The sequence below is a fragment of the Frankia sp. AvcI1 genome, assembly GCF_001420875.1.
GTDB classification, from domain to species: Bacteria; Actinomycetota; Actinomycetes; order Frankiales; family Frankiaceae; genus Frankia; species Frankia alni.
Window position 1 is genome coordinate 1 of record NZ_LJFZ01000024.1, and the last position, 57,671, is coordinate 57,671.

Genomic DNA, 57,671 nt, shown 5'->3' on the forward strand with positions numbered 1-57,671 from the left:
AGGAGACGCCGGATGACTATGTGGTGGCGACGGGGGTGACGCACAGTATTCGGGAGTTGTTGGATGCGGCGTTCGGGCGGGTGGGGATCGGGGACTGGTCGGGGTTGGTGAAGCAGGATCCGCGGTTTTTCCGGCCGGCGGAGGTGGATGTGCTGGTGGGGGATCCGTCGAAGGCGCGGGAGGTGTTGGGGTGGACCCCGCGGGTGGGGTTCGAGGAGCTGATCGCGATGATGGTCGACGCCGACCTGGCCCTTGAGGCCGAGGCGGCCGCCCGCGAGCACCTGACCGCCACCGCGCCACCGCTGCCCGTCCGGCCACCGTTGCCCGTCCCGCCACCGCCGCCCGACGGGCCGGCCCCGGCCGTCGCCCCGCCCCGCTCCGCTCCGCCGCCCCGGCCCACCCCGCCGCCTCGGCCCACCCCGCCGCCCCGCCCCGCCCCGCCGCCTCGGCCCACCCCGCCGTCCCACCCCACCCCGCCGACCCGTCGCACCCTGCCGTCCCGCCCCGCTTCGCCGTCCCACCGCACCCTTGCGCCCCGCCCCGCTCCGCCGCCTCGGCCCACGCCACCGTCCCACCGCTCCTCGCCGGATCGCCCCACCGCGCCGCCCGCCGACGCGCCGTCCGCGGGACTGCCGGCCCAGGGGGCGTCCTCCGAGGCCAGGCCATGACCGAGGGGTCGGCCGGATCCGTCGGGGCGCCCGGACTCGTCGGGTCGGTCGGGTCGGCCGGATCGGCCGGGTCGGGCGGGGGTCGGGCGGCGCGGCCGCCCGGCCAGCGGATCCCCCGACCCGCGCGGGCGGTGCCGCAGGTGGCTCCGGGGCCGCATGCGGTGGTCGTCGCGGGCGCCCGGCCCAACTTCGTCAAGGCCAAGCCGGTCCTGGACGCCCTGGCGGCCGAGGGCTTTCGCACCACGCTCGTGCACACGGGCCAGCACTACGACGAGGCGATGAGCGGGGTGTTCTTCGCCGAGCTCGACCTGCGCCGCCCCGACCATCACCTGGCGGCGGGCTCGGGCTCCCACGCCGTGCAGACGGCGGCGGTGATGACCGCCTTCGAGCCGCTGCTGGAGCGGTTGGAGCCCGACGTCGTCGTCGTGTTCGGGGACGTGAACTCGACGTTGGCCTGCGCACTGGTGGCGGCGAAGGCGGGGGTGCGGGCCGCACACGTGGAGGCGGGCCTGCGCAGCGGTGACCGCTCGATGCCCGAGGAGATCAACCGGATCGTCGCGGACCATCTCTGCGCCGACCTGTTCGCCACCTCGCCGGACGCGGTGGAGCACCTGCTGCGGGAGGGTGCCGCGCCGCGGTCGGTCCACCTCGTCGGCAACGTCATGGTGGACACCCTGCTGGCCCGCCGCGACGAGGCGCTCGCCCGGCCGACCCTCGCCGAGCTCGGGCTGCGTCCCGGCGGCTACGGGCTGGTCACCCTGCACCGGCCGGCCAACGTCGACGACGCCGCGGCGCTCGTCGGCCTGCTCGGGGCGCTCGGCGAGATCGCAGTTCGCTGCCCGCTGGTGTTCCCGGCGCACCCCCGCACCGCGGCCCGGGTGGGTGGCCGGTTGCCCGCGGGGATCCGCCTGCTCGGGCCGGTCGGGTACCTCGACTCGGTGGCCCTGCAGGCCGGGGCCCGGATCGTNCTCACCGACTCGGGCGGAATCCAGGAGGAGTCGACGGTGCTCGGCGTGCCGTGCCTGACGCTGCGGGAATCCACCGAGCGCCCGCTGACGGTCACCGAGGGCACGAACCGGGTGGTCGGGCGTGACCGCCGGGTGGTCGTCACCGCGGCGATCGACACCCTGGAGCATCCGCCGCCGCCGCGGCGTCCGGCGCTGTGGGACGGGCAGGCCGGCCGGCGGATCGCCCGGGTGCTGGCGCAGGCGGTGGCGCAACCGTCGGCCGGCGGCGCGGCCGTCGGTCCGGTGACCCCGCGATGAGGACACGATGAATCGGCTACGTCGCTCTATGTGATTAATAAGAAACACTCTGTTCATGTCATCGAACAAGCTGGTGGTGGTCGGGCAGGGCTACGTCGGGCTCCCGGTGGCGATGCGGGCCGTCGCCATGGGCTGGCACGTCGTCGGGGTGGAGGTGGATCCCGACCGGGCCGCCCGGCTCGCGNCCGGGCGCTCCTACGTCGAGGACATCCCGGACCCCGAGCTCGCCGCGGCCCTGCGCAGCGGCCGGTACGAGCCGACCGGAGACTACGCGCGGGCCGCCGGGTTCGACGTCGCGGTGATCACGGTGCCGACCCCGCTGCGCGAGGGCGCCCCCGACCTGTCCTACCTCGTCGACGCGGCCCGCAGCCTGGCGCCGCTGGTCACCGCGGGAGCGACGGTGATCCTGGAGTCGACCACCTATCCCGGGACGACCGAGGAGCTGCTCGCCCCGCTGCTCGCCGAGGGTTCCGGCCTGCGGCCCGGGGCGGACTTCCACCTCGGCTACTCCCCGGAGCGCATCGACCCGGGCAACCGGACGTGGAACCTGGTCAACACGCCCAAGGTGGTCTCCGGCACGGGCCCNGCGTCGCTGGCCGCCGTCACCGCCTTCTACGACAGCCTGATCGAGCGGACGGTCCCGGTCGCCTCGACCCGCACGGCCGAGCTGACCAAGCTGCTGGAGAACACCTTCCGCCACGTCAACATCGCGCTGGTGAACGAGCTGGCGATGTTCGCCCACGAGCTCGGCGTCGACGTCTGGGAGGCCATCGACGCCGCGTCGACGAAGCCGTTCGGCTACCTGCGCTTCACCCCCGGTCCCGGCGTCGGCGGCCACTGTCTGCCCATCGACCCGTCCTACCTGTCGTGGCGGGTGCGCCACAGCCTGGGGCGCAGCTTCCGGTTCGTCGAACTGGCCAACGACGTCAACGACCACATGCCCGACCACGTCGTACGCCGGGTGACCGAGATGCTCAACGCCCGGCACCTGCCCGTCGCGGGCAGCCGCATCCTGCTGCTGGGGCTGGCGTACAAGCGCAACACCGGCGACGCCCGCGAGGCACCGGCGACCCGCGTCGCCGGCCTGCTGGCCGATCTCGGCGCCGAGGTGCGCGCGGCGGACCCGCACGTCGATCCGGCCCGGCTGCCGGCCCGGGTGACCCTCGTCGAGGCGGGCGCGGCGGAGCTCGCGGCGGCGGACCTCGTCGTCGTGCTCGTCGACCACGACGCCTTCGACCGCGACACGGTGGCCCGCCACGCCCGGCTCGTGCTCGACACCCGCCGCTGGCTGCCCGGCCCTCTCGACGTCCGGCGATCGGGCCCCGCCGCCGTGCCGATACCCGCCCAGGCGACCAGACACGATGACGCCGGACTCGCCGTGGAGTCTCTCTGACCCGCCCGTACGGCGACACGCCCGAAACTCACTGAACGAAGCTAACTATTTACAGCCAGGCGTTGAATCGGGCCTCCTCTTCCTAGGGTGATCTCTGAAAGTAGCAATCTACTTACGGAATGGAGGAATTTGATGCGAAGTTCGTTCCGCGTGGCACACCGGGTGGGACTGCGCCGGCTCACCGCCGGCGTCGTGTCCGGTGGCGTCCTCGCGGCCACCATGGTCGGTGTGGGGGTGAGTCCGGCCTCGGCCGTCGCCAACCCCTTGGCCTACGAGCAGTACGCCTATGGGACATCGGTCGCGCTGGGCGGCACGGTGACGTCGGGGCCGACGTTCCCGGCCGGGATCTCCTGCACGACCCTGCCGAACCAGGGGAGCAGCGCCGGGGGAGTCGTCAACATCCCCGGCGTGATCACGGCGGCCGCGGTGTTCCAGTCCGCGACCACCGCCGAGGCGGGTCCGAACAACAACCAGGTCGCGGTCACCCGTAGCACGGTGGCCAACGCGAGCATCCTGGGCGGGGTGGTCGGGCTCAGCGGCCTCGCCGTCACCTCGACCGCGGTCAACACCGGGACCGTCATCGCGAGCGCCGGCGCGGTCTCGCTGGGGAGCCTGACCGTGCGCGGTCTGCCGATCCCGCTGGGCGCCATCGGTCCGAACACGGTGATCGCGATCCCGGACATCGGCACGATCACGCTCAACCAGCAGACCGTCGCGGCGAACGGGATCCGCACCATCGGGGCGCGGGTGCAGATCCTCGCGGGGCCGAACGCCGGCCTGGACATCGCGCTGGGCTACACCCAGTCGCGTTTCCTGCCGAAGCCGCCGGTGTTCGTGACCGGGGTGGCGTACTCGAACCTGATCGCGGCGGGTCCGCTGTCGGTGAGTCCGCTCATCGCGCAGAGCGCTCCCTGCAACGGTGGATCCACCACGGCGAACCTGGCCGGCATCAACCTGCCGGGCATCCTCAACACCGGGGTGATCACCGCGTCGGGGGCGGCGGTCCTGGGTAATCCCACGCTGGCCGCCACGAAGATCACGTTGGCCAACATCAACATTCTGAGTGGGTTGATCACGGCCAGTTCGATCACCTCGCAGGCGAACGCCTCGAAGGGCAACGNCCAACCGGCCGTGATCGATGCCACCGGCACCCAGTTCGTCGGACTGTCGATCGCCGGGGTACCCATCCCGGCGAACGTGGCACCCAACACCTTCATCCCGCTGCCCGGCGTCGGGTACGTGGTGTTGAACCGCCAGATCCAGACCGCGAACGCGCTGGAGGTCCGGGCCGTCGAGGTGGTGATCCAGGTTGCGGGCGTGCTTCCGGTCGGGGCCGTGATCCGNCTCGGTGTCGCCTCGATCAACGCGTCCGACAACGGGGCGACCGCGCTGTCGGCGCCGATCAACGGGTACGACACCCTGGAGCTGTCCGCCCCGCACGCCGGCGACCTCTGCGGTGGCGTCGCGGACCCGGCGAAGTGCCTGGGGGTGAGTGACACGCTGTAACCCGCGGGTGGGCCCGCGATCTGGGTGTACCTCGCGGGAGGCGGGCGGGTGGGGGCGCTTTGCCCCACCCGCCCGCTCGTGCGTCCGGCGCCGGATGTCGCGCCCTGCCGCCCGAACTCTCCGTGAGTGCTGTATCTCTCTGTAGTCATGTCATGGCTGTAGGTTGAGCACGTCGTGGAGGGAGTACCGGCGAAGGGCGGGCGCCATGCGAGTTGTCGTCGCGACGGAGGCACGGTTCCATCGGGGAGGCGACGACCGTGTGCTGGCGCCCACGCCCGGTGAGGCCTACCTGCACTGGTGCAGCTACCTCGGCGTCTTCGACGAGGTCGTGGTGCTCGCGCGGGTCGGCGCGGCACCCGGAGACCTGGCGGCGACGGCGTCCTTCCCCGTCGAGGGCGAGCGGGTCCGCGTCGTCGCGCTGCCGCCCTACCAGGGGCCGGCCGGCTACCTGCGAGCCAGAAGATCGATACTCTCCGTGATTCGCGACGGGCTCGACGTGGGCGGTCAGCTTGCTCCCACCCCCCGCCGGCGCGCCGCGGCCGCGGGTGCCGCGCGCCGCGCCTTGCCGCCCGGGCCGATCCCGGCGCCGCGGTCGCCGGCCGGATCCCGCCCCGGCGCGCGGCCCGCCCGCTCGCCTTACGTCGTGGACACCCGCTACCTGGCGGTGATGCCCGGCATGGTCGGGGCCGCGCTCGTCACCGAGCTGCAGGCCCGCGGGCTGCCCTACGCCATGGAGATCATCGGCGACGCCGAGGCGGTGGCCGGCGGGATGTTCGGCCGCTGGGCGCGCCGGCCGGCACGGCGCTGGTTGGCCCGACGGGCCGCGGGAGCCCGGGCGGTCGGCTACGTCACCCGCGAGACGCTGCAGCGCCGCTACCCGCCGGCGGCCGGAGCGTTGACGGCCGCCTACGCCTACGGTCGCCTGAGTGCCCAGGACTTCGCCGCGGCTCGGCCGCGTGCCGCCCGGCCGCCGGTGCCGGCGACCCTGGTGACGATCGGCTCGCAGGACCGCCGGTACAAGGGCCACGACATCCTGCTGGCCGCGGTCGGCCTGCTCGACGCGTGGGGGCACCGGCTGCGCGTCGTCATCGTCGGCAGCGGGCGCCATCACTCCGCGCTCGTGCGCGCCGCCCAGCGTGCGGGTCTCAGCGACGTCGTCGAGTTCGTGCCGGCGCTCGACCGGGCCGGCGTGCGCGCCGTGCTCGACGCCGCCGACCTGTTCGTCCTGCCCTCCCGGACGGAGGGCCTGCCCCGGGTGCTCATCGAGGCGATGGCCCGCGGGGTGCCCGCGATCGCGACCGCGGTCGGCGGGAACGTCGAGCTGCTCGCGCCGCAGGATCTCGTCCCGCCCGAGGATCCCGAACGGCTCGCCCTGCGGATCACCGAGGTCCTCGCCTCGCCCGGCACGCTCGCCGCCATGTCCGCGCGTAACCGCGCCGCCGCCGAGGACTACCGCGGCGAGCGGCTGGCCGCACGGGCGTCGGCCTTCTACGCGGCGATCGCCGCAGACCCGCCGGCGGACGGCCGCGCGGCGCCGCCACCCCAGCGGGGGACGGTGGTGACGGCGGCGCCGGCCGCGTCGCCACCCGCGCGGACCCCGCAGCCGACGGACCGGCGATCATGACCGCGGACGCCACCTCGACCCCCGTCAGCGCCCTGGAGGCCACCGGACGGACGGCCCCCGGGGACACCCACGTCGATCGGCGGCCGCAGGTCCCGACCGGGCCCGCGATCGAGTCCCGCCCCGTCGCCCCGGCGGCCGGCGTGACCACCACGGCCACCCGGCCGGGGCCCGGCGACGCCGGTCGGCCCCGCCGCCCGGTGCGGGTGCTGGAGGTGCTGGGCCGGATGGATCGCGCCGGGGTGGAGCTGCGCGCGGTGAGCCTGCTCCGTCGGCTGGATCCGGAGGAGTTCCGGCTGGACTTCGCCGTCACCTCCGGCGCCCCGGGTTCGCTGGACACCGAGATCCGTGGACTTGGCAGCGAGGTGTACTACTGCCGGGCCGACTGGCGGTTCGGCTGGCGGTTTCTGCGGCTGCTGCGCCAGGTCCGCCCCGACGTGGTCCATTCCGCCGTGGCGACCTTCTCCGGGGTGGTGCTCGCGCTGGCCCGCCTCGGCGGTGTGCGTCGACGGGTGGCGTACTTCGTCAGCAGCGCCGACCGGCACGGCGACAGCCTGCGTGGCCGAGTACAGCGGGCGGTCGGACGCCTGCTGCTCGACCGGTTCGCCACCGATCTCGTCGCGGTGAGTGAGGCGGCGATGCGGGGGCTGTGGCGGGAGGACTGGCGGCTCGACCCGCGCTGCCGCGTCGTCTACAACGGCGTCGAACTGGAGCCGTCCGGGGTCGCCATCGCCGCGCGGCGCCGCGCCGAGGACCTGGCCGAGGACGAGCACGACGTCGTCACCCTCGTCCACATCGCCCGCCCGGACCCGCTGAAGAACCGTGCCCGCGCCATCGAGATCCTCGCCGCGCTGCGGGCCCGTTCGGTCCATGCGCGGCTGCGCGTCGTCGGCCGCCAGGACGACGCCGAAACCGCCCGCCTGAGCGCGCTCGCCGACCGGCTCGGCGTCGCCGAGCACGTGGAGTTCACCGGCGAGGTCCGGGAGATCCCCCGGCTGCTCGTGGCGTCCTCGCTGCTGCTGGTCACCTCGCTGCACGAGGGCATGCCCACGGTGGTGCTGGAGGCGCTCGCGGTGGGCACCCCGGTGCTCTCGGCGGACCTGCCGGGGGTCGTCGAGATCGGCCGCCTGCTGCCCGGGGTGGCCACGCTGCCGCTGGCCACGTCGGACGCCGTCTGGGCGGACACCGCCGACATGCTCACCGCGGTCCCACCGACCATCGAACAGCGCCGCGAGGCGATGCGGCTGTTGCGCCGTTCCCCGTTCACGATGGACACCTGGCAGCGCGACATCACGGCGGTGTGGTCCTAGGCGATGGCCGTCCCCCGCCGTGCCGCCGGACCGTGCCAGTCCCGGTGGCCGTACCCACCCGTCTCTGTGGCCCCCCTCCTGACCGCCCCGCCCACTCACACCGTCCCGCCCGATCGTGCCGTCCGGCTCGATCAGGTCGCACAGCTCGATCAGGTCGCCCCGCCCACTCGGACCGCTCGGCCCGATCGGGGCGCGGCGCCGTCGCGACGGGCGAGCGGGGTGGCGCTCGCCGGCTGCCTGCTGGCCCTGTTCGCGGTCGCGGCCTGGTCGTCGTCGTTCGCCGCGCTGGCGGAGCACTCCGCCGCCCGGCTCAGCGTCGCGGTGGTCGCCGGCTGCGTGCTGCTGTGCGTCCGGGCCCAGCCGCGTGGGGTGTGGGCCTGCTCGTCGGTCTACCTGATCACCCTGTCGGTGTTCCACTTCGGGGTGGCGGCGCTGTTCGCCACCGGCACCTCCTTCGACCGGATCCGCGCTCAGTACGACTTCCGCTGGCTGGGCGTCTACCCGATGAGCCGGCTGTTTGCCGTGGCCACCCTGGGGGTCGTCAGCGCCGCGGTGGGCGTGGCGGCGATGACGTGCCTACGGGCCGTGCGTGCCGGCGGCGAGAGCTCCGAGCCCGCCGCGATCCACCGGTCGGGTGCCGCCGCGGATCGAGCGGCCGGCGCCGTGGACTGGCCCGCCCCCGCGGATCGGCCGGCCCTCCCGGATCGACCGGACCTGCGTGCGCCCGTCGGATTCGCGTTGCTCGCGGTGTCGGTCCTCGGACTCGTCGCGATCGTGCTCGCCACCGGCGGAATCGGGCTGCTGTTCGGGTCGTACGCCGCGGTCGGCGAGACGGCGCTGCGCGGTCCGCTGGTGCCCTACGTGCTGCTGGGCCTGGGCCTGGGCCTCGTGCTCGCGGTCATCGGCGGGCCGAGCCGGTGGCGCACGGCGGCTCTGGTGGTGTTCGCCCTGTTCGCGGTCGTGGCGCTGCCGCTCGGGCTGCGGGGCGAGGTGATGTTCCCGGCCGTCGCGGCGGCGGCGGTGGCCGCCCGGCGACGCATCGTGGTACGCGGGGTCGTCGTCCTGCTCGGCGCGGTCATCCTGCTCGCGTTGATCGGTGGGCTGCGGGAGATCCGCCAGTCCGGCCTCGCCGCCACCCGGCTCGGCGCCATCACCTTCAGCCCCGTCGACGGGATCGCCGAGCTCGGGGCCTCGATTCGTCCGATCGGGTCGGTGCTCGAGTGGCGCGACGAGTTCGGCGAGCGCCCGCCCGCGGGCTCGACCTTCTACGGCCAGATCGACCGGTTGGTGTCCGGGCGGCTTCTCGGCCTCCCGCAGCCCCCCCAGTTCAGCGACGAGCGNCTGTTCAACGTGCTGATGCTCGATCGGGAGGGTCCCATCGGGGGGTCGCCGATCGCCGAGGCCTACTACAACTTCGGCGCTCGCGGCGTCGTCGGCTTCCTGCTGCTGACCGGACTCGTGGTGGCCTGGATGGACCATGGCCGNTCCGGGCGCGGGACGGACACGGCCTGCCTCGTCCTGCTCGTCCCGTTGATCACCGAGGTGCGCAACGCCTTCGCGGCGGTGCCGGTCCAGGTGATGCTCGGACTGGGCGTGCTCGGGCTGACCCGGGCCGCCGAGATCGTGGCCGCCCGCACCCCCCGCACCGCCCCCACCCGGGCGCGCCGGGATCCGCCGCGGCCCAGCCCGACTCGCCCGCGCCCGCCTCGTCGCGCCGGGCAGTCCGGGCAGATCGGGCGACCCTGGCAGACGGGGCAGAAATGGCAAAAAGGGCGGTCGGGGCGGGCGCCGGTCGGGCGGCCTGGGCAGATCGGGCGGCTACCGGAGCAGGTGGTGCGACGGGCCAGGCGCGCGGGGCAGCAGTCCCTGCCGGCGTGGTCCGAGTCGGCGGTGGCGGTGGGAGCGTCGGTCAGGGGGCCGTGGATGACGGTGGACCCCGCACCGTCCACGCTCGGTCGGCGGGTGGGCATGGCGCACCCCTACCGCGGGATCGGCCGGGTCGGCGCGGTGGTCACCGGGTGGCTGGGGTTGTCCGCTCTCGCCAGCCTGGGCCAGGCGGTGGTCACCGCGCGGATGCTGCCCCTGAGCGGGCGCGGGGCGCTGGTGGTCCTGCTGACGGTCTCCGCGTTGGGCTCGCTCGTCGGNGGGCTCGGCACGAACGTCGCGTTCCGTCACTACTTCGGCCGCGGCGACCCGCGGGTGTCCCTCGGCGACTACCTGGGCCTCTCCGCCGCCGCGGCCCTACCCGCCGCCGCCCTGATCACCGTGGCGTCGCTGCAGGTGATCCACCTGTCCGGCGGGGCGCGGGTGGACGCCGCTCTGGTGCTCGCGATCGCCGTCCTCGCCGCCGCGAACCTGCTCGCCGTGCAGGNGCTCGACGCGCTCAACGCCGCCGGCTCGATCGTGCTGGCCGCCGGGCTCGTCGCCGCCACCGGGCTCGCCCAGCTCGGGCTGCTGCTGGCCGGCCCGCGCCATCCGTCCCTGGCGCACATCCTGGTGATCCTCGCGCTGTGCTGGGCCGCGCAGGCGGTGACCGGGGTGACGGCGCTGGCCCGGATGGGCCTGTCCGTGCGGCCGCGGGCCGACCCGCGGGCCTGGCGGCTGCTGGTCGTCAAGGGCGTCCCCGCGCTCGGGCTCAACGTGGGCGCGACGATGGCGTTCCGGTTCGACCGGCTGCTGGTCGCGGCCTTCGGCGGCGCCGGCGCCGCCGCCGTGTACTCGATCGCCGCCGCCACCGGCGAGGCACTGCGACTGCTGCCCGGTTCGGTCGGCCAGGTGGTCTTCCACCGCGCCGCGCGGGGCGTGCTGTCCCGCGCGGCGCTGCGGACGGTGACCCGCAGCCTGCTCGCCCTTCTGCTGGTCGCCGCGGCCGTCCTCGCGCTCGCCGCGCCGTGGCTGGTGCGGACCCTGTTCGGGCCGGGCTATGCCGCGGCGGTCACCCCGATGCGCCTGCTGCTGGTCGCCGAACTCCTGCTGGCCCNGTTCCTGGTCGAGTGTCGGGCGTTGACGGGCCTCGGCCGCACCGGTGCGGCCGGTGGCGCCGGGCTGCTCGGCCTGGCCGTGTCGCTGGCGACCTACCCGGTGCTCGTGCCCTGGCGGGGACCCGCCGGCGCCGCGATCGGCAGCATGCTCGCCTACGCGCTCATGACGGCGCTGGCCCGCCGTGCGCTGCGGGGGGAGCTCGTCGCCCCGTTCGCCCGTCCCGCCGTGCCGCCGACGGTTGCCATTCTCCGCGTCGCCGACCTCGTCTCGCCCGTCCGGACCAGGTCGTCCGCGCGAGCCGGGCGGGGACNGTCGGCTGCCAGTCCTCGGAAAGGGGAGGCCCTGATGGCACCACATCCGGCGCGCGACACCCTCGTCGTCGAGCCGACCGCTCACGGCGGGCGGCTGGTGTTCTACCGCCGGGCGGCCGACGCCGCCTACTGGGACGAGCTGTGGGACGCCCAGCCCGCGGACTACCGCCGAGCCCGCGCGGGCCATCTCCCGCTTCACCTGCGCCGGGCCGTCCGTCGCCACCTGCGGCCGGGCGGCCGGGTCCTGGAGGCCGGGTGCGGGCCGGGGCAGTTCAGCGTCGCGATGGCGGCGCGGGGATTCGCCGTCGAGGCGGTGGACTGGGCGCCGCGCGCCGTCGAGCGGCTGCGCGCGGCCGCTCCCGAGATCCGCGTCTGGCAGGGCGACGTCCGCCGGCTCGACGTGCCCGACGGGCGGTACGACGCCGTCTACTCGCCGGGCGTGTGCGAGCACTTCGAGGACGGCCCGCAGGAGGTGCTGCGCGAGACCCTGCGCGTGCTGCGACCGGGCGGGATCGCGCTGGTCTCCACGCCGTGCTTCAGCCCGCTGCTGCGCGTCCTGAGCCGCGGCGCCGGGGCTGGTGGTGCCCGGGCTGGTGGCGTCGGCGCCGGTGGCGCCGGGTATGAGGGCGCCGGCGTTGGTGGCGCGGGCTCCGGCGGGGGGCCGGTCTGGCTGCCGCGGCCGCGTGCGGGTGCGGGTGCGGGTGCGGGTGAGTTCTACCAGTACGCCTTCACCCCGGCGGAGCTGGCCGCCGTGTTGCGCGCCGTCGGCTTCGAGCGGGTGCGGGCGCATCCCTACGGAGCGCTCGCCACGGCGCTGGAGTTCACCGCCGCCGGCCGGGCCGTGTCCACCCGCGTTCCCCGCCCGCACCTGCGGCCGCTGGAGGCCGCCCTCGACCTGCTCGGCGCGGCCCACCTGTCCGGCCGGGCCTGCCTGTGGGTGGCCCGCCGGCCGGCGCACCCGCCGGGGTCGAGCCGCGTCCCGCGACCCGCGGCGTCGCCCGCCGCCCTCCCGTCCACGACCCGGAAGGACCGTTCCGCATGAAGATCGCCACATTGGTCAAGACCGGGGACGGGCCGTTGTGGATCATTCCGCACGTGCTCGCCGCGCGGGAGTCCGGCGACCAGGTGGTCGTGCTGCTGCCCGCGCCCGACCACACCGACAGCCGGGTGGCGCGTGAGCTGACGGCGCTNGGGATCGAGGTCGTCGAGAGTCCGGCTCCCCGGCGCCGCGCGTCGCCGGCCGCGCAGATCGTCGGGATCGTTCGGCTGCGGGCGAGGCTGCGCGAGCTCGGCGTCGACGTCGTGCACTACCACCTGTACGCGTCGGCGCTGGCGGTCCGGCTCGCCACCCTGGGTACCCGGATCACCCGGGTCTACATGGTCGCGGGGCCCCTCTACCTGGACAACACCCCGATCCGGTGGGCCGAGCGGGTGCTGTGCCGGCTCGACCACCTGCTCATCGCGTCCAGCGCGGACATCCGCGGCCGGTACGCGGCCCTCGGACTGCCGGCGCACCGGATGCGCACCCTGTCCTACGGCGTCGACCTGGAGCGCTTCAGCCCGGCCGACGACGAGCGGCGGCGGGCGGCGCGGGCGCAGCTCGACCTCGGCGAGGACGAGTTCGTCGCGGTCTGCGTGGCCTACTTCTACCCGCCGAAGCGGCTGGTCCATCCGGGCCAGGGCGTCAAGGGCCACGAGGTGCTCCTCGCGGCGTGGGCCCGCTTCGCCGAGCGGGGCGGCCGCGGGACGCTGATCCTGCTCGGTGGGGGCTACGGCGAGGCCGGCGAGCGCTACCGCGAGCAGGTCCGGGCATGGGCCGCCCGGCTGCCCGGCAACGAGTGGGTGCGCTGGGTCGACAGCGTCACCGACGTCCGGCCGTTCTACGCGGCCGCGGACGTCAACGTCGTGTCGTCGTGGTCGGAGAGCTACGGCGCCGGGGCCGAGGCGTCCGCGTGCGGGGTTCCCTCCGTCGCCACCGCGGCCGGCGGGCTGCCGGAACTGGTCGACGAGGAGACCGGCTGGCTCGTCGGACTCGGCGATGCCGTGGCGATGGCGGACGCCCTGCAGGAGGCCGCGGCCGGCCGGCGCACGCCCGTGGCCCGCCGCCGCGGCGAGGCGGCCCGGGTGCGGGCGGAGAAGCTGCTCGACCGCCGGGCGCTCAGCCACGATGTGGTGGCGGCACTGCACCACGCCGCCCGCGTGCGGCAGGCGCCGCGCCGCGGGCTGCATCGGGCGCCGTCCCCGAGGCCCTCCTCGGGTCAGTCGTCCCCGTCCTCCCCGCCCTCCCGGCCATCCCGGCCATCCCACCCATCCCGGCCGTTCCCGTCGCTCTCTGCGCTCCTGGCGGCCCGTCGGGCCGGGAGGGACCGGCCGGACAGGGGGGCGTTGGCCGGGCAGGTCCGCCGGTCGTCGCTCGCGGCGCTGCCCGGTCGGGCGGTGCGGGCGGCCGTCCGCACCTACCTGCTGCGCACCGATCCGGTGGGGTACGCCCGCAGCATCGGGGTGCGGCTGGGCGCGGACTGCCGGTTCATCGGGGTCACCGCCNCCACCTTCGGCACCGAGCCCTACCTGATCAGGCTGGGTGAGCGGGTGGCCATCGCCGACGNCGTCCGGTTCATCACGCACGACGGTGCGGCCACCCGGCTGCGCCGGGAGCATCCCGACATCGACGTGGTCGCGCCCATCCGGGTCGGCAACGACACGGCGATCGGGATGAACACGATCATCATGNCCGGCGTCACGATCGGCTCCGACGTGGTGATCGCCGCCGGCTCCGTGGTGATGCGCGACNTCCCGGCGCGGTCCCTGGTCGCCGGGGCGCCGGCCCGGGTGGTGACCGACGTCGAGCAGTGGGAGCGGCGGATGCTCGCCCGCTCGGTGGGCACCGGGGCGATGAGCCCGCAGCGCAAGCGGGAGGTGTTCCTCGACCGGTTCGCGGCGGAGCTCGCGGCGGATCCGTCTGATATTGTTAGCACCGCTAATTAAATGGGCGCACGTCCTCCCGGGCCGCCGTACGGTGGGATCCGGCGGCCCCGCCCCGACGGGCGGGGCCGATCGAGCCCCGGTGGGCGCGGTCGCGTCGGCTGTGTCACAACCCCTCGGGCGCGATCCCGCAAGGTGGGAAATGCCAGGATGGACACGAGCCGGTCGATGATGGCCGACGCCGCGGGCGGCCCTGCGCCTACGCCAGCCGCCGTCGGCGGCGTCGCCATGGCGTTGCCGCAGGGGCGCGGCCATGGTGGCAAGCCCCGCCGTCCGCGGGTGACGGACGACGGGTCACGAGGAGGAGAACGATGGACAGCTTCGGCAGTACCGGATCGCTCGCGGTGGGTGATCGCACCTACACGATCAGGCGGCTGGACGCGGTGCCCGGGGCCGATCGACTCCCCTACAGCCTGAAGGTGCTGCTGGAGAACCTTCTGCGCACCGAGGACGGCGCCAACATCACCGCGGACCACGTCCGGGCGCTGGCGAACTGGGACCCGGCGGCGGCACCGAGCCAGGAGATCCAGTTCACCCCCGCTCGCGTGATCATGCAGGACTTCACCGGCGTGCCCTGTGTGGTCGACCTCGCCGCCATGCGCGAGGCGATGGCCGCCCTCGGGGGCGACCCGGCGAAGATCAACCCGCTGGCTCCGGCCGAGCTCGTGATCGACCACTCGATCATCGCCGACCACTTCGGCCGGCCGGACGCCTTCGAGCTCAACGCCGCGCTGGAGTTCAGCCGTAACCGGGAGCGCTACCAGTTCCTGCGCTGGGGCCAGGCGGCGTTCGACAACTTCACCGTCGTCCCGCCGAACACCGGCATCGTGCATCAGGTCAACCTGGAGCACCTGGCCCGGGTCGTGTTCACCAAGGACACCCCCGAGGGCACGCTGGCCTACCCGGACACGCTGGTGGGCACGGACAGCCACACCACGATGATCAACGGCCTGGGCGTGCTCGGCTGGGGCGTCGGCGGCATCGAGGCCGAGGCCGCGATGCTCGGCCAGCCCGTGAGCATGCTGATCCCGACCGTCGTCGGCTTCAAGCTGACCGGCGAGCTGCCCGCCGGCACGACGGCCACCGACATGGTCCTCGTGATCACCGAGCAGCTGCGCCGTCACGGCGTGGTCGGCCGGTTCGTCGAGTTCTACGGCGAGGGCGTCACCAACGTCCCGCTGGCCAACCGGGCGACCATCGGCAACATGAGCCCCGAGTACGGCTCCACCTGCGCGATCTTCCCGATCGACGACGAGACGCTGAACTACCTGCGCCTGTCCGGCCNGCCGGCGGAGCTGGTCGCGCTGGTCGAGGCGTACGCCAAGGAGCAGGGCCTCTGGCACGACCCGAGCCGTGAGGCCGCCTACACGACCACCCTGGAGCTCGACCTGTCGACGGTCGTGCCGTCGCTGGCCGGGCCGAAGCGGCCGCAGGACCGCGTGCCGCTGTNGAACGCCAAGCAGGCGTTCCGCGCCGCGCTGGCCAACTACGCCCAGCCCTCGGTGTTCACCAACGGTGGCGCGGACGAGGCCGACGCCGAGTCGTTCCCCGCCTCCGACCCGGCGGCGGCGTTCGCGGACAAGCCGTCGGACGCCCCCATCTCGGTGAACGCCGTCGCCGGCGACATCACCAGCCNGCCCGCCAACCCGACATCGGTCACCCTCGCCGACGGCTCCACGGTGGAGCTCGACCACGGGGCCGTCGCGGTGGCCGCGATCACCTCCTGCACCAACACCTCGAACCCGCAGGTGATGGTGGGCGCGGCGCTGCTGGCCCGCAACGCGGTGGAGAAGGGGCTGACCCGCAAGCCGTGGGTCAAGACGACGCTGGCCCCGGGCTCCAAGGTCGTCATGGACTACTACGAGCGCGCCGGGCTCGTGCCGTACCTGGACAAGGTCGGCTTCAACCTGGTCGGGTTCGGCTGCACCACCTGCATCGGCAACTCCGGCCCGCTGCCGGAGGAGATCAGCGCGGCGGTGAACGACGCCGACCTCGCGGTGGTCAGCGTGCTGTCCGGCAACCGTAACTTCGAGGGCCGGATCAACCCCGACGTCAAGATGAACTACCTGGCGTCCCCGCCGCTGGTCGTCGCCTACGCGCTGGCCGGGACGATGGACATCAACCTCGACACCGACCCGCTCGGCTACGGCAGCGACGGCCAGCCGGTGTACCTGCGCGACATCTGGCCGAGCGAGGCCGAGGTGTCCGCGGTCGTCGCCGACGCGATCCAGTCGGAGATGTTCGAGTCGGACTACGCCGACCTCTCCGGCGACGAGCGCTGGCGCTCGCTGCCGGTCGGCGACGGCGGCGAGGTGTCGCGGACGTTCGCCTGGGCCGACGACTCGACCTACGTCCGTCACCCTCCGTACTTCGAGGGCATGGCGACCAAGCCCGAGGCGCGCACGGACATCATCGACGCCCGCGTGCTCGCGGTGCTGGGGGACTCGGTCACCACCGACCACATCTCCCCGGCCGGTTCCATCAAGAAGGACTCGCCGGCCGGCCGCTACCTCGCCGAGCACGGCGTCGCCCCCGGCGACTTCAACTCCTACGGGTCGCGGCGCGGCAACCACGAGGTCATGATCCGCGGCACGTTCGCCAACATCCGCCTGCGCAACCGGCTGGCGCCCGGCACCGAGGGCGGCGTCACCCGGCACCTGCCCGACGGCCAGGAGATGGCGATCTACGACGCGGCGCAGAAGTACGCCGCCGAGGGCGTGCCGCTGGTCGTGCTCGCCGGCAAGGAGTACGGCTCGGGCTCGTCGCGTGACTGGGCGGCCAAGGNCACCTCGCTGCTGGGCGTGCGCGCCGTCATCGCCGAGTCCTACGAGCGGATCCACCGTTCCAACCTGATCGGCATGGGCGTGCTGCCCCTGCAGTTCCCGGCGGGTGAGTCGGTGGAGTCGCTCGGCCTGACCGGCGAGGAGTCGTTCACGATCACCGGTCTCGCCGACGTCGACGAGAAGACGCCGTCGCTCACCGTCCGCGCGGGGGACAAGACGTTCGACGCGGTCGTGCGCATCGACACCCCCGGCGAGGCGGAGTACTACCGCCACGGCGGCATCCTGCTCTACGTCCTGCGCTCCCTGCTCTAGTCGACCTGCTCTAGTCGACCTGCTCGCGTCGACGATCGTCCGGTCCCGGCCGGGGCATGTGCCGGCCGGGACCTCGCGGTCCGGGCCAGCGTGCTCCGGCCGGGCCGCGAGGCNNAGCCCACGTCGTCGCGGCGGTGCGCCGCGGGGCACTGCTACGTCGTACGTTCCGCTTCTTCCGCGCGTCGGTGGTCCTGGGCGGTGCTGATCCAGCGGGCCAACGTCGTCGCGGCCGCTCCTGAGTCGATCGCGTCGCGACATCGCGCAGATGCCGTGTGCAGTTGCTCCACGAGCGTCGAGCCCGTGGGCATCGCAGCCACCAGTGCAGCCGCCCAGGCGGTCGCGTCGCTGGTCAGATCGCGCCGTTCGAGGAGATGCGTGAGCAGCGCCGGCCAGCCCTCGGCGGCGGTCGTGTCCGGATCGGGCGAGAAGGCATGGTGATCATGCCAGCAGCCTGGTCGACTGAGCCACTCCAGTCGCTGGGTTGTCGGTCGGGGTGCTTTCATCGGTGCCGGCTGGCGGGACGCTTGTACCGACCTGCACCGCGTCGGGTCGAGTCTGAGTGGGGACCGACGCTGGCCGGGGATCCGCCCGAACACGTGGCGGCACGGTTCCGCGGAACACCATGATCACCGGAGCTCTGGTCGGAGATGGAGACGAGACCCGGGTCGTTAGACTGGACGGCAGCGTCGCGTGCCGTCGAGCGCTCCGGTTCCGGCATGGAGGCGTGGGACCGAATGGGGTCGGCATGACCGTTCGTTTCAACCACACCATCGTCGCAGCACGCGACCGGCACGAGTCGGCGACCTTTCTCAGTCGGCTGCTCTCACTGCCCGCACCGGTACCTGCCGGACATTTTCTGGCCGTGCAACTCNCCGACGGCGTCACGCTGGACTACGCCGACACCGGCACCGAAATCTCGGCCCAGCACTATGCCTTCCTGGTCTCGGACGAGGTTTTCGACGCCGCGATCGAGCGGATCCGGACGCAGGGTGTCGAGCACTGGGCGGACCCGGCGCGACAGCACCCAGGTGAGATCAACACCAACGACGGCGGCCGGGGCGTGTACTTCCAGGACCCGGGCGGCCACTTCATGGAAATCATCACCGTGCCGTACGGCGGTTTCTGACGGCCCGCAACCGCATCCCGTCGCGCTGCTCGGCCCTGGATCATCGTGCGATCGGCGATCCTCGCCGACGACCCGTAGACCGGGAGATGACCGCACAGGCGGTTACCTGCTTCTGACCTTCACCCTGCTGGTCGCCGTACGGCGTCGAGGGCCAGCGTGAGCAACCGGTCGGCCTGGTCGGCGTTGTCGCTGCGGGCGGTTGCCAGGGCGATCCCGACGACGAGCTGGACGAGATCGTCGGGGGTCAGGTCCGGGCGGGCCGTTCCGGTCCGCTGGGCGCGGCGGAGAAGGTCGGCTGCGGCCTCCACGATGACGCGGTGGCAGTCCGCGACCCACGGTTCGATCTCCTCGACCATGAAGGCGCCGGCGAGGCCCTGGTTCCCATGGACGTGGACGAGGAACAGGCGCAACCAGGCCGCCAGCGCGCCGTCCGGGGACTCGGCGGCCGACAGCTGCGCCGCCCGCCGGCACAGCGTCTCGATCCGGTCGGCGAGGACGGCCTGCAACAGGTCCGCCCGGGTGGGGAAGTGCCGGTAGAGGGTTCCCTGCCCAACTCCGGCCCGGCGGGCGATCTCGACGAGGGACGTGTCCGGTCCGGCCTCCTCGAACGCCGTGCGCGCGNCGGCGAGCAGGAGCTCCCGATTGCGCCGGGCATCCGCGCGCGGCGGGCGTTGCCCGGGGGCGCGCCCAGCCGGTGCCGCCATCGCGTCCCCCTCTCGCCACCGAACGTAGACAACCGGACAAGGTGTCCGTATTGTAGTCGACGTCATCCGGACAGCCTGTCCGGATATCCGGCCTGAAGGAGCATGGTGGCAGCGCAGCCAGGACACGAGCTCGGCAACGTCGGCGTCTGGACCTTTGCCTTCGATGGTCAGCCGGNCAACCGGGTGCGGGAGGCCGCGGCGGAGATCGAGGAGCTGGGCTACGGCGCCCTGTGGTGCGGGGAGGCGTTCGGTCGGGACGCGGTGGGCCAGGCGTGGCTGCTGCTGTCGGCCACCCGGAGAATCACCGTCGCGTCCGGCATCGCGAACATCGCGTTCCGCGACCCGATCGCCATGGCGACCGCGGCCCGCACACTGGGTGAGGCGTTCCCGGGGCGCTACCTTCTCGGCCTCGGTGGGCACCGGGTCGATGACACCGTCCACCTGCTGGACGGCTATCCCATGCCCGCCCTGGGCAGGGCGGTCTCGACGATGGACGCCTACCTGGCGGCCATGGACGCCGTCCCCGCCCACAGTCCGCCGCCGCAGGTGGCCGTGCGCCGCGTGCTGGCCGCGCTCGGCCCGAGGATGCTGTCGTTGGCGGCGGAGCGGACGTGGGGGGCGCACCCGTACTTCGTGCCCGTCGAACACACCCGGCGGGCCCGCGAGATCATGGGCCCGCACGCGTTTCTCGGGGTGGAACAGGCTGTCGTCCTGGACTCCGACGTCGACCGCGCCCGGGAGGTCGCCGCCGCGCACGTCGCCGCCTACGTCGCCGTGGAGTCGCACCAGACGGCGAACCTGCGGCGCCTCGGCTTCGGCGACGACGACATCCTCGGCGGCCCGAGCCGCCGCCTCGTCGACGCCATCGTCGCGTACGGCGACGTCCCGACGATCCATGATCGGGTACGCCGACACTTCGACGCAGGTGCGGACCACGTCTGCATCCAGGCCCTCGCCGCCGACCCGACCGCACTGCCCGAGCACCAGTGGCGCGAACTCGCGCCGGCGCTGCGCGGCGCCGCGACCGCACCCAGGTGATGCGCTCTGGGTTATCTGAAAACTACGGACAGTGATACCTTCCCCCTGTGAGGCAGCCCCGGGCCGCCCGGCGATCGTGCGGGTGGGCCCCCGGCCGCTGGTGACGACGCGTTGCGCCAGGGGGAATCCGATGCCGCGTGGTACTCCGGAGCAGAGCGGGCCCTCCGTACCGACGGTTCCGTCGGGGCTGCCGGGCGAGCGGGTCAAACCGCTGGTGCCGCAGCCCAGCGGGCCGCAGCCCCGCCGCCCGTCGCTGACCGCCTCGCGGTCGGCGTCCGCCGTGTCGCGGGCGGCCGGCCCGACCGAGCGTCGCCTGCGGGTGCTGGTGGTCGTGGGCACCCGGCCGGAGGTGGTCAAGCTCAGCCGGGTCGTCGCCGCCCTCGACCGGGCCGTCGACCTGCGCCTGGTCCACACCGGTCAGAACTACGACCACGAGCTCAACCAGGTCTTCTTCGACGAGCTCGGCGTCCGCCGACCGGACCACGTCCTCGACGCCGCCGGGCCCACCCCCGCCGAGACGATCAGCAGGCTGATCTCCCGGCTGGACCCGATCCTCGCCGCCGAGGCCCCCGACGCCGTGCTCATCTACGGCGACACGAACACCTGCTACGCCGCGATCGCCGCCAAGCGCCGCCGGATCCCCGTGTTCCACCTGGAGGCCGGCAACCGCTGCTTCGACCAGCGGGTCCCGGAGGAGATCAACCGGCGGGTCGCCGACCAGCTCAGCGACGTCCACCTGGCCCTGACCGAACGGGCCCGCGGGCACCTTCTCGCCGAGGGGCTGCCCGCCCAGCGGATCTTCGTCGTCGGCTCCCCGGTCAAGGAGGTGCTCACCCACTACGCCCCGCTCATCGACACGTCGTCGGTGCTGACCACCCTCGGCGTGCAGGCGGGGCGCTACCTGCTCGCCAGCCTCCACCGCGAGGAGAACGTCGACCGGCCCGAGGCGTTGTCGGCCCTGCTGGAGACCCTCAACCGGCTGGCGGCCCGCTACCGGCTGCCGGTGATCGTCTCGACCCACCCGCGGACCCGGGACCGGCTCGGCACGCTGCGCCGCTCGGGACGGGCACCCCTGCTCGACGACCGGGTCCGCTTCTGCCGGCCCTTCGGCTTCTGCGACTACATCGCGCTGCAGCGGGCCGCGCTGTGCGTGCTTTCCGACAGTGCCACCCTGACCGAGGAGGCCTCGCTCGTCGGCTTCCCCGCCGTGCTCGTCCGCGAGGCGCACGAGCGGCCGGAGGGCATGGACCGCGGGGTGCTCGTCGCCAGCGTCCTGCGCCCGGAGCGGATCCTCGACGCCGTCGAGCTGATCGTGCGGGAGTCCGAAAGCGACCGCCGGGCGCGGGTCGTCCCCGACTACGACGCCGACGACGTCTCCCGCCGGGTGGTGCACATCGTCGTCAGCTACGTCGACCACGTCAGGCGGACCGTCTGGTACGGCGACACCGGCCCCAGCGCCGGGCCGAACCCCGCGGCCCCCGCCACGACCGCGGACAGCCGCTGACCCCGCATCGGTGCAGGTCAGGGGATTGTTGGTCGGAGTGGCCGGTACCCTTGGCCGGTGGACCAGCCGAGCCTCGCCAACCTCGCGCACCTGCGCCGGGCGCGGGACCTGGTCGACCGGGAGTACGCGCGCCCGCTCGACGTGCCGACCATGGCCCGCCACGCGCTGATGTCACCCGGGCACTTCTCCCGGGCGTTTCGGGCGGCCTACGGCGAGACGCCGTACAGCTACCTCATGACCCGCCGGGTCGAGCGGGCGATGGCGCTGCTGCGGGCGGGCATGAGCGTGACCGATGCGTGCATGGCGGTCGGCTGCACCTCCCTCGGCTCGTTCAGCTCCCGGTTCACCGCGCTCGTGGGGATGACGCCGAGCGCGTACCGGGCCCGGGAACACCGCGCGGTGCAGGCGATGCCCGCCTGCGTCGCCCAGGCGCGCACCCGGCCGACGAGGGACCGGTCGGCGGCCAGGGACCGTCCGTCAGGGGACCAGTCAGCGGGGGACCAGGTGGCGGGGGAGCAGTCGGTCAGGATCGGAGAAGCGATCCGTGCGGGGGCACCCTAGCGTCACCCGCATGACCGTCTCACTCCAGTACTNCCACATCACCGTCAACGACCTGGACCGCTCGCTCNCCTTCTACCGCGACGCGCTCGGCCTCGAGGTGCGCAACGACGTCGCCTCGGACGGGTTCCGCTGGGTCACCCTCGTCAGCGCGTCCCANCCGGATCTGGAGATCGTCCTGTCCGAGCCGCACGCCGGCCGACCGCAGGCCGACGGGGACGCCCTGCAGGAACTGCTCACCAAGGGCGTCCTGCCGGTCATCGTGTTCCGCGCGGACGATCTCGACGCGACCTTCGAGAAGGTGCGGGCCTTCGGCGCCGAGGTGCTGCAGGAGCCCATCGACCAGCCCTGGGGCCCGCGCGACTGCGCGTTCCGCGACCCCTCGGGCAACACCGTGCGCATCTCGCAGGCGCCGAAGACCTGACCTGCTCTGGCCTGGCCTGACCGGCCCGCGGCGCGGACGTCCGACCGCGGGCCGCCGACCCGGGTCAGTCGCGGTCGGCCGGAGGGTCCTCGGCAAGCAGGTCCGTGAGGGGCCCGAACAGCGCAGGCGGGGCGGCGACGGTGAGGTCCTCGGTCGCCGGCCGGCCGTGCAGCCCGCCGACCCGCAGGCCCGCCTCGGCCGCGACGAGCCCACCGGCGGCATGGTCCCAGGGCTTCAGGCCACGCTCGTAGTAGGCGTCGACGAGGCCGTCGGCGGCGGCGCACAGATCCAGCGACGCCGCGCCCATCCGGCGGATGTCGCGGACCCGGGGCACCACCCTGGTGAGCACCGCGGCCTGGGCGGCGCGGCGGGACTCCAGGTAGCCGAAACCGGTCGCGACGAGGGCGCCGGCCAGGGTCGTCACCGTCGACCCGGTCAGTGCTGTGCCGTCGCGGAAGGCGCCGCCGCCGCGGACGGCCGTGTAGGTGGTGCCCAGCGCCGGGGCGTGCACCACTCCGGCGACGACCTCGCCGTCGACCTCCGCGGCGATCGACACCGCCCAGTTCGGCAGCCGGTAGAGGAAGTTCACCGTGCCGTCGAGGGGATCGACGATCCAGCGCACGCCGGTCGACCCGGCGGAGTCGGACCCCTCCTCGCCGAGCAGGCCGTCGCCCGGACGCAGCTCGCCGAGCCGGCGGGCGACCAGTGCCTCGGAGGCGCGGTCCAGGGCCGTGACCACGTCGGTGGGGGAGGACTTCGTCGTCTCCGCGGCGACCGCGCCCTCGCGGCCCCGGGCGAGCAGCCCGCCGGCCTCGCGGGCGATCGTCAGCGCGACGTCCAGCAGGGTGTCCGGGTCTGGCAGGTCGCTCATGGGTCGGCGCTCCGGGGCTCGGCTCTGGTTCTNCTTCGGCGGTTCTGCTTCGGCTTCCGTTTCGGGCTCATCCTGCCAAGGTGGCGTCGCACGCGAGCATCCCGGCGGGTGAAAGGGGTCACGCCAGGCGGACGCGCGGCGTCTCGGGGGGCCGGGCACGGCGGTCACGATCGGCGCGCCCGTAGGATCGTCGCTGTGGTTGGCACAGACGGCACTGATCGCTCCGCCCGCGCGGTTCCCGCCCCCTCCGCTCGCGCGGTTCCCGCGAAGCCCACGCTCGACGGCATCGAGGGGCGCTGGTCGGCGGTATGGCAGGACGAGGGCACCTACACCTTCGACCGCACGGTCGACCGGGGGCGGGTGTACTCCATCGACACCCCGCCACCGACCGTAAGCGGCTCGCTGCATGTCGGCCACGTGTTCTCCTACACGCACACCGACCTCATCGCCCGTTACCAGCGGATGCGCGGCCGTGAGGTGTTCTACCCGCTGGGCTTCGACGACAACGGGCTGCCCACCGAGCGGCGGGTGCAGAACTACTTCGGGGTGCGCTGCGACCCGTCGCTGCCCTACGACCCGGACTTCGCCCCGCCGGCGAAGCCGGGCAAGGAGCAGGTGCCGATCTCGCGGCGCAACTTCGTCGACCTGTGCGAGCGGTTGACGCTGGAGGACGAGAAGGGCTTCGAGGAGCTCTGGCGCCGCCTGGGTCTGTCCGTCGACTGGTCGCACACCTACGCCACCATCGACACCCGCTCGCGCGTCGTCGCCCAGCGGGCGTTCCTGCGCAATCTTGCCCGCGGCGAGGCCTACCTGGCCGAGGCGCCGACGCTGTGGGACGTCACCTTCCGCACCGCGGTCGCCCAGGCGGAGNTGGAGGACCGGGAGCGTCCCGGTGCCTTCCACACCCTCGCCTTCCCCCGCGCCGGGGCGGAGCCGGTGGTGATCGAGACGACCCGACCGGAGCTGCTGCCCGCCTGCGTGGCCCTGGTCGCCCACCCGGACGACCCGCGCTACCAGCCGCTGTTCGGGTCCACGGTGCGTAGCCCGCTGTTCGACGTCGACGTCCCNGTCGTCGCCCACCGGCTCGCCGATCCCGACAAGGGTTCCGGCATCGCGATGATCTGCACCTTCGGTGACCTGACCGACGTCATCTGGTGGCGGGAACTGCGCCTGCCGGCCCGCGCCGTGATCGGCCGCGACGGCCGGCTCGTGCCGGAGCCGCCGGCCGCGATCACCTCGCCCGCGGGCCGCGCGCACTACGCCGAGCTCGCCGGCAAGACCGTGCACAGCGCCCGCACGCGCATCGTGGAGCTGCTCGCCGAGTCCGGTGCGCTGCTCGGCGAGCCGCGGCCCATCGCCCACCCGGTCAAGTTCTACGAGAAGGGCGACCGGCCGCTGGAGATCGTCACGACCCGCCAGTGGTACATCCGCAACGGTGGGCGGGACGAGCCGCTGCGCGCCGCGCTGCGGGCCCGCGGCCAGGAGCTGCNCTGGCATCCGGAGTACATGAAGGTCCGCTACGAGAACTGGGTCGACGGCCTCAACGGCGACTGGCTGATCAGCCGGCAGCGGTTCTTCGGCGTGCCGTTCCCGGTGTGGTATCCCCTCGACGACGCCGGCGCGCCGCGCTATGACGCGCCGATCGTGCCGCCCGAGGCGGCCCTGCCCGTCGACCCGTCCAGCGACGTGCCGCCGGGCTACACCGACGCCCAGCGGGGGCTGCCCGGCGGGTTCGCCGCCGACCCGGACGTGATGGACACCTGGGCGACGTCCTCGCTCACCCCGCTGATCGTCAGCGGTTGGGAGAGCGACCCGGACCTGTTCGCCCGCGTGTTCCCGATGGATCTGCGGCCCCAGGCCCACGAGATCATCCGGACCTGGCTGTTCTCCACCGTGGTCCGCGCCCACGCCGAGTTCGGCGTNCTGCCCTGGTCGAACGCGGCGATCTCCGGCTGGATCCTCGACCCGGACCGCAAGAAGATGTCGAAGTCCAAGGGCAACGTCGTCACCCCGATGGGCCTGCTGGAGGAGCACGGTTCGGACGCGGTCCGCTACTGGGCGGCGTCCGGGCGGCCGGGCACCGACACCGCCTTCGACGTCGGCCAGATGAAGAACGGCCGCCGACTCGCCATCAAGATCCTCAACGCCAGCCGCTTCGCGCTGGGCCTCGCCGCCGAGGAGACACCCCCGGGCGCCCCGGCGACGGGCGAGGNGGGGACCTCCGATGCCGCCGCCGGCGCTGCCTCGACGGTCGGCACGGCGGCGCCGGTGGACGGCGCCGTGCCGGTGGACGGTGCCGTGCCGGTGGGTGGTGCCGTGCCGGTCGGCGAGCCGCTCGACCGGGCGCTGCTCGCCGCGCTGGCCGACGTCGTGGACGCCGCGACCGCCGCACTCGACACCTACGACTACGCGCGGGCCCTGGAGGTCACCGAGTCGTTCTTCTGGCGGTTCTGCGACGACTACGTCGAGCTGGTCAAGGGCCGGGCCTACGGCTCGTTCGGGGCCGCCGGCGCCGCCTCCGCGCACACCACCCTCGCGGTCGCGCTGTCCGTGCTGCTGCGGCTGTTCGCCCCGGTCCTGCCGTTCGTCACCGAGGAGGTCTGGTCCTGGTGGCGGCCGGGCTCGGTGCACCGGGCGAGCTGGCCGGACCCGGCGGAGATCCGCAAGCTCGCCGACGGCGGGCGCCCCGAGCTGCTCGACGCCGTCGGCGCGGCGCTCACCGGCGTGCGCCGTGCCAAGTCCGCGGCGAAGGCGTCGATGAAGGCCGAGGTCGCGAGCGCCCGGATCAGCGGGGATGCCGACCTCGTCGCCCTCGTCGAAGCGGCGGCCGCCGACCTGCGCAGCGCCGGCAGCATCCGCGAGCTCGCGTTCAGCCCCGCCGCAGGCGAGATCGCCGTCGCCGTCGACCTCGCCTGAACCCCGGCCCCCGCCTCGACCCGCCGCCTTCCCGGTCAGATGCCGCTCAGGCGGCGGGCTGAGGGCCGCAGGTAGACGAACCAGGTGAGGGCGAAGCACAGCGCGTAGTAGGCGATGAAGGAGATGTACGCCGCGTCGCCGGACCGGTAGCTCAGGAACGACTGCCGGAAGGCCAGGTTCACCAGCACGCCGCCGAACGCGCCGATCGCGCCGGCCAGGCCGATCAGCGCGCCGGAGCGGCGCCGGGCGGCGCGATCGGCGGCCAGCGGGTCGGCGCCGGCATCGACGGCGAGGCGCGACTTCGCCCGGAAGATCGCCGGGATCATCTTGTACGTCGACCCGTTGCCGACGCCGCTGAAGACGAACAGGGCGATGAACCCGACGAGGAAGCCGNCCAACGAGTCCGTCAGCGAGGCGACGAGCACGGCCGCGGCCGCGGCGGCCATCGCCACGAAGTTCGCGAACGTGATGCGGGCGCCGCCGAACCGGTCGGCCAGCAGGCCGCCGAGCGGGCGGATCAGCGAGCCGAGCAGCGGCCCGAGGAACGTCAGGTAGGCGGCCTTGATCGGGGTGTCGAACCGGTCGGCGAACTGCACCTGCAGCACCTGGCCGAAGGCGAAGCCGAAGCCGATGAACGAGCCGAACGTGCCGATGTAGAGCAGCGACATCACCCACGTGTGGCCGTCGCGGGCGACCTCGCGCATCGCGCCGCGGTCGTTGCGCGCCGTGGAGAGGTTGTCCATGAACAGCGCCNCACCGAGCGCGACCAGCACGATCAGCGGGATGTAGATCGCCAGGACGACCCGCGGGTGGCCCTTGCCCGCCGTGGCGAGCACGAGCAGGGCGACGAGCTGGATCGCGGCCACGCCCAGGTTCCCGCCGCCGGCGTTGAGCCCGAGCGCCCGGCCCTTGAGCCGGTCCGGGTAGTAGGCGTTGATGTTCGTCATCGACGAGGCGAAGTTGCCGCCGCCGACGCCCGCGACCGCGGCGACGAGCAGCAGCGTGGTGTACGAGACACCGGGTTTGAGGACGATCGCGGCGAGGATCGTGGGGACGAGCAGCAGCAGCGCGCTGACGATCGTCCAGTTCCGTCCGCCGAAGCGGGCGACGGCGAAGGTGTACGGGATGCGCAGCACGCTGCCGACCAGCGTCGGCAGCGACGTCAGCAGGAACTTCCCGGCGGGATCGATGTGGTACTTCGGCCCGAGGAACAGGACCGTCACCGACCACAGCGACCAGATCGAGAAGCCGACGTGCTCGGCCAGGATCGAGAAGATCAGATTGCGGCGGGCGATGCGGGACCCGCCGTGGTGCCAGAACGACGGGTCGTCGGGCCGCCAGTCGTCGATCCAGCGGCCCCGGCGGGACGCGGCCGGGGCGAGGTCGGTGGTCGGGACGCCTTCCAGCGTGGCGCTCATGTGATGATCCTCCGGGGTGCGGGCGATGCCACGACCGTAGGAACGCACCGTTACGCGGCGACGCGCGAGCTGTGACACTCTCTGAGACATCCGCTCACCCGGCCGGGAGCCGCGCGGTGAGACGTGCGGCCGAGGGCCACCGGCGGTCCGTGAGATCGCCGCCTGTCCCGCCTGTCTCGCCCGGCCGCCGGAGCTTGTCACACCGGCGCCGGGTATCTCGTCCAGGTGGGGGAGGGGGAGCGTGCCGCGCCCGGCCGCCGGGGCCGGTGACGCCCGGTTCATGGCGTCCCTCAGACCTGCGGAGGAGCCGATGACAACCGTCCCGAGCCGAGCTACGCAGGGTCCCGGCGCCGTCCCCGCCGACCTGCCCGCTGCCGCCGAGGTGTCCGCGCCCGAAGGGATGTCGGCCGCGGCCGGTTCCTCGGCGCTGGCCGCGGCGTTCGAGGCCGAGCGTCCGCACCTGCGAGGGGTGGCCTACCGCCTGCTGGGCTCCTTCGCCGACGCCGAGGACGCGGTGCAGGAGGCCTGGCTGCGCCTCGGCCGGGTCGACGCCGGGCGGATCTCCGACCTGCGCGCCTGGCTGACCGTGGTGGTCAGCCGGCTGTGCCTGGACCAGCTCCGCTCGGCCCGCGGTCGCCGGGAGGGGTACGTCGGGCCCTGGCTGCCCGAGCCGTTCGTCGACGGGTTCGCGGGCGGCGACGGCACCGGGGGCGGCGCAGACGCCGGCTTGCCCGTGGTGGACGCGGCGTTCGTCGCCGGTGCGGCGGTACCGGTCGGCGCCGACCCCGCGACCGGGGGTCGGGTGGCGGACCCGGCCGACCGGGTGACGCTCGCCGAGTCGGTGAGCATGGCGATGATGGTCGTGCTCGAGACGCTCAGCCCGGCCGAGCGCACCGCCTTCATCCTGCACGACGTGTTCGGCTACGACTTCGCCGAGATCGCCGCGGCCACCGGGCGCACCCCGGCCGCGGCCCGCCAGCTCGCCAGCCGGGCGCGGCGCCACGTCCGGGACCGGTCGGTCCGCTTCGACCCGGATCCGGCGTCGCGGCGTCGCGTCGCCGAGGCCTTCTTCGCCGCGGCGGCCGGCGGCGACCTCGACGGGCTGCTGGCCCTGCTCGATCCGAACGCCGTCCTGCGCAGCGACGGCGGGGGGAACGCGCAGGCCGCCCGCCGGCCGGTGGCGGGCGCCGACCGGGTCGCCCGGTTCGTGCTCGGCATCCTCGCCAAGGCGGCCCGGCGCGCCGACGGGCGGGTGCGGATCCAGCCGGTCGAGGTCAACGGCGAACCCGGCTTCGCCAGCTTCGAGGGCGACGTCCTGCGCTACCTCGCCGGCCTGCACGTGGCGGGCGGCCGGATCGTCGAGATCAACATCGTCGCGAACCCGGAGAAGATGCGCCACCTGCCCGCCGCGGCCCCGGCCGGCGGTGCGGTTCCGGTGGGCGGTGCGGTTCCGGTGGGCGGTGCGGCGCGGTGTGCCCGGTCTGTGGGCCCGGACCGGGCAGGACGCACCGCAGTCGGCCCCACCCCGTCGGGCTAGTCGATCCGGCGTAGCTGGTCGCGGTAGCGCTTGCCGTTCGCGACGTAGACGGCGGCACCCGCGGCGAGACCGGCCTGGTCCGGGCCGCCGGGCAGCACCTTGGCCGGGATCCCGAGGGCCCGCCCGCCCGGCGGCACGACCGTGTCACCCACGACGACCGCCCCGGCCCCGACCAGCCCGCCGCGCCCGACCCGGACCCGGTGCAGGACCACCGAGCCGGATCCGATCAGCGAGCCGTCCTCGACGACGCAGCCCTCCAGGTGCACGAGGTGNCCGATCGTGCAGTCGTCGCCGACGACGGTCGCCAGCTCCTCGGTCGCGTGGATCACCGTGCCGTCCTGGACGGAGGTGCGCGCGCCGATCACGATCGACCCGTAGTCGCCGCGCAGCACCGCCCCCGGCCACACGGTCGACTCGGGGCCGATCGTCACCGTGCCGATGACGGTGGCGTCCGGGTGGACGTAGGCCGTCGGGTCGATGACGGGAACGGCGTCTCCCAGGGCGTACACGGCCATCCGGTCTCCCGCGGGTCGTCGGGCGCGTCTAGTGACCTCCATCGTGCCCGTCGGGGCCGCCGGGTGGGTGGGTTCAGTCCTCCGAGGCGGAGACCTCGGGACGGACCATGCCGGGCGGCGGGGAGCCCGTCGCCCTGACCCAGCCGCGGGCCACCGTCCGCTCCGCCGCGAGCCGGCCGAGCCCGATCGCCAGGCCGGAGATCGCCGCCCAGGCGATCGCCTCCGCCCAGGCGGTGTCCGGGTCCGCCGGGTTGACCGGCGGGTCTGACTTGCGCACCTTGCGGTACACGGCCGTGACCCCGCGGCTGGCGGCCGTGCCCGCGAGCGCTGTCGCCGCTCCGCCGACGACCTTCCATCCCAGCTTCGATGCCGCTTTCGCCACCCCACACCTCTCGTTCTGCGCCGCGGGCCGCACTGGCCCGCCGTGTTGTCCTTACCCCGGTGGCCCCGGTTACCCCCCGCCGACCTGGGTGGGCCGCCGGTGGTCCCTATCCGATCACGACCGGGCGGTCCCGCCGGCACGCGGGGCGCACCGCGGGTGGCGAGCCAGGGATGGCCTAAGGTTCAACTCGCGGATCGCGGACATCCGGCGCGGCGGATGCCGTCGGCGGTCGACGGTGATCGACCATCGTCGGTCGTCGGTCGTCGGTCGTCGGTCGGCGGCGCTCGTCGGTGGCGGTCGGCGGCACTCGGCGGCGGAGATTGACCTCCCCGTTCGGCTCAATCTCCCCGTTCGGCCCGTCCAGGCAGGAGACCAGACCATGACCGCCCCCGATCAGACGATCCCCGCGGCCCCGCAGGCACCGGCCGGGCCCGCCGTGCCCGAAACGGTGGCCGAGACCGTGGCGGTGGCCACCGAGACCGTGGCGGCGGGGCGGGTGGAGGTCCTCGTGCGCCGGCTGGACCGTGCGGTGGCGCCGCCGGCGTACGCCCAGCCGTCCGACGCGGGCGCGGACCTGGTGACCACGCAGGATGTGACCCTCGCGCCGGGCGAGCGGGCCGTCGTCGGCACGGGCCTGGCGATCGCGCTGCCGGCGGGCTACGCGGCCTTCGTGCATCCGCGCAGCGGCCTGGCCGCGCGGCACGGCGTGACGGTGGTCAACGCGCCCGGCACGGTCGACGCCGGTTACCGTGGTGAAATCAAAGTAGTTCTCATCAATACCGATCGATCCGATCCGATCACGTTGCGTAGGGGCGACCGGATCGCCCAGCTCGTGGTGCAGCGTGTGGAGCATGCCGTCTTCCGCGACGTGGACGAGCTGCCCGCCTCGGTGCGCGGCAGCGGTGGGTTCGGATCGACGGGTGGCTTCGGCTCGACGGAGGGTCCCGGTGCCGGGGTCGGCGCGGGGACGCCCGGGGGGGCGGGAAGGGAGTCCGGTGGTGTTCGGCCGCGGGCGTAGGNAATCCGATCAGCGCGAGGCGTCCCGGGTCGAGGCTTCCGAGCGGCGTGCGCCGGTCGCCGAGGCCGCATCGGTGATGGCGGACGGTCCCTACGACGTCACCGAGGCGCCGCAGGACGATCTCCACCGGCTCGACCTCGGCTCGTTGCGGATCCCGGCGCTGCCGGGCGTGCAGGTGCAGTTCCAGGTGGAGGAGGCGACCGGCCAGCCGTTGANGGTGCTCATCACCGACGGGCGCAGCGCGATGGAGCTGTCGGTCTTCGCCGCGCCCAAGAGCAGCGGCCTGTGGGACGAGGTGCGCGCCGAGATCCTGACGACGATCGAGGCGGCCGGCGGTCGCGAGGCGAACGGCCCGTTCGGGCCCGAGCTGCGGATGCTGCTGCCCACCGGCCGCCCGGGCGAGACCGTTCCCGGCCGGATGATGGGCGTCGACGGCCCGCGCTGGTTCCTGCGTGCCGTGGTGACGGGCGTGGCCGGGGGCGAGCCGGGGGCCNCGCCGCTGCTCGACGAGACGCTGCGCCAGCTCGTGGTGTCCCGCGGCGACGGCGCGATGCCGGTGCGGGATCCCCTGCCGCTGACCCTGCCCCGGGAGGTCGCCGACCATCCCGACGGCCCCGGCGGCTCGGCGACCGCGGCGACGAGCGGACGGCCCGGCATGCCGGTGCCCGGCGTCCGCACCGCCGAGCTCCGCTGACCCGGGGCGCCACGCGCCGCCCTGCACCGCACACAATACGTATCCGCACGTGGATCGCTCGATCGTGCGGCTTGCCGCGGGCACACTGAGCCTCGGTCATTCGTTGCATCAGACGTGTTCGGGCAGGGTTGCTCGCGCGGGAACGGAGGAGCCGTGGGCGAGCCACACGGTTGGTGGGGGCGCAAGCTCCACAGGCTGACGGCGGGGACGAACGAGCTCGACGCCGAGGATCTCCAGGCCGCGTCCGCGGCGGCGGGTGCCGTCCCGATGAGCGGCTGTCGTGACCGGGACGAGACATGCGTCGCGGGTACCATCCAGGCGGTGACGGTGCGCGCGCGTGCCGGCGCGCCGACCCTCGAGGTCGACATCTACGACGGCAGCGGCACCGTGACGCTGGTGTTCCTGGGCCGCCGGGACATCCCGGGCCTGCGGGCCGGCGCCTCGGTGAAGGCTTCCGGTCGCATCACCGTGCAGGAGGGTCGCCCGAGCATCTTCAATCCGCGATACGAACTTCTCCCGGTCCCCTCCGCGAGCGCCTAGGTTCGGGCGGGGAACCGGCCCCTACCGACAGGATCCCCATCGACGATGCCACGACTGCCCNCCCCCGACGCACCGCCGATGACGATGTCCGAGGCCATCGGCGGGCCCCGGGGGATCATCGACAGCTCCATCCCGACCGTGGCGTTCGTGACGGTGAACGCCGAGGCCGGGCTGACCGCCGGCATCGCCGTCGCCGTCGCCGCCGCGCTTGCCCTGCTCGTCCTGCGCATCGTGCGGCACGAACCGACGCAGCAGACGTTCTCCGGCCTGTTCGCCGTCGCGGTCGCGGCGTTCGTCGCCTCACGCACCGGCGACGCGAAGGGGTTCTTCCTCCCCGGTATCGCGAAGAACGCCGTCGGCGTCGTCGTGGCGCTGCTGTCCGTGGTGCTGCGCCGGCCGATCGCCGGCTATCTGATGGCCGGCCTGGACGCCCGCTACGTGGGCTGGCAGAACGATTCCCGCCAGCGGCGGGCGGCGGTGTGGGCGACGCTGGTCTGGGGCGCCGTGTTCGCCCTGCGCTTCGGCGTGCAGGGCGTGCTCTACCTCGCCGACGAGTCCGGCTGGCTGGCGGCGGCGAACATCGCGCTCGGCCTGCCGCTGTTCGGCCTCGCCGTCCTCGCCAGCTTCGCCATCGTGCGCCGGCTAGCCCCCCTTCCGCCGCAGCCGCCCGCCGCAGCCGTGGTCGACGGCGAGGTGGTCGGGAGTGAGTGGGTCGGGAGTGAGGCGGTCGAGGGCGAGGTGGTGCGGGCGGACGGGCCGTCCCCCGAGGCGCCGGGGTCGGCCGGTCGGGTCAGCCCCTGAGGGTCTGCTCGGGCACGGGGCCGAGCAGGGCGGCGAGCTGCTCCTCGGCCTCCGAGCTGGTCGCGACCGCGAGCACCTCGTCGCCGTGTTCCAGNGTCGCGTCCGGGGACGGGATGACCGCCCGCCCGTCGCGCAGGATCACCACGAGGGCGGTGTCCGGCGGCAGGGTGATCTCGCTGATGCGCAGGCCGACCACGGGCGCGTCCTCGGCGAGGGTGAGTTCGACGAGGGAGGCGTCGCTCTGCCGGAAGCGCATGAGCCGCACCAGGTCGCCGACGCTGACGGCCTCCTCGACCAGCGCGGTGAGCAGTCGCGGCGCGGAGACGGCGACGTCGACCCCCCACGACTCGGTGAACAGCCACTCGTTCTTGGGGTGATTGACCCGGGCGACCACCCGCGGCACGCCGAACTCGGTCTTCGCCAGCAGCGACACGACGAGGTTGACCTTGTCGTCCCCGGTCGCCGCCACCAGGACGGTGCATTCGTTCAGCCCCGCGGCGTCGAGCTGGGACAGCTCGCAGGCGTCGGCGAGCAGCCACCGGGCGTCGGGCAGCGCGTCGGCGCGGATCTTCTGCGGGTCCCGCTCGATGATGAGCACCTCGGAGCCGTTCTCCAGCAGTTCGGCGGCGATGGAACGGCCCACCTTGCCCGCCCCCGCGATCACCACCCGGCGCACGCTCGACGTCACTTTTCCTCCGGACCGGTGCGCAGCACCGTGTCGGCCGCGGTGGCCCGGGCCTTCGTCACGGCCACGTGCAGCACGTCGCCGTCCTGAACGAGGGTGCGGGCGTCGGGCAGCACGCCCTCGCCGAACCGGGTGACGCAGACGACCCGGACCCCCGCCGCCTCCTCCAGCTCGCGCAGCTTGCGGCCCGCCCAGGCGGCCCCGGGCGGGATCGCGGTCAGCAGCACCGAACCGGACGGATCGGACCACTGCGCGGTCACGGCGTCCGGGAGCAGCCGGCCGAGGATCTGGTCGCGGGTCCAGCGCACGGTCGCGACGGTGGGGATGCCGAGTCGCTCGTAGACCTCGGCGCGGCGGGGGNCGTAGATGCGCGCCACGACCCGCTCGACCCCGAACATCTCCCGGGCGACCCGCGCCGCGATGATGTTCGAGTTGTCCCCGCTGGACACGGCGGCGAACGCGGCGGCCCGCTCGATGCCCGCCTCGACGAGGGTGTCGCGGTCGAAGCCCATCCCGGTGACGCGCTGGCCGGCGAAGGTCGCGTCCAGCCGGCCGAACGCGGCCGCGTTCTGGTCGATGATCGCTACCGAGTGGCCGAGCCGCTCGACACCGCGGGCGAGGGCGGAGCCGACCCGGCCACAACCGAGGATCACGACATGCACGAGGGGAGCGTAGTCGGATCCCGCCCGCGCGGCGCGGATCGTCACCGGAGTGCTCTGTATACGGAGATCCGCCACCCTCGGGCGCGTGACCCCAACCGACACGGGTTTGTGTGTGCCACGTCACAGTTGCGTGTAGCGGTAGCCGACATCGGTAGCATCGCCGCGTGGCGCTCACGGACCGCCTGAAGCGCGGTTTCGTCGGTCGACCGATCGGGAGCGACCGGCTCGGGGAGACATTGCTCTCCAAGCGCGTCGCGTTGCCCGTTTTCGCCAGTGACGCCCTGTCGTCGGTCTCCTACGCAACGGAGGAGATCCTGCTCGTCCTGTCACTGGGCGGGTTGGCTTTCTATCACCTCTCGCCGTGGCTGGCCGGCGCCGTCATCGTGCTCATGCTGACGGTGGTCGCCTCCTACCGGCAGAACGTGCACGCCTACCCGAGCGGCGGCGGCGACTACGAGGTCGTCTCGACCAACCTCGGCCCCCGCGCCGGCCTGCTCGTCGGCAGCGCCCTTCTCGTCGACTACGTGCTGACGGTCGCGGTGTCGGTGTCGGCGGGTGTCGCGAACCTGACATCGGCGGTCACCGCGCTGGCTCCGCACAAGGTCATCATCGCCGTCGTGATCGTCATCGTGCTGACGATGATGAACCTGCGTGGCGTGCGCGAGTCCGGGACCGCCTTCGCCATCCCGACCTACGGCTTCGTGGCCGGCGTCGCCGTGATGATCGTGACCGGCCTGATCAAGACGGCGGTCGGTCACACCCCGCGGGCCGAGAGCGCGGGCTACCACGTGGTCGCCGAGCACGACTATGCCGGGCTGGCCCTGGCCTTCCTGGTCCTGCGGGCGTTCGCCTCGGGCTNCACCGCGCTCACCGGCGTGGAGGCGATCAGCAACGGCGTGCCGGCGTTCCAGAAGCCCAAGAGCCGCAACGCCGCGACCACCCTGCTGCTCATGGGCGTCATCGCGGTCGCCATGTTCGCCGGCGTCACCGCCCTGGCTCTCATCTCGGACGTGCACGTGGCCGAGCACACGAAGGACCTGGTCGGCGCCAGCGGCGAGNAGCCGACGGTCATCGCCCAGGTCGCCGCGGCCGTCTTCGGTGACGGTTCGCCGGGCTTCGTCTACATCGCCACCGTCACCACGCTCATCCTCATGCTCGCCGCGAACACCGCCTTCAACGGCTTCCCGGTGCTGGGCTCGATCCTCGCGCGTGACGGTTACCTGCCTCGCCAGCTGCACACCCGCGGCGACCGGCTGGCGTATTCCAACGGGATCGTTCTGCTGGCCGGCTTCGCGATCGTGCTGATCATCTTCTACCACGCGCAGGTCACCGCCCTGATCCAGCTGTACATCCTCGGGGTGTTCATCTCGTTCACCCTGAGCCAGACCGGGATGGTGCGGCACTGGGCGCGCATCCTGCGCTCGACCGGCCCGGCCGCGCCCGACCCCGCCGCCCGCCGGCGGATCCGCCGCTCGCAGACGATCAACTTCGTCGGCGCCTGCCTCACCGGCACCGTGCTGGTCCTCGTGCTCATCACGAAGTTCACCCACGGCGCCTGGATCGTCTGCCTGGCCATCCCGATCATCTTTCTCGGCATGCGGGGGATCCGGAGCCACTACGACCGGGTCGCCGTCGAGCTCACCCCGGAGCCGGGCCCCCCGACCCTGCCCTCGCGGATCCGGGCCGTGGTTCTCGTCAGCAAGATCCACGCGCCGACGCTGCGGGCGCTGGCCTACGCCAAGGCGTCCCGGCCGCACAGCCTCGTCGCGCTCACCGTCGCCGTGGACCAGGCCGACGCCGACCGCCTGCGCGCCGCGTGGGCGGAGCGGGGCATCAGCATCGATCTGGTGGTGCTCGCCTCCCCCTACCGGGAGGTCACCCGCCCGGTGCTGGACTACGTCGCCCGAATGCGGCGGGAGNGCCCCCGCGACGTCGTGGCCGTCTACGTCCCGGAGTACGTCGTCGGGCACTGGTGGGAGCACCTGCTGCACAACCAGAGCGCGCTGCGGCTCAAGGCCCGGCTGCTGTTCCAGCCCGGGGTGATGGTCACCAGCGTGCCCTGGCAGCTCGCCTCGTCCAGCGGCGCGGAGCGGCGGGTGGAGCGGACCGGTGCGGGCGCGGTGCGCCGTGGCCGAGCCGCCCTGCCGGGCCCCGCCACCCTGGAGGCGACCCGCGGGTCCACCGGCGCGGCCGGCCCCGCCGCTGCCGGGTCGACGCCGGTGGAGCGGGAGTGACCCCCGCTCGCCGCCGGCCGGCCGGCGGGCCTGCCACCCGTCCTCACTCTGCTGCGGCGGGGAAAACTGCCGGTTCGGCGGGGAATGCAACCGGTTCGGCGGGCAAAACGGCCGGTTCGGCGGGCAAAACGGCCGGTCCGGCGGGGAAAGCGGCCGGTGCGACAGGGCAGGCGGCCGGTCCGGCGAGGGCCGACGCCGACGCGGCGACCGCGGTGGGTTCGATCATCGAGCTGGTGGTGGGGCAGGTGGCCCACGGCGGGTTCTGTGTGGCGCGCGCGGGCGGACGGGTCGTGTTCGTCCGCCATGCGCTGCCCGGAGAGCGCGTCCGGGCCCGGGTCACCGACGACTCCCACGACCGCTACTGGCGCGCCGACGCCGTCGACATCCTCACCCCCGCGCCGCAGCGGGTGGCGGCGCCCTGCCCGCATGCCGGTCCCGGCGCCTGCGGGGGCTGCGACTGGCAACACGCCGACCTCGCGGCGCAGCGCCGGGGCAAGGCCGAGGTGATCGCAGAGGCCCTGCGCCGTTTCGGTGGGCTGGACGCCGAGGTCGACCCCGAAGCCCATCCCGGGCCGGTCCTGCCCGGCGCGTCCGCCGTGCCGGTGACGTCCGCCGTGCCGGTGACGTCCGCCGTGCCGGTGACGTCCACCGTGCCTGTGCGAGTGGTCGTCGAGGCGGTGCCCGTCGACGGCGAGGGCGACCCGTCCGGCGGTGGCGGGGCGGGCGGCGGCGCGGACGACGGTCTGGGTTGGCGGACCCGGATGCGCTTCGCCGTCACCGCGCGGGGCGAGATCGGGCTGCGGGCCAGCCGTTCCCACCAGGTGGTCGCCACCCCGGACTGCCGCATCGCCCACCCGCTCGTGGCCGCGGCGCTGGCCGGACGCCGGTTCCCCGGCGCCGACGCGGTCGAGGTCGCCGCGAGTCCCTCCACCGGCCAGGTGGCCGTCGCCGTGCATCCGGCCGGGGTGGCGCCGGCGCCGGGCGAGGTCGTCGAGACGGTGGAGCAGCGGCGGTTCCAGCTCGGGCCGGACGTGTTCTGGCAGGTCCACCCGGGTGCCCCGCGGGTACTGGTCGCCGCCGTGCGCGACGCGTTGCGACCCGGTCCCGGCGAGACCGCGCTCGACCTGTATGCGGGGGCCGGTCTGTTCGCCGCGTTCCTCGCCGTCGACGTCGGTTCCGGCGGCCGCGTGGTCGCGATGGAGTCCGACGCCGCGGCGGTCGCCGCCGCCGCCCGCAGCCTCGCCGACCTGCCCCAGGTCTCGCTGCGCTCGGTGCGGGTGACCCCGGCGACGGTGCGCGGGGTGATCGGCAGCGGACCGACGGCCGGCCGCGTCGACATCGCCGTGCTGGACCCGCCGCGCACGGGGGCGGGGCCCGCCGTGATGGCCGCGCTGCTCGCCCACCACCCGCGTGCCGTCGCGTATGTCGCATGCGACCCGGTCGCCCTGGGCCGGGATCTGGCTGCCGCCTCCGAATCCGGTTACGAGCTGGTCTCACTACGTGCGTTCGACCTGTTTCCGATGACCGCGCACGTCGAATGTGTGGCCCTGTTGAAGCCACGTGTTACCGAACCCGCTGTGACCGAAACCGTACGGCAGGTGGGGGGGACGGTCNCCGCCAGGACCGATCGGTCGGCTCCGCCGCCACCCGGTCGCCCCGGCGTGTCGTCCGCGCGCCACGCCGGGGCGCGCGGTGCGTCTGCGTACCCGCATCCCGACCAATAGTGTGCGAGCCGGGGCTGCATTTTACCGCAAGCAGGTCTATTGCCTCCCCATCCACGAGGAACTCACATGTCGTCAGCCCGTCTGCGAGCGCGCGGGGGAGCTGCGTAGACTTTGCCGGACCCGGACCGATCCCCTTTCGGGAGAGGGAGTTCACGCCGTGTCGCTTCTGTCCACGATCAGCTGTCCCCAGGACGTCAAGCGCCTCGACCATGAGGAGCTCGNCACCCTGGCGGCCGAGATCCGTGATTTCCTCATTCACGCCGTCGCGCGTACCGGAGGCCACCTCGGACCAAATCTCGGTGCCGTCGAGCTGACGCTGGCGATACACCGAGTGTTTGATTCGCCGTTTGACCGCATCCTCTGGGACACCGGCCACCAGTCGTATGTCCACAAGATTCTCACCGGCCGGTCGGGCGATTTCGACGGGCTGCGCCAGCGGGGTGGCCTTTCGGGCTACCCCAGCCGGGCCGAGTCCGAGCACGACATCATCGAGAACTCGCACGCCTCGACCGCGCTGTCCTACGCCGACGGGCTCTCGCGCGCCTATGCGCTGCGCGGGGAGGACCGGGCCGTCGTCGCGGTCGTCGGTGACGGCGCGCTGACCGGCGGCATGTGCTGGGAGGCCCTCAACAACATCGCGGCGGACGACCGTCCCGTCGTCGTCGTCGTCAACGACAACGGTCGGTCCTACGCGCCGACGATCGGCGGCCTCGCCGACCATCTGGCCGCCCTGCGCCTCGCCCCCGAGTACGAGCAGGTCCTCGACGTCGTCAAGCAGGTCCTCGGCCGCACGCCGCTCGTCGGCGCGCCGCTGTTCGACGCGCTGCACGGCATCAAGAAGGGCATCAAGGACGTCGTCCAGCCGCAGGGGATGTTCGAGGACCTCGGGCTGAAGTACGTCGGCCCCGTCGACGGTCACGACGTCGTCGCGGTCGAGTCCGCCCTGCGCCGCGCCCGCAGCTTCGGCGGGCCGGTCATCGTCCACTGCGTCACCCGCAAGGGCTTCGGCTACCCGCCGGCCGAGCAGGACGACGCCGACAACTTCCACGGCGTCGGCGTCATCGACCCGGTCACCGGCAAGCCGGTGTCCACGTCGAAGACGACGAGCTGGACGAACGTCTTCTCCGACGAGATCGTCCAGATCGGCGCCGAGCGGCCCGACGTGGTCACCATGACGGCCGCGATGCTCCAGCCGGTCGGCCTCGGCCCGTTCGCCAAGGCCTACCCCGACCGGGTGTTCGACGTGGGCATCGCCGAGCAGCACGCCGTCACCTCGGCCGCCGGACTCGCGATGGGCGGGCTCAAGCCGGTCGTGTGCCTGTACGCGACGTTCCTCAACCGTGCCTTCGACCAGGTCCTCATGGACGTCGCCCTGCACAGCCAGCCGGTGACGTTCGTGCTCGACCGGGCCGGGGTGACCGGTGAGGACGGCGCGTCGCACAACGGCATGTGGGACATGTCGTTCCTGCAGGTCGTGCCCGGCCTGGCGATCGCCGCCCCCCGGGACGCGCCGTCCCTGCGCGCCGAGCTGCGGGAGGCCGTCGAGACCACCGACAAGCCGACCGTGGTGCGCTTCCCCAAGGGCAAGGTGGCCGCGGACGTGCCGGCGATCGACACCGTCGGCGGGGTGGACGTGCTGTTCCGCTCGCCGGCGGTGGCGCAGCACCGCGAGGTGCTGCTCGTCTCCGTGGGCGCGATGGCCGCCACCTGCCTGGAGGTGGCCCGCCTGGTCGCCAGCCAGGGCATCGGCATCACCGTCGTCGACCCCCGGTGGGTCAAGCCGCTGCCCACCGTGCTGGTGGACCTGGCCCGCGACCACGACCTCGTCGTCACCGTCGAGGACAACGGCCGCGTCGGCGGGGTCGGGTCGTCGCTGGCCCAGTTGCTGCGCGACGCCGACGTCGACGTGCCGCTGCGTGACTTCGGCATCGCCCAGCGCTTCCTCGACCACGGTAAGCGTGACGAGGTCATCGCCGAGGTCGGCCTCGCCCCGCAGGACCTCGCCCGCAAGGTCGTCGAGGCCATCGCGAAGCGCCAGCCCGCGCTGGAGGGCGACCCGGCCGTGGCCGCGGGCCAGGCCTCCCCGGGCGCGCAGCGCAGCGGCGAGCAGGTCGCCGACCAGCACTGATCGTCGCTACCCACCGCTGCTCGCGGATGCGGCGCCCCACCACCGGCACCCCCGGCGGTGGGGCGCCCCCGTCTGCGCGCCGCCCGACGGGGCCGGTGGCGGGGGCCGGCGAGCCGGCGGTCGGGATCCCGGCCTAGGCTGGCCCGGTGGGTCAGCACACCGCGTCGGGCGAGCCGGCGGCCGTCTCCGCTCACCGGTCCGGGCGCGGGGCGCGCTGGTGGCTCGTGCGCGGTGCGCTGGCGGTGGCCCTCGGCCTGCTGGTGGTGGCCCTGGTCAGCCAGTGGAACGACGTGCGGGAGTCGTTCCGCCTGCTCACCGTCGGCAGCGTCGTCGCCTCGGGTATCGCGACCGTCCTCGCCGTCGGGACGACGGTGCTGTCCTGGCGGGCGCTGCTGGCCGGGCTCGGCGCCGAACTGCCGCTGCGGGCGGCGGTACGCATCTTCTTCGTGGGCCAGATCGGGAAGTACATCCCCGGCAGCGTGTGGCCGGTCCTCGCCCAGATGGAGCTTTCCCGCGACTACGGCGTATCCCGGCCGAAGGCGGCCTCGGCGAGCCTGGTCGTGCTGGCCCTCGCCGTGCCCAGCGGGGGCCTCGCCGCCGCCGTGACCCTCCCGTTCGTCTCCGCTGACGCGCTCACGAGCTACTGGTGGGCGCTGGCCGCCGTGCCGGTGTTCGCCGTCGTGCTCTACCCGTCGGTGCTGTCCCGGCTGCTGGCGCTGGGATTCCGGCTGCTGCGCCGCGCGCCGCTCGACGAGCCGCTGACGCTGCGTCCCATCGCCGCCGGCGCCGNCTGGCTGCTGGTCAGCTTCTGCTGGTACGGCCTGGCGACCTGGCTGCTCGTGCGCGATCTCGATCCCGAGGTCGGTGGGGGGCGGCTGCTGCTGCTCTCGGTCGGCGCCTACGCCCTGGCCTGGACCGCCGGCTTCCTGGTGCTGGTCGTTCCGGCCGGCGCGGGCGTCCGTGAGGCGGTGCTCGTGCTCGCGCTCGCGCCCGCCGTCGCGGGCGGTCCCGCCACGCTCGTCGCCCTGGTGGCCCGGCTGCTGGCCACCGTCGCCGACCTGGTGTGGGCCGGCATCGGCGTGGCCCTGCGCGGACGGGGTGTGCCGGGGCCCGGGCCCGGGGCGCTGCCTGAGGAGCCGGCCGCCGATCCTCTGCCGGCGGAGCCGGCCGCCGATCCTCTGCCGGATCCGGTGACGCGCCGCTAGCCTGCGTATCCGATGGAGATCAGACGGCCCCCTTGGAGTGGGGCCGGGGATGTCTCGCGGTGGGAAAACGCACGGTTCACGGGCCCGGACCGCGCGAGACGCACGTAGTCCGTCGCCTGCTCTGGCCACTGGGCCGTCTGGTGTCCCCGTCCGCCCCTGAGATCTCCTCCGCCCCGCCCATCTTGCCCATTTGAGCAGGATGATGTGATGGGTGACGGGGCGACCGGATCGAGAACCGACGGTTCGACCGGCCACGAGGGAGACGCATGAGCGGCCAGGGCAGCGAGAACCCGTCCGGTCGGCGGGAGCCGGGCGCCGAGGACGCCGACCCGGGGGAGACCACCGGGCCTCTGGGCCTCTGGGCCCCGCCCGCGCCGCCCACCGCCCCCTACGCCGCGAGCGCGTCCGCACCGGCCCGCGGCGAGGCGGCCGCGGATCGGCTGGCCGGGCCGCCCCCGCCCCCGGCCGCGCGGGTTCCTCACACGCAGTCGGCGCCGCGGCGCCCGGGCGCCGGGACCGGGACCACTTGGTCCTCGCCCCCCTCCGGCCCCCTGGTCCCGGGCCCCACAGGTCCCGCTCCCATGGACCGGATCACCGCCGGTCCCGCTGCCGGTGGGCCGCCCGGACGGCCGATCCCCGTGGGTGTGGGCGGGCCACCGGTCACAGCCGCTCCCGCGTCGCCGCCCGGCCGACCCGGGCCTGGCGGGCCAGCGTCCCCGCCCCACGGCTGGGGTGGTCCGGTCTGGTCGGGCGGCCCGGTCGGGTCGGGCGGGGTGTGGCCGGAGGGGCCGGCCGGGCCGGGGGGCCCGGTTGGATCGGGGGGGCGGGTCTGGTCGGGCGGCGTGCCGGTCGGGCCATCGGGGGCGCCGCCGCGCCGTGGGCCGGCCCGCTGGCTGATCCCGCTCGTCCTCGTGCTCGCCGTGGCCGTCGGCGCGGGCGGCACCGGCCTCGTCCTGCTCTCCCGGTCCGATGACGGCCCCGCGTCGGCCGTGCGGTCCTATCTCGGCGACGTCCGCGCCGGCCACTACGACGCCGCCTACGACCGGCTGTGCAGTTCGGTCCGGGGCAACCGGTCGTCCACCGAGTACACGATCCTCATGCGGGCGCTTGACGGGATCAGCGGAGGCGTCGCGTCGTTCGCCGTGCGGGGGGTACAGACCCGCCATCCCGCCGCCGCCCAGACGATCCGGGAGGTCCAGGTCGACGTCCGGCGCGGTGACGACCCGGCCAGCCGGGAGTCCTACCAGGTGGGCAGGGAGTCCGGCGGCTACTGCCTGCTCACCCCGGGTGCGCCCTTCACCGCCGGCGCCGGCGGTGGCACCCCGGGCGGGCAGCCGCCGGGACCGTTCGGCGGGTTGCCGGGCGCCCCTGGGAGCGGCACGCCGGGCGGCGGCGGCCTGAGCGGCGGTGGTGCAGGCGGCGGTGGTTCAGGTGGTGGCTCGGGTAGTGGTGGCGGTGGTGACTCGGGTGGTGGCTCCGGCCGCGGCGGCCTGGGTGACGGGAACCCGCCGGCCCGCGTCGCCTGATCCGTCGTCCGCCGACGCGGGGAGGCCGGTGTTCGCCGACGCGGGGAGGTCGGTGGCGTTCCCGAGGGCGAGGCCGCCGCGGCGCGGGAGGGACAGGGCGCAGAGCAGGGCCATGGCGACGGCGATCACGCCCAGCCACAGCGCGGGCCGCGTCCCGTCGATGAACGCCGCCGGCGTGTCGTAGCCGCCGCGGGCGGCGAAGACCGACGACAGCACCGCGATCCCGAGCACCCCGCCGAGTTCGCGCAGCGCGTTGTTGGTACCCGACGCGATGCCCTGCATCGAGGCCGGCACGACCCCGAGCGCGACGGTCGCGATCGGCACGAAGAACAGCGCCATGCCGACGCCGGAGAGCACGAACGGCCCGACCAGGGCCGAGTACGACATGTGCGTGCTGAGGACCAGTGCGATCCAGGAGAGCCCGGCGGCGTTGAGCGCCAGCCCGCCGACCAGCAGCGGCCGTCCGCCGATACGGTCCGACACCGGACCGGCGAGCGGCGCGACGAGCAGCGGCATCGCCGTCCACGGCAGGGTCCGCACGCCGGCCTGNAGCGGCGAGTAGCCGTAGACGTTCTGCAGCGCCTGGGCCAGCAGGAAGATCGAGCCGAACATGCCCATCGAGAACAGCAGCGCGGTGGCGTTCACGGCCGCGAAGCCACGAACGCGGAACAACCCCATCGGCAGCATCGGCGCCCCGCCCCGGNGGGCGACCCGCAGCTCCCAGGCGACGAACGCGGCGACGCCGAGGCCGCCGAGCACCAGGGCGCCGAGCACCGGGGTGCTGGTCCAGCCGTGCCCCTCCCCGCGGACGAGGCCGAACGTGACGCCCAACAGCCCGGCGCTGACCAACGCGGCGCCCGTGAGGTCGAGCCGGGACGAGCGGACCCGCGACTCGGCGAGCGCACGCAGCCCGACGGGCAGCGCGACGAGGCCGATCGGCACGTTGACCCAGAAGATCCACTGCCAGCTGGCGCCCTCGGTGACCGCGCCGCCGATGAGCGGGCCGACCGCCACGGCCAGTCCCGTCATGGCCCCCCAGATGCCGAGGGCGGCCCCCCGGCGCTCCTCGGGCACGGCTGCGGCGAGCAGGGTGAGGGTCAGCGGCAGCACGAAGGCGGCGCCGACACCCTGCACGGCGCGGGCGGTGATGAGGACGCCGATCGACGGCGCGAGCGCGGCACCCGCGCTGCCCAGGGTGAACACGGCGAGACCGGCGAGGAACACCCGCCGACGTCCGAGCCGGTCGCCCAGCGCCGCCCCGGTGAGCAGCAGGACGNCGAACGGCAGGGTGTAGGCGTTCACCGTCCATTCCAGGCCTTCCAGGCCAGCGCCGAGATCCTCGCGGATCTGCGGCAGCGCGGTGGTGACCACCAGGTTGTCCAGGGACACCATGAACGCGGCCAGCGAGGTGACGACGAGGGTCCAGGCGGTGCTGGGGCGTCGAGACACGGCAGTTCTCCTTCCGTCTCTTGTGAGCACTCACTATCTACGGCAGGTAGTAACCAGTCACTACCTTGGGCGTGCGCACCGGGCCGAGNCCCGCCGGAAGCCGGCGTGCCGCGGTCGATCCGGATCAGGTGGTGTGGGGCCCCAGGGCGCCGGGCGCCGGACGGTCGAGGCTGGGTGCGTCGGGCCTCAGGACACTGGCGGCCGAGCCCGGCGGTGCCGCGAGGCAGATCATCTGCGCCCACTGTTCGTCGAGGACGGCGAGGTCCATCGCCGCGATGATGTTGAACAGCATGCCGTAGGCGAAGAACTGCCGGACGTCGTCGACGGNCAGGCCGGTGATGCGGAGCACGGNGTCCCACAGCCGGTGGAATCCGGTGCGGGTCGCGGCCTGGACCTCGGCGTCATAGCAGCCGGAGTAGGCCTGCAACTGGTTCAGCAGGTACGCGGGGTCCGCCAGCAGCTCCTGGTAGGACTCCTTCATCGCGTCCAGCGCGGCCTCGCCGGTCAGCTCGCCGNCGGCCTGCTCGAAGTGTGTGGCGGTCCGGTGGAAGGTGTCGGCGATGACGGCGAGGAACAGCGCCTTCTTCGTCGGGTACAGCCGGAACAGGTACGGCTGGGAGATGCCGGCCCGCAGCGCGATCGACTCCGTCGACGTGCCGGTCAGCCCGCCGTGGGCGAACTCCACGACGGCCGCGGCGAGCACGCTCGCCCGCCGCTGCTCGGCGCTCATCCGCCCGCCGCCCTCTGCCCGCGTCGCCATGCCCCTAAGGTAGTGGCCACTCACTACCTTGTCCAGCATGAGTCGTGCCTCGTCTGTCGACGGCATCGGGCGGACTGCGGCGTCCAGCGGGCCAGTAAGGTGGTCATCACTCGCTGCGTCGTTGTGCCCGACATGGGCCCTGTGGGGCCCGTTGNGGGTGCGGGTGCGGGTGCGGGCGCGGCTGCTCGCTCGCACCGTGAAGGATGGTTGCCCTGTCGACTGATGGACTGGCAATCCAGCCGAGCGCGGCGACTTACGAGTTGGAAGATCTCGTCAACGAGACCTGGCAGGGGCGGGTCCGGGNTCCGCACTTCCAACGTGACTTTCGGTGGGGCAGCCAGGACGTTGTTCGCCTCTTTGACAGCATCATCAAGGGCTATCCGATCGGCAGCATGCTGCTGTGGGTGCGGCAGTCGGGTGCCGAGGCGGTCACCATCGGCAGGATTAAAGTCTCAGNCCCGGCGGGCGAGAATACGCTTTGGGTGGTTGACGGTCAGCAGCGCATCACCAGCATTGCGAACGCTCTACATCCGGAGGGTAATCGCCATGCGCCATTCGCAGTGTACTACGACTTCAAGGAGCAGCGGTTCGTCGATCGCCCCAGGGAGATCGAGGAGCATCATCTGCCACTGCCGGTTCTCTTTGACCTGATCAGACTGCTCGACCGGTTTGCCGACCCTGCCCGTGGCGCGCGTGAGTATTTTCCGGAAGCACAGCGCATAGCCAAGGTGCTTCGCACCTACAAGATCCCGGCCTATCTTGTCNGGCAAGATGACGAGAAGATCCTGACCGACATCCTCGACCGGATGAACAACTACGGGAAGCGGTTGAGTCGGGCCGAGATATTCTCGGCGCTGTTCGCCGGCCCCGTGGAGGGGGCGGCGGAGCGGCTGTCGCTCGCACGCATCGCTGAACGGGTCGACGCGGAGACCGGTTTCGGTCTGATCGACGCGAACACGGTGCTGCACTCGATTCTCGCCCGTCGGGGCCCGGATCCGATGCGCGATATCCGAAACGAATTCTCTCCGGACAACCGCCGGACCGCCGACTTCTCCGACGAGTCGCAGGAGGCGGCGTACGCAGAGGGGGAGGCGGCGCAGGTGCGGGCGGTGCGTTTCCTCCAGGACGACGCCGGTGTGCCACATCTTTCGCTGCTGACCTATCGCGCGCTACTCGTGGTACTCGTCCGTTTCTTCGGCCACTTCCCCGATACGGGGATTGGAACCGCCAGCTCCTTCGTCGATTCTACTGGCGGGCGGCCGTCAGCGGGCCGAGAGTGTTCAAGGGCAGCTTCACGCAGATGAGTAGAATCCTTTGTGCCGTCGTGAAGCCCGGCCGGGAAGAGGAATCCGTTCAGGGGCTCACCAAGTCGATGGAATCCTCGGTGTGGTCTCTTCCGAACGCGCGGCGTTTCCGGACGAACGAGGCGGTAGGGAAGATCATACTCTGCTCTTGGTGGGCACTGGGGCCGAGGTCGCCATTGACGGGCGAGCGGCTGGGGGCCGGTGATCTCTCGGAGCTGCTGAACGATCAGTCGACGGCGGCCATCTCCGTGCACAGAATCTATCGGCGCGGTGTGCCCAAGCGGCAGCAGTTCTGGGCGGCGAATCGGCTTTTCGTCCCGGACGCGGCGGAATCGGTCGCCAGCTTTCTTGAGTCGGTGACCTCGCCGTCCGTCCTCGTCGACGAGCGGGACCGTGCGGAGGTCCTTCGGTCCTACTGTCTGAGCGATGACCTGATTGAACTGTTCAACTCTGGGCGGCGCGAAGAGTTTCTGGATGTCCGACAGGCCGCGATCGATGTCGGNCTCAATGCATTCATCGATCGAATGGCGCAATGGGAGTTCGAGGACACCCCTTCCCTCGACTCCCTCGCGTTGGACGAGCTGGACTCCCTCGAACTGGAAGAATCGGACGAGTAGACCAGTGTCTNCGACTGAGCATCACTACGCGGTACTGCTGCACAGGGGACACATCGGTGTCCTGCGGCAACGCGGGGACCACACGATGTTCACCTTCACCGAGGAGTATCTGGCCGACGAGTCCCGTCCCGTACTCGGGCTCCGATTCGAGGAGGATCTCCGCGGTCCGTATGCGGCCGCGCTGCGCCTGCCGCGGTGGTTCTCGAACCTGCTGCCTGAGGGTCCCCCACGCGAGTGGATCGCGGCGGACCGGGATGTCGCGCTCGACCGGGAGATGGAACTGCTCGCCCAGGTCGGGCATGACCTCCCCGGGGCCGTCCAGGTTGTCCCGATGGAATCCGTCGCGGAGGCCCTCGAATGGCCTGCTGAGCGCTTGGACAGATCGAGCGGATTCTTTTCCGCGGCCACGGTGTCGCCGTGGCGGTTCTCGCTTGCCGGGGTCGCGCTGAAGTTCTCGATGCTGGCCACTGGTGATCGCCTCACCGTGCCGGCCGTGGGCGAGCACGGGGACTGGCTGGTGAAGTTCCCCGACCAGCGGTTTGGAGACGTGCCGCTGAACGAATTCGTGATGATGTCGCTCGCCGCCGAGGTCGGGCTCGACGTACCCGAGGTCCGGCTCGTCCACCGGGACGATCTTCAGGGCCTGCCGTCCCGGATGTGGCCGAACTCCGAGGAATGGGCGTACGCGGTTCGCCGTTTCGACCGACACGGCGAAGGGGATCGGACGGCGATTCACATTGAGGACTTCGNCCAGGTGCGGGACAAGTATCCGGACGCGAAGTACGAGGGCACGTTCGAAACGGTGGCGGCGCTGGCCTATCGCGGCCGGTCTTGATCGCCGATTGACCGGGGCGGATCTGCAGGCAGTCGCGTCCGCGGTGGGCGAGAGGCTCCCGGCGGCGTGGGAGCACGATCGGGATGCCTTCGCCCGCAGTACCGCGCTCGGTGGTGACATCGGCAACTGGATCGACCGGACGCGGACGGTGCTGCACTCAGCCCGGTAGCCGTTGGGATCAGCGGGGCGGGGTGGCGACGCCGGGCGGGGCGAAGCGTTCGCCGGTGACGGCCTCGCTGATGCCGGTGCGGTCCAGGTAGGGGGTGATCCCGCCGAGGTGGAACGGCCAGCCGGCGCCGAGGATCATGCACAGGTCGATGTCGGCGGCCTCGGCGACGACCTTCTCGGCGAGCATGAGGTGGATCTCCTCGGCGAGTGCCCGCAGGGCGGCCTCGCGCACCTCGGCGGGCGTGGGCGGCTGCGCCTGGGCGTCCGCGCGCAGTGCCGCGGCGGCCTCGGGGTCGACGATCTGGGTGCCGTCCGGGCCGGTGGTGTAGACCGAGCCCCGGCCCGCCTCGACCAGCCGGGCGAGGCTCGTCGGCGCCCGGAACCGGTCCGGGAAGGTGGCGTGCAGGTTCTGCGCGACGTGCAGGGCCACCGCCGGGCCGACCAGCGACAGCAGGACGAGCGGCGACATCGGCAGCCCCAGGGGATCCAGGGCGTGGTCGACCTGGTCAATCGGGGCGCCCCGCTCGGCGGCGCCGAGCACCTCGCCGAGGAAGCGGGTGAGCAGCCGGTTCACGACGAACGCCGGCGCGTCCGCGACGAGCACCGCGTCCTTCTTCAGGTTCCTGGCGACCGCGAGCGTCGTCGCGATCGTCGCGTCGTCCGTGCGAACGGCCCGGACCACCTCGACGAGCGGCAGCACGGACACCGGGTTGAAGAAGTGCAGGCCGGCAACCCGTTCGGGATGCTCCAGGTGCGTGGCCATCTCGGTGACCGACAGCGCCGAGGTGTTCGTCAGCAGCACCGCGGTGGGCGCCACCACGGCCTCCAGCTCGGCGAACACCGCCTGCTTGACGGCCAGGTCCTCGAAGACCGCCTCGATGACCAGGTCGGCGTCGGCGAAGGCGTCCTTAGTCAGCGAGCCGGTGACGTTGGCCTTGTACCGGTTGGCCTGGTCGGCGGAGATCCGGTGGCGTAGCAGCAGGTTGTCGATCTCGCGGTGGACGTTCGCGACGCCGGCGTCGAGGCGCTCGGCGTCGATGTCGGTGAGCACGACCGGCACCTCCAGCCGGTGCGCGAACACGAGCGCGAGCTGGGCGGCCATCAGCCCGGCGCCGACGACCCCGACCTTGGTGACCGGGCGGGCCAGCGCCGGATCCGGGCCGCCGACCGGCCGCTTCGCCCGCTTCTGGACCAGGTCGAACGCATACAGCCCGGCGGCGAGCTCACCGCTGACCGACAGGTCGGCCAGCGCCTGGGTCTCGGCGGCGAAACCGCTGGCGCGATCAGCGGTCTCGGCGAGCTCGATCAGATCGAGAGCCCGGTAGGCGGCCGGCGCGGCGCCGTGCAGCCGGGCGTCGGCGAGCGCCCGGCCGCGGGCGACGGCCTCGGCCCAGGCGGCGCCCCGCGGCACCGGGTGGCGCTCGGCGACCGGGTCGATCTCCCCGCGCAGCACCCGGCCCACCCAGGCCAGCGCCTCCTCCAGGAAGTCGGCCGGCGCCAGCAGCACGTCCCCGATGCCCAGCTCGAACGCCTGCGGCCCGCGCAGGGTCCGGTTCTGGCTGAGCGCGTTGTCGACGATGACGGACACCGCCGCCTCGGCGCCGATCAGGTTCGGCAGCAGCTGGGTGCCGCCCCAGGCCGGCACCAGGCCGAGGAACACCTCCGGGAAGGCGAGCGCGGGAATCCCGGCGGACAGCGCCCGGTAGTCGCAGTGCAGCGCCAGCTCCAGGCCGCCGCCCAGCGCCGCCCCGTTGACCAGCGCGAAGGTCGGGACCCTGCGCCCGCCGAGGCGACCGGAGCCGAGCCGGGCGAAGGCGTCGTGCCCGAGCCGGCCGAGCGCGTCCAGTGACGGGCGCAGCCGGTCCGCCTCGGTGATCGACGACCGGAAGCCCAGGTCCGCCCCGACGCTGAAGATGAACGGCTTGCCGGTCACGGCGATCGCGGCGACCGGGGGATCGTGCGCCTCGATCTCGTCGACGGCGGCGAGCAGCCGGCGCAGCCCGGCCGGGCCGAAGGTGCTCGGCCGGGTGTGGTCGTGGCCGTTGTCGAGGGTGACGAGGGCGACCGGGCCGGCCACCCCGGGCAGCGTCACGTACCGGACGTGCGCGGCCGTGACGACCTCGTCCGGGTAGTCCAGGGTCACCTCGTCGATCGTCATGCCGCCCTCTCCTGGGATGGGATCTCGCGCAACGCCCGGTCAGCTCGCCGCCGCGGTGGCGGCGTCGTGGTGGGGGTTCGCCCAGATCGTGGTGGCCCCCATGCCCAGACCCACGCACATCGCCGTCATGCCGTAGCGCACCTCGGGATGCTCGGCGAACTGCCGGGCGAGCTGGGTCATCAGCCGCACCCCNCTGGAGGCCAGCGGATGGCCCAGCGCGATCGCCCCGCCGTACTGGTTGACCCGGGGGTCGTCGTCGGCGATGCCGAAGTGGTCGAGGAAGGCCAGGACCTGCACGGCGAACGCCTCGTTCAGCTCGAACAGCCCGATGTCGTCGATCGTCAGGCCGGTGCGGGCGAGCGCCTTCTCCGTCGACGGGATGGGGCCGACGCCCATGACCTCCGGCGCGACCCCGGCGAAGCCGTAGCCGACCAGCGTCATCCGCGCCGGCAGCCCCAGCTCCGCGGCCACCTCGGCGGCCGCGAGCAGGCACCCGGTGGCGCCGTCGTTGATGCCGGCGGAGTTGCCCGCCGTGACCCGGCCGTGCGGCCGGAACGGGGTGCGCAGCCCCGCCAGCCCGTCGAGGGTCGTCGTCGGGCGCGGCGGCTCGTCGGCGGTGACCAGCTCCCAGCCGCTGTCGGCGTGGCGGGCGGCCATCGGGACCAGATCGGGCTGGATCTGGCCGTTCGCGTACGCCTTGGCGACCTTCTCCTGGGAGGCCAGGGCGTAGGCGTCCGCCCGCTGCCGGGTGATCGCCGGGAAGCGGTCGTGGACGTTCTCCGCCGTCAGTCCCATGATCAGCGCGGACGGGTCGACCAGCCGCTCGGCGACGAACCGCGGGTTGAGGTCGGCGCCCTCGCCCATCGGATGGCGGCCCATGTGCTCCACCCCGCCGGCGACGGCGACGTCGTAGGCGCCCACGGCGATCGACGACGCCGTGGTGGTCACCGCGGTCACGGCCCCGGCGCACATCCGGTCGACGGCGTAGCCGGGCACCGACTCCGGCAGCCCCGCCAGCACGCCGGCGATCCGGCCNATCGTCAGGCCCTGGTCGCCGATCTGGGTGGTGGCCNCGACCGCCACCTCGTCGATGNGCTCGGGCGGCAGGGACGGGTTGCGCCGCAGCAGCTCCCGGATCACGCGGACGATCAGGTCGTCGGCCCGGGTCTCGGCGTACACGCCCTTGGCCTTGCCGAACGGCGTGCGGACGCCGTCGACGAAGACCACGTCACGGACCGAACCGCGGGCTGAACCGAACACGGTGGCCTCCCCACCGGCGGCTCGCGGCCGTCGGCACCTCGCGTGGGACACCGACTGCCCGCGCCGGCCCGACGGGACCGTGCGGACGGTCAGCACCGGCGCGGACACCGCCGGCACCGGTTAGCCTACGGCAGCGGTTACCGGCCGGTAGGACACTCGTCCCGTCTGCCCCCGGTGTCGCGTCGAGGCGGGTACGGCGCGCCGCACCAGCCCCGGCCCCGGGCCCCGCGGGTGCCGGGGGAGTCCGGTGCCTGGCTGGTTACCGCTCGTGGGTGGGGGCGGTGGGGGCGCCACCCGGCGGGCCCGAGGCCGGGCCCGACCCGGCGGACGGCTTCGCCGCGCCGCCGCCCGGCGCGGCAGCGTCGGTGGGACCGCCGCCCGCCGGAGCCGCGCCGACGGAGGAAGCACCGCCGCCGTCCGACGACGTCGCGCCGACCGGAGAGCCGGCGGTGGCCCGGCCGGCCGCCCCGCGCACCGACCGGCCGGTGCCCGCGCGTCCACCGCGGGAACGAGGGCGATCCGCGCCGCCGGCTCCCCCGGACCCGCCGCCGCGGCCCGCCCGCCGCCCGGCACGCTCGGGCGCGGGCGGGGCGGCCTCGTCGACCGGGTCGGGTTCAGGGTCGACGAGCGCGGAGCTCAGGGCCGCACGGGTCAGCTCCCGCTGCCAGGCGCGGGCGCCGCTGGCGCGCAGCGTCTCCTCCACTGCCGACTCGGTCGGCGGGTCGGGCGGGGACCAGGCGATCCGGCGGGACAGCGCGGGTTCGAGCAGGTTCTCCACCGGCATGGTGTACGTGGCGGCGAGAGCGGACAGCTCCGCCCGCACGCGGGCAAGCCGGGCGGCGGCCACCGGATCGCGCTCGGCCCACCGGTTGGGCGGGGGCAGGCCGTCGCCGCTGGGGCCGGCCGGNGCCGGCAGCTCGTCCTCGGGCAGCGCCGCGGCGCTGCGCAACGCGTCCAGCCAGGTGCTCGCGGTCCGCCGGATCCGCGGCCCGGAGAAGATGGGCAGGCGGATCAGCGCCGCGGTGTCGGCGGGGGCGTTGAGGACCGCGTCCATGATCGCGCTGTCCGGCAGGACCCGACCGGGGGCGACGTCACGCGTCCGGGCCATCCGGTCCCGGGCGGTCCACATGGCGCGCACCGCCGCGAGCTGGCGCCGGGACCGCGCCCGGTGGATGCCGCTGGTCCGCCGCCACGGTTCGGCGCGGGGTTCCCGGGGCGGCGCCGCGACGATCGCGGCGAACTCCTGCCGGGCGAACTCGAGCTTGTCCTGCTCGATGAGCTCGGCCTCGAGCGCGTCGCGCAGCTCCACCAGCAGCTCGACGTCGAGCGCCGCATAGCGCAGCCAGGGCTCGGGCAGCGGCCGGGTCGACCAGTCCGCCGCGGAGTGGCCCTTCTCCAGGCCGTAGCCGAGCACCCGCTCGACCATCATGCCGAGGCCGACCCGCTCGTAGCCCAGCAGCCGGCCGGCGAGCTCGGTGTCGAACAGCAGGGCCGGGCGCAGCCCGAGCTCGGCCAGGCAGGGCAGGTCCTGGCTGGCGGCGTGCAACACCCATTCGGCGTCACCCACCGCCTCCTGGATGACGGTGAGGTCACCCAGCGGGACCGGGTCGATCAGCAGCGAACCGGCCCCCCGCCGGCGGATCTGGACGAGGTAGGCGCGCTGGCTGTAGCGGTAGCCGGACGCCCGCTCGGCGTCGAAGGCGACCGGACCCGTCCCGGCCGCGAGCCGAACGGCCGCGGCGGCGAGCGCTGCGGCGTCGACGATGACCGGTGGGACGCCGTCCACAGGAGCGAGCAGCGGGATGGGCTCGCGGGCGCTGGTGCTGGGCTCTCCCTCCACCTTTGCGCTTACACCCCCGCTGACCTGCTGTGTTGGTTCAGGAACCGTCGACGTCACGATCGGCGATCGTACGTCTGAATCCTCGCGGAGGCAGCCGCGCTGTTCAGCGAATCACGCTAATTATACGCATCGTGACACCGCCACCGGGTAGGGTGGCCGGCTCCCGAGCCGAACGGGGTAGCGCGAATCCCCTGGCTGTGGTCCCGCGGCGGGGCCGCGACCGGCGGATTCAGCTCCGGCGCTGGGGCAGCGGCACGACGCCGGACAGTGCCGGTGGCAGGCCGGCCATGGCGGCCAGCAGGTCGCCGAAGGCCAGCAGGTGGGCCGCCGCCCCGGCGGGACTCCAGGCAGGTCGAGCCGGCTCCGGGCCGTGCGGGCCCGCGGCGCCCGGGCCGGCGCCGAGCGCGGTCTCGGCCCAGTCGGGCGACCAGGAGCAGCGCAGCTCGACGTCGAAGCTGTCCCCCTCGGCCCGCAGCAGGCCGAACCGCCGCGACGAGGTCGTCGTCACCGCGCCGCCGAGCGCACGGACCTGCGCGCCGTGCGCGTCGAGGGACTCCCGCAGCCACGACCAGGCCACGTCGGCCAGCAACGGATCGGTGGCGATCTCCGGGTCGACACTCGCCCGGGCGTAGCAGACGATGCGGGCGCTGCCCTGCCAGGCCGGCTGTCCCTCCGGATCCATCAGGACGATCAGCCGGCCGGCGGCGAGGTCGGCGGCGTCGCCGGTCAGTCCGCCGGCGAGCGCGAAGGCGTGGGGCGCGAGCCGGGTCGGCGCGGCGACCTCGTGCACGCTGATCTCCGGTCGCAGCCGCGCGATCCCGTCGCGCAGGGCGTCGGTGCTGGCGAGAAAGATCGGCGGGCTCGCCTCGTACGACTGCGCCGCCCCCATGACGGCAACGTTAGGACGTCGACCTTGATCGCGCTGGGTAGACGCCGGAGCGTGGGGCTTCGACCCCGTTGCGTGCGGACGGACGCCGATGAGGCGATGGCCGGAACGGTGCGCCGTGTCCCGCAGGACCGGAACCTCCCGGGGCCCGGGGACCGCCTCCGCCGCGGCGGGCTCGCCGAAGGGTGCGGGACGGCCCGCGGCGGCGCCGTAGTCGGGACGCGGGGCGGGACTGTGCAGACTCACGCCGGGATCCGGGCGGCGGCGCGCTCGCGGCCGCGATGATCCCGCGCCCCGGCGCCGGCCTCCCGGCCCGCTCGCGGGTGCGCCGCCGACCTGGCCGCCGGGACCTGCCCTCCGGCCGGGGCCTGCGCCCCGAGCGGGACCGGTCCCAGGAGTACCGCCGCACCGCACTCGGTGCAGGCCCACTCCGGGCAGTCCGCCCCGTGCCCGTCGGCGCACGGCGGCTGCTCGAACGGCCGCTCGTCACCGCATTCTGTGCAGGTCAGAACGATGAGATCGTCGGCGCCCACCCGGACCAGTTCCACTCGAACACCACTCCCCGCGCACGGCTGCTGCGTGTTGCGTCCCCTCGGATGCGGTGGGCGCTGCACCACGGATCCCGCGCCCCCGCGACTGCCGGCCGAGGGGGAACGCGGACGACGCGCACCCTCTGCCCTCATTCCGACCGGACTGACGGTGCCACGGGACGGACAGATGTCCGCGCATTCCCTCCGGCGTGTCGCGTGCGCCCGTCTCGAGGGGGTGTGGGCGGGAGATCCCTGGTCGCGCGACTCGCCCCGCTTGGGTGCGCAGCGCGCAGCCGCGCGGGGCAGCCGCGCCCGGGGCGTCAGCTCCGGCGGGCGGCGGGTCGGGAGACGGGCCGCGAGCCCGGACCGGCCGGCGGGGTCGTGCCGCCCGCGAGGCCGGCGTCACCGCGCAGCCAGTGCCGTTCCACGAAGAACGGTGCCACCGGCAGCACGGAGGCGNTCAGGGCCAGCACGGTGCGCCGGCGGGGCCAGCGCCCGGCGAACGCCAGGTAGCCGATGAGTGCGCAGTAGGCGAGAAAGAGCGTGCCGTGGATCGGGCCGAGGATCTTCACCCCCTGGGGATGGTCGGCGCCGTACTTGATCCCCGTGGCGATGAGCAGCAGGAGGAACGACGTCGCCTCGGCGAACGAGACGGCGCGGNCCGCGGTCAGGACGCGGGATCCGCCGTGCGGGGCCTGATCGGTCATCTCAAGTCCTCAATCGTCGTGGCGGTCGGACGGTCGTCATGGCGAGATCGTGACCATCGCCGGACCTGAGGTGCCGCCCGGACACGCCGGCCGCTCACCTGGGCGGACAGCGGATTTCGTCACATCCGAGTGGTCTGCGGTCGGCCTGGTCAGCCCGGCTGTTCGGGCTGGTCCGGACCGGCGGGCACCGGCTGGACCAGCAACTTCTTCTACTGAAAGTAGAAGATAGCTGACGCCGGAGGACCCGATCGGCCCGGACCGTGACCACCCCGACGCCGGTCATCACCCGCCCGTGCCGATCGGAGTGACCCCGGTCGCACCGGCACAGGTGCGGCGGGCATGCAACGATCGAGGCATGTCTGTCGTCCACATCGACGCCGGGCCCGGGTCCGGGTCGGCCAGCGTCCAGACCGCGCCGAGCGGCGTCGCGGTCGCCTCGGCGCGGGTCGCGCCCTCGCGGGACGGCGACACCCTCCACCGCCCCGGTCGGCTCGCCTCGGCCACCGGCCTCCCGCTCACCGACGCCGCCCTGCGGGCCGGTGCCGCGGACCCGTGTGCCGAGGCGGCCGATCCGCGCGCCGGCGTCGCACCCCGTTGCGCCGCCGCGCGCTCGGCGGACGCGCGCCGGCCCGGCCTCGCCAGCACCGCCCCGTTCCTGCGGGCCTGTCGACGGGACCAGCCCGAGACCACCCCCGTCTGGTTCATGCGCCAGGCCGGTCGCGTCCTGCCCGAGTACCGGGCGCTGCGCGCCGACGTGCCGATGCTCGACTCGTGCCGCGACCCCGCGATGATCACCGAGATCACCATGCAGCCGGTGCGTCGCTTCCGGCCGGACGCGGCGATCTTCTTCTCCGACATCGTCGTGCCGCTGGTGGCGATCGGGCTCGACATCGACATCGTCGCCGGGGTCGGGCCGGTCGTCGCGGAGCCGGTGCGCGACTCCGCCCGGCTCGCGGCACTGCGTGCGCTCGAACCGGACGACGTCCCCTACGTCACGCAGGCGGTCCGCGACCTGCTCGGCGAGCTCGGCGGCACCCCGCTGATCGGTTTCGCGGGCGCGCCGTTCACCCTGGCCAGCTACCTCGTCGAGGGCGGCCCGAGCCGCAACCACCTGCGTACCAAGGCGATGATGTACGGCGAGCCGGAGCTCTGGCACGAGCTGCTCGACCGGCTGGCCACCATCACCACCGCCTTCCTGCGGGTCCAGGTCGACGCCGGCGTCGACGCGGTGCAGCTGTTCGACTCCTGGGCCGGTGCGCTCAGCGAGGACGACTACCGGCGTTACGTCGCACCGCACAGCGCGCGCGTGCTGGCGGCCTTCGCCGGCGAGGTGCCGCGTATCCACTTCGGCGTCAACACCGGCGAGCTGCTCGCCGCCATGGGCCAGGTGGGTGCCGACGTCGTCGGGGTCGACTGGCGGGTTCCCCTCGACGAGGCCGCGCGCCGGATCGGGCCGGGCCGGGCGGTGCAGGGCAACCTCGACCCGGCGGCGGTGTTCGCGCCCGAGCCCGTGCTCGCCGCCAAGGTCGGCGACGTCCTGGCCCGCGGCGCGAAGGCGGAGGGGCACGTGTTCAACCTCGGCCACGGCGTCCTGCCGGAGACCGACCCGGGCGTGCTCGCGCACATCGTCGACCTCGTCCACGCCGGTTGATCCGGCCGGCGACCGACGGCCGGTTACAGCTCCACCACCATCGGGGCCCGGTCCGCCACCACAGCGTGATCCGCCGCCGGGACGCGNCCCGCCTGCGGGCGGGCGCGACGCGATGGTGAATCCTGGTGGAACGGCACCACTCATCGTGAAGGGCGGCAGGAAC

The 57,671-nt window shown here is 73.7% G+C and carries 36 protein-coding genes and 51 pseudogenes; 60 read left to right on the top strand and 27 right to left on the bottom strand.

The annotated features are described in order from the left end of the window. The 26 genes and pseudogenes from UK94_RS61370 to UK94_RS22000 all read left to right on the top strand — a co-directional run. The coding region (locus UK94_RS61370) for a GDP-mannose 4,6-dehydratase (RefSeq protein WP_235489171.1) at positions 1–668 on the top strand (668 nt) is incomplete at its 5' end. A gap of 110 nt (positions 669–778) precedes the next feature. Continuing rightward, a partial coding sequence (locus tag UK94_RS21960) for a UDP-N-acetyl glucosamine 2-epimerase (RefSeq protein WP_235489227.1) occupies positions 779–1,635 on the top strand: 857 nt, incomplete at its 3' end. Between the two features lies 1 nt (position 1,636). Beyond that, positions 1,637–1,933, top strand: a pseudogene (locus tag UK94_RS61375) (UDP-N-acetylglucosamine 2-epimerase); the annotation flags it as partial. A 55-nt stretch (positions 1,934–1,988) separates the two neighbouring features. Then, positions 1,989–2,117 (top strand): hypothetical protein (locus UK94_RS61380; protein ID WP_235489229.1); only part of this gene is annotated, 129 nt, incomplete at its 3' end. Position 2,118: 1 nt separating this feature from the next. Next, a pseudogene (locus UK94_RS61385) lies at positions 2,119–2,518 on the top strand (nucleotide sugar dehydrogenase); the annotation flags it as partial. Position 2,519: 1 nt separating this feature from the next. Further along, a pseudogene (locus UK94_RS61390) lies at positions 2,520–3,326 on the top strand (nucleotide sugar dehydrogenase); the annotation flags it as partial. A 219-nt stretch (positions 3,327–3,545) separates the two neighbouring features. Further along, positions 3,546–4,446, top strand: a 901-nt coding sequence (locus UK94_RS76360; RefSeq protein ID WP_313949571.1) for a choice-of-anchor P family protein, incomplete at its 3' end; no start/stop codon positions are given. A gap of 1 nt (position 4,447) precedes the next feature. Then, positions 4,448–4,669, top strand: a pseudogene (locus UK94_RS76365) (choice-of-anchor P family protein); the annotation flags it as partial. A gap of 368 nt (positions 4,670–5,037) precedes the next feature. Next, a complete protein-coding gene (locus UK94_RS21975) occupies positions 5,038–6,456 on the top strand; it encodes a glycosyltransferase (RefSeq protein ID WP_050997054.1) in 1,419 nt (472 codons plus the stop codon). Continuing rightward, positions 6,453–7,763 (top strand): glycosyltransferase, encoded by a 1,311-nt coding sequence (locus UK94_RS21980; protein WP_011603381.1) that lies wholly within the window; start codon positions 6,453–6,455, stop codon positions 7,761–7,763. Before UK94_RS21975 ends, UK94_RS21980 begins: the two co-directional genes overlap by 4 nt. Positions 7,764–8,330: 567 nt before the next feature. Continuing rightward, positions 8,331–9,103 (top strand): annotated as a pseudogene (locus tag UK94_RS61395) (O-antigen polysaccharide polymerase Wzy); the annotation flags it as partial. A gap of 1 nt (position 9,104) precedes the next feature. Continuing rightward, the coding region (locus UK94_RS61400) for an O-antigen polysaccharide polymerase Wzy family protein (protein ID WP_235489231.1) at positions 9,105–9,247 on the top strand (143 nt) is incomplete at its 3' end. 1 nt (position 9,248) lies between these two features. Continuing rightward, positions 9,249–9,907, top strand: a pseudogene (locus UK94_RS61405) (O-antigen polysaccharide polymerase Wzy); the annotation flags it as partial. A gap of 859 nt (positions 9,908–10,766) precedes the next feature. Continuing rightward, a partial coding sequence (locus tag UK94_RS61410) for a polysaccharide biosynthesis C-terminal domain-containing protein (RefSeq protein ID WP_235489233.1) occupies positions 10,767–11,055 on the top strand: 289 nt, incomplete at its 3' end. Positions 11,056–11,090: 35 nt separating this feature from the next. Next, complete coding sequence (locus tag UK94_RS61415; protein WP_235489173.1) at positions 11,091–12,098, top strand: class I SAM-dependent methyltransferase; 1,008 nt, start codon at positions 11,091–11,093, stop codon at positions 12,096–12,098. After that, a partial coding sequence (locus tag UK94_RS61420) for a hypothetical protein (RefSeq protein WP_235489235.1) occupies positions 12,095–12,246 on the top strand: 152 nt, incomplete at its 3' end. The genes UK94_RS61415 and UK94_RS61420, both read left to right, overlap by 4 nt. A 1-nt stretch (position 12,247) precedes the next feature. Continuing rightward, a pseudogene (locus tag UK94_RS21990) lies at positions 12,248–13,600 on the top strand (glycosyltransferase); the annotation flags it as partial. 126 nt (positions 13,601–13,726) lie between these two features. After that, positions 13,727–13,786 (top strand): hypothetical protein (locus UK94_RS74655; protein ID WP_268761552.1); only part of this gene is annotated, 60 nt, incomplete at its 3' end. Between the two features lies 1 nt (position 13,787). Next, positions 13,788–13,846 (top strand): annotated as a pseudogene (locus UK94_RS74660) (hypothetical protein); the annotation flags it as partial. A 503-nt stretch (positions 13,847–14,349) separates the two neighbouring features. Then, positions 14,350–15,322: aconitase family protein (locus UK94_RS61425; protein ID WP_235489175.1), on the top strand; the 973-nt coding region annotated here is incomplete at its 3' end. A 1-nt stretch (position 15,323) separates the two neighbouring features. Further along, positions 15,324–15,487: pseudogene (locus UK94_RS61430) on the top strand (aconitase family protein); the annotation flags it as partial. Position 15,488: 1 nt separating this feature from the next. Continuing rightward, a pseudogene (locus UK94_RS61435) lies at positions 15,489–15,673 on the top strand (hypothetical protein); the annotation flags it as partial. 1 nt (position 15,674) lies between these two features. Continuing rightward, a pseudogene (locus tag UK94_RS61440) lies at positions 15,675–16,822 on the top strand (aconitase family protein); the annotation flags it as partial. A 1-nt stretch (position 16,823) separates the two neighbouring features. After that, positions 16,824–17,133: pseudogene (gene acnA / locus UK94_RS61445) on the top strand (aconitate hydratase); the annotation flags it as partial. 745 nt (positions 17,134–17,878) lie between these two features. Next, positions 17,879–18,004, top strand: a pseudogene (locus UK94_RS76370) (VOC family protein); the annotation flags it as partial. A 1-nt stretch (position 18,005) separates the two neighbouring features. Then, positions 18,006–18,259, top strand: a pseudogene (locus UK94_RS22000) (VOC family protein); the annotation flags it as partial. A 119-nt stretch (positions 18,260–18,378) separates the two neighbouring features. Here UK94_RS22000 and UK94_RS22005 read toward each other — a convergent pair. Beyond that, the coding region (locus tag UK94_RS22005) for a TetR/AcrR family transcriptional regulator (protein WP_268761551.1) at positions 18,379–18,880 on the bottom strand (502 nt) is incomplete at its 5' end. Between the two features lie 185 nt (positions 18,881–19,065). On the opposite strand from UK94_RS22005, the gene UK94_RS74665 reads away from it, so the two are divergent. The 6 genes and pseudogenes from UK94_RS74665 to UK94_RS61460 all read left to right on the top strand — a co-directional run. Continuing rightward, positions 19,066–19,138, top strand: a 73-nt coding sequence (locus UK94_RS74665; RefSeq protein WP_268761553.1) for a hypothetical protein, incomplete at its 3' end; no start/stop codon positions are given. A gap of 1 nt (position 19,139) precedes the next feature. Then, positions 19,140–20,001, top strand: a pseudogene (locus UK94_RS22010) (TIGR03620 family F420-dependent LLM class oxidoreductase); the annotation flags it as partial. A 130-nt stretch (positions 20,002–20,131) separates the two neighbouring features. After that, positions 20,132–21,505, top strand: a complete 1,374-nt coding sequence (gene wecB / locus UK94_RS22015) for a UDP-N-acetylglucosamine 2-epimerase (non-hydrolyzing) (protein ID WP_235489177.1) — start codon at positions 20,132–20,134, stop codon at positions 21,503–21,505. Positions 21,506–21,562: 57 nt separating this feature from the next. Beyond that, positions 21,563–22,066, top strand: a complete 504-nt coding sequence (locus UK94_RS22020) for a helix-turn-helix transcriptional regulator (RefSeq protein WP_055751358.1) — start codon at positions 21,563–21,565, stop codon at positions 22,064–22,066. A 68-nt stretch (positions 22,067–22,134) separates the two neighbouring features. After that, positions 22,135–22,222, top strand: a pseudogene (locus UK94_RS61455) (VOC family protein); the annotation flags it as partial. A 1-nt stretch (position 22,223) separates the two neighbouring features. Continuing rightward, positions 22,224–22,487: pseudogene (locus tag UK94_RS61460) on the top strand (VOC family protein); the annotation flags it as partial. 64 nt (positions 22,488–22,551) lie between these two features. On the opposite strand, the gene UK94_RS22030 reads toward UK94_RS61460, so the two are convergent. Further along, positions 22,552–23,358, bottom strand: coding sequence for an inositol monophosphatase family protein (locus UK94_RS22030; protein ID WP_011603240.1), 807 nt, complete (start codon positions 23,356–23,358; stop codon positions 22,552–22,554). Positions 23,359–23,553: 195 nt separating this feature from the next. Here UK94_RS22030 and UK94_RS61465 point away from each other — a divergent pair. The 6 genes and pseudogenes from UK94_RS61465 to UK94_RS61490 all read left to right on the top strand — a co-directional run. Beyond that, on the top strand, positions 23,554–24,228 hold a 675-nt coding region (locus UK94_RS61465; RefSeq protein WP_235489179.1), incomplete at its 3' end, for a class I tRNA ligase family protein. Between the two features lies 1 nt (position 24,229). After that, positions 24,230–24,425, top strand: a pseudogene (locus UK94_RS61470) (hypothetical protein); the annotation flags it as partial. Position 24,426: 1 nt separating this feature from the next. Further along, a pseudogene (locus UK94_RS61475) lies at positions 24,427–24,847 on the top strand (class I tRNA ligase family protein); the annotation flags it as partial. 1 nt (position 24,848) lies between these two features. Then, positions 24,849–25,280: pseudogene (locus UK94_RS61480) on the top strand (class I tRNA ligase family protein); the annotation flags it as partial. Between the two features lies 1 nt (position 25,281). After that, a pseudogene (locus tag UK94_RS61485) lies at positions 25,282–25,570 on the top strand (class I tRNA ligase family protein); the annotation flags it as partial. A gap of 1 nt (position 25,571) precedes the next feature. Then, positions 25,572–26,274: pseudogene (locus tag UK94_RS61490) on the top strand (class I tRNA ligase family protein); the annotation flags it as partial. Between the two features lie 35 nt (positions 26,275–26,309). On the opposite strand, the pseudogene UK94_RS61495 reads toward UK94_RS61490, so the two are convergent. From UK94_RS61495 to UK94_RS61505, 3 pseudogenes are all read right to left on the bottom strand, one after another. Further along, positions 26,310–26,667 (bottom strand): annotated as a pseudogene (locus tag UK94_RS61495) (MFS transporter); the annotation flags it as partial. A 1-nt stretch (position 26,668) separates the two neighbouring features. Continuing rightward, a pseudogene (locus tag UK94_RS61500) lies at positions 26,669–27,027 on the bottom strand (MFS transporter); the annotation flags it as partial. 1 nt (position 27,028) lies between these two features. After that, positions 27,029–27,692, bottom strand: a pseudogene (locus UK94_RS61505) (MFS transporter); the annotation flags it as partial. A gap of 400 nt (positions 27,693–28,092) precedes the next feature. Between UK94_RS61505 and UK94_RS22045 the strand changes: the two are divergent. Next, the gene (locus UK94_RS22045) at positions 28,093–29,229 is read left to right on the top strand and encodes a sigma-70 family RNA polymerase sigma factor (protein ID WP_050997342.1); all 1,137 of its coding nucleotides are present in this window, start codon (positions 28,093–28,095) and stop codon (positions 29,227–29,229) included. Here UK94_RS22045 and UK94_RS61510 read toward each other — a convergent pair. From UK94_RS61510 to UK94_RS22055, 3 genes and pseudogenes are all read right to left on the bottom strand, one after another. Next, positions 29,226–29,501, bottom strand: a pseudogene (locus UK94_RS61510) (gamma carbonic anhydrase family protein); the annotation flags it as partial. The gene UK94_RS22045 and the pseudogene UK94_RS61510 overlap by 4 nt on opposite strands. Before the next feature lies 1 nt (position 29,502). Continuing rightward, positions 29,503–29,744: pseudogene (locus UK94_RS61515) on the bottom strand (gamma carbonic anhydrase family protein); the annotation flags it as partial. Positions 29,745–29,817: 73 nt separating this feature from the next. Then, positions 29,818–30,126, bottom strand: a complete 309-nt coding sequence (locus tag UK94_RS22055) for a DUF4235 domain-containing protein (RefSeq protein WP_041939046.1) — start codon at positions 30,124–30,126, stop codon at positions 29,818–29,820. A gap of 379 nt (positions 30,127–30,505) precedes the next feature. On the opposite strand from UK94_RS22055, the gene dut reads away from it, so the two are divergent. From dut to UK94_RS22075, 6 genes and pseudogenes are all read left to right on the top strand, one after another. Then, positions 30,506–31,144 (top strand): dUTP diphosphatase, encoded by a 639-nt coding sequence (gene dut, locus UK94_RS22060; protein WP_011603246.1) that lies wholly within the window; start codon positions 30,506–30,508, stop codon positions 31,142–31,144. Positions 31,145–31,217: 73 nt separating this feature from the next. Continuing rightward, positions 31,218–31,359, top strand: a 142-nt coding sequence (locus tag UK94_RS61520; protein WP_235489241.1) for a DUF3710 domain-containing protein, incomplete at its 3' end; no start/stop codon positions are given. A 1-nt stretch (position 31,360) separates the two neighbouring features. Then, a pseudogene (locus UK94_RS61525) lies at positions 31,361–31,637 on the top strand (DUF3710 domain-containing protein); the annotation flags it as partial. Between the two features lies 1 nt (position 31,638). After that, positions 31,639–31,838: pseudogene (locus UK94_RS61530) on the top strand (DUF3710 domain-containing protein); the annotation flags it as partial. A gap of 153 nt (positions 31,839–31,991) precedes the next feature. Next, on the top strand, positions 31,992–32,378 hold the full coding sequence (locus UK94_RS22070) for an OB-fold nucleic acid binding domain-containing protein (RefSeq protein ID WP_041939047.1): 387 nt from the start codon (positions 31,992–31,994) through the stop codon (positions 32,376–32,378). Between the two features lie 78 nt (positions 32,379–32,456). Further along, positions 32,457–33,179: a DUF3159 domain-containing protein gene (locus UK94_RS22075; protein WP_235489244.1), complete on the top strand. Its 723-nt coding sequence runs from the start codon at positions 32,457–32,459 to the stop codon at positions 33,177–33,179. On the opposite strand, the pseudogene UK94_RS61535 reads toward UK94_RS22075, so the two are convergent. The 4 genes and pseudogenes from UK94_RS61535 to UK94_RS61545 all read right to left on the bottom strand — a co-directional run. Further along, positions 33,169–33,273, bottom strand: a pseudogene (locus UK94_RS61535) (TrkA family potassium uptake protein); the annotation flags it as partial. The gene UK94_RS22075 and the pseudogene UK94_RS61535 sit on opposite strands and share 11 nt — an antisense overlap. A 1-nt stretch (position 33,274) precedes the next feature. Continuing rightward, positions 33,275–33,867 (bottom strand): annotated as a pseudogene (locus UK94_RS22080) (TrkA family potassium uptake protein); the annotation flags it as partial. Then, positions 33,864–34,224 (bottom strand): TrkA C-terminal domain-containing protein (locus tag UK94_RS61540; protein ID WP_235489181.1); only part of this gene is annotated, 361 nt, incomplete at its 5' end. The pseudogene UK94_RS22080 and the gene UK94_RS61540, both read right to left, overlap by 4 nt. A gap of 1 nt (position 34,225) precedes the next feature. Beyond that, positions 34,226–34,526, bottom strand: a pseudogene (locus UK94_RS61545) (NAD-binding protein); the annotation flags it as partial. Positions 34,527–34,690: 164 nt separating this feature from the next. Between UK94_RS61545 and UK94_RS61550 the strand changes: the two are divergent. The 10 genes and pseudogenes from UK94_RS61550 to UK94_RS61580 form a co-directional block, all read left to right on the top strand. Next, positions 34,691–35,384 (top strand): amino acid permease (locus UK94_RS61550; protein ID WP_235489183.1); only part of this gene is annotated, 694 nt, incomplete at its 3' end. A gap of 1 nt (position 35,385) precedes the next feature. Continuing rightward, positions 35,386–35,584 (top strand): annotated as a pseudogene (locus tag UK94_RS61555) (hypothetical protein); the annotation flags it as partial. 1 nt (position 35,585) lies between these two features. Further along, positions 35,586–36,445, top strand: a pseudogene (locus UK94_RS61560) (amino acid permease); the annotation flags it as partial. 1 nt (position 36,446) lies between these two features. After that, positions 36,447–36,760: pseudogene (locus UK94_RS61565) on the top strand (DNA-binding protein); the annotation flags it as partial. Positions 36,761–36,972: 212 nt separating this feature from the next. Continuing rightward, a partial coding sequence (locus UK94_RS22095) for a class I SAM-dependent RNA methyltransferase (protein ID WP_235489185.1) occupies positions 36,973–38,373 on the top strand: 1,401 nt, incomplete at its 3' end. Between the two features lie 268 nt (positions 38,374–38,641). Then, a partial coding sequence (locus UK94_RS74670; protein ID WP_268761554.1) for a hypothetical protein occupies positions 38,642–38,705 on the top strand: 64 nt, incomplete at its 3' end. Position 38,706: 1 nt separating this feature from the next. Next, positions 38,707–40,612: pseudogene (gene dxs / locus UK94_RS22100) on the top strand (1-deoxy-D-xylulose-5-phosphate synthase); the annotation flags it as partial. A 146-nt stretch (positions 40,613–40,758) separates the two neighbouring features. Further along, a partial coding sequence (locus tag UK94_RS61570) for a lysylphosphatidylglycerol synthase domain-containing protein (protein WP_235489187.1) occupies positions 40,759–41,401 on the top strand: 643 nt, incomplete at its 3' end. Between the two features lies 1 nt (position 41,402). Continuing rightward, positions 41,403–41,817: pseudogene (locus UK94_RS61575) on the top strand (UPF0104 family protein); the annotation flags it as partial. 842 nt (positions 41,818–42,659) lie between these two features. Continuing rightward, complete coding sequence (locus tag UK94_RS61580) at positions 42,660–43,343, top strand: hypothetical protein (protein ID WP_235489190.1); 684 nt, start codon at positions 42,660–42,662, stop codon at positions 43,341–43,343. Here the strand turns inward: UK94_RS61580 and UK94_RS61585 are convergent. From UK94_RS61585 to UK94_RS61605, 5 genes and pseudogenes are all read right to left on the bottom strand, one after another. Beyond that, positions 43,245–43,892, bottom strand: a 648-nt coding sequence (locus tag UK94_RS61585) for an MFS transporter (protein WP_235489191.1), incomplete at its 5' end; no start/stop codon positions are given. The genes UK94_RS61580 and UK94_RS61585 overlap by 99 nt on opposite strands. A gap of 1 nt (position 43,893) precedes the next feature. After that, positions 43,894–44,046: pseudogene (locus UK94_RS61590) on the bottom strand (MFS transporter); the annotation flags it as partial. A 1-nt stretch (position 44,047) separates the two neighbouring features. Next, positions 44,048–44,619: pseudogene (locus tag UK94_RS61595) on the bottom strand (MFS transporter); the annotation flags it as partial. Position 44,620: 1 nt separating this feature from the next. Then, positions 44,621–44,792: pseudogene (locus UK94_RS61600) on the bottom strand (MFS transporter); the annotation flags it as partial. Positions 44,793–45,308: 516 nt separating this feature from the next. Then, a pseudogene (locus UK94_RS61605) lies at positions 45,309–45,618 on the bottom strand (TetR family transcriptional regulator); the annotation flags it as partial. Between the two features lie 238 nt (positions 45,619–45,856). Between UK94_RS61605 and UK94_RS61610 the strand changes: the two are divergent. The 4 genes and pseudogenes from UK94_RS61610 to UK94_RS22135 form a co-directional block, all read left to right on the top strand. After that, a pseudogene (locus tag UK94_RS61610) lies at positions 45,857–46,008 on the top strand (DUF262 domain-containing protein); the annotation flags it as partial. A 1-nt stretch (position 46,009) separates the two neighbouring features. Beyond that, positions 46,010–46,316 (top strand): annotated as a pseudogene (locus UK94_RS61615) (DUF262 domain-containing protein); the annotation flags it as partial. A 1-nt stretch (position 46,317) separates the two neighbouring features. Then, positions 46,318–46,856: pseudogene (locus tag UK94_RS61620) on the top strand (hypothetical protein); the annotation flags it as partial. A gap of 702 nt (positions 46,857–47,558) precedes the next feature. Next, positions 47,559–48,222 (top strand): HipA domain-containing protein (locus tag UK94_RS22135; RefSeq protein ID WP_235489195.1); only part of this gene is annotated, 664 nt, incomplete at its 3' end. A 264-nt stretch (positions 48,223–48,486) separates the two neighbouring features. Here the strand turns inward: UK94_RS22135 and UK94_RS22140 are convergent. The 10 genes and pseudogenes from UK94_RS22140 to UK94_RS61660 all read right to left on the bottom strand — a co-directional run. Then, entirely contained in the window at positions 48,487–50,634 is a 2,148-nt protein-coding gene (locus UK94_RS22140) for a 3-hydroxyacyl-CoA dehydrogenase NAD-binding domain-containing protein (RefSeq protein WP_055751373.1), read from the bottom strand. A gap of 39 nt (positions 50,635–50,673) precedes the next feature. Then, positions 50,674–50,826: pseudogene (locus UK94_RS61625) on the bottom strand (acetyl-CoA C-acyltransferase); the annotation flags it as partial. 1 nt (position 50,827) lies between these two features. Further along, positions 50,828–51,669: pseudogene (locus tag UK94_RS22145) on the bottom strand (thiolase family protein); the annotation flags it as partial. Between the two features lie 59 nt (positions 51,670–51,728). Continuing rightward, a pseudogene (locus tag UK94_RS61640) lies at positions 51,729–51,894 on the bottom strand (acetyl-CoA C-acyltransferase); the annotation flags it as partial. 259 nt (positions 51,895–52,153) lie between these two features. Beyond that, positions 52,154–52,801: pseudogene (locus UK94_RS61645) on the bottom strand (ribonuclease D); the annotation flags it as partial. Position 52,802: 1 nt separating this feature from the next. Then, positions 52,803–53,734 (bottom strand): annotated as a pseudogene (locus UK94_RS61650) (HRDC domain-containing protein); the annotation flags it as partial. 229 nt (positions 53,735–53,963) lie between these two features. After that, positions 53,964–54,623 carry a DUF3000 domain-containing protein gene (locus UK94_RS22155; RefSeq protein ID WP_041939052.1) on the bottom strand — a complete coding sequence of 220 codons (660 nt, stop codon included), beginning with the start codon at positions 54,621–54,623 and terminating at the stop codon, positions 53,964–53,966. A 239-nt stretch (positions 54,624–54,862) separates the two neighbouring features. After that, entirely contained in the window at positions 54,863–55,168 is a 306-nt protein-coding gene (locus tag UK94_RS22160; protein ID WP_041939053.1) for a hypothetical protein, read from the bottom strand. 302 nt (positions 55,169–55,470) lie between these two features. Next, positions 55,471–55,609: pseudogene (locus UK94_RS61655) on the bottom strand (DUF3817 domain-containing protein); the annotation flags it as partial. A gap of 1 nt (position 55,610) precedes the next feature. Continuing rightward, positions 55,611–55,810: pseudogene (locus UK94_RS61660) on the bottom strand (DUF3817 domain-containing protein); the annotation flags it as partial. A gap of 402 nt (positions 55,811–56,212) precedes the next feature. Between UK94_RS61660 and hemE the strand changes: the two are divergent. Beyond that, positions 56,213–57,508 (top strand): uroporphyrinogen decarboxylase, encoded by a 1,296-nt coding sequence (gene hemE, locus UK94_RS22170; RefSeq protein ID WP_231861588.1) that lies wholly within the window; start codon positions 56,213–56,215, stop codon positions 57,506–57,508. The last annotated feature ends 163 nt before the right edge of the window (positions 57,509–57,671 follow it).

Coding starts and splice junctions, on each gene's coding strand:
- hemE (WP_231861588.1), top strand. CDS start 56,213: ATGTCTGTCGTCCACATCGACGCCGGGCCCGGGTCCGGGTCGGCCAGC.
- wecB (WP_235489177.1), top strand. CDS start 20,132: ATGCCGCGTGGTACTCCGGAGCAGAGCGGGCCCTCCGTACCGACGGTT.
- UK94_RS22155 (WP_041939052.1), bottom strand. CDS start 54,623: ATGGGGGCGGCGCAGTCGTACGAGGCGAGCCCGCCGATCTTTCTCGCC.
- UK94_RS22140 (WP_055751373.1), bottom strand. CDS start 50,634: ATGACGATCGACGAGGTGACCCTGGACTACCCGGACGAGGTCGTCACG.
- UK94_RS61415 (WP_235489173.1), top strand. CDS start 11,091: ATGGCACCACATCCGGCGCGCGACACCCTCGTCGTCGAGCCGACCGCT.
- UK94_RS22075 (WP_235489244.1), top strand. CDS start 32,457: ATGACGATGTCCGAGGCCATCGGCGGGCCCCGGGGGATCATCGACAGC.
- dut (WP_011603246.1), top strand. CDS start 30,506: ATGACCGCCCCCGATCAGACGATCCCCGCGGCCCCGCAGGCACCGGCC.
- UK94_RS22030 (WP_011603240.1), bottom strand. CDS start 23,358: ATGAGCGACCTGCCAGACCCGGACACCCTGCTGGACGTCGCGCTGACG.
- UK94_RS21975 (WP_050997054.1), top strand. CDS start 5,038: ATGCGAGTTGTCGTCGCGACGGAGGCACGGTTCCATCGGGGAGGCGAC.
- UK94_RS21980 (WP_011603381.1), top strand. CDS start 6,453: ATGACCGCGGACGCCACCTCGACCCCCGTCAGCGCCCTGGAGGCCACC.
- UK94_RS22045 (WP_050997342.1), top strand. CDS start 28,093: ATGTCGGCCGCGGCCGGTTCCTCGGCGCTGGCCGCGGCGTTCGAGGCC.